The 53,120-nt window shown below is 28.6% G+C and carries 45 protein-coding genes and 2 pseudogenes; 13 read left to right on the top strand and 34 right to left on the bottom strand.

All coding sequences use genetic code 11. The annotated features are described in order from the left end of the window. Positions 1-305: 305 nt before the first annotated feature. From B3603_RS03640 to B3603_RS03570, 15 genes and pseudogenes are all read right to left on the bottom strand, one after another. Positions 306-609, bottom strand: a pseudogene (locus B3603_RS03640) (conjugal transfer protein); the annotation flags it as partial. Positions 610-693: 84 nt separating this feature from the next. Beyond that, positions 694-1,026: a putative quinol monooxygenase gene (locus tag B3603_RS03635; protein ID WP_291560860.1), complete on the bottom strand. Its 333-nt coding sequence runs from the start codon at positions 1,024-1,026 to the stop codon at positions 694-696. Positions 1,027-1,259: 233 nt separating this feature from the next. Beyond that, positions 1,260-1,775, bottom strand: coding sequence for a hypothetical protein (locus B3603_RS03630; protein WP_291560858.1), 516 nt, complete (start codon positions 1,773-1,775; stop codon positions 1,260-1,262). Between the two features lie 22 nt (positions 1,776-1,797). Then, positions 1,798-2,028, bottom strand: a complete 231-nt coding sequence (locus tag B3603_RS03625; protein WP_291560856.1) for a hypothetical protein — start codon at positions 2,026-2,028, stop codon at positions 1,798-1,800. A gap of 55 nt (positions 2,029-2,083) precedes the next feature. Continuing rightward, positions 2,084-3,484, bottom strand: a complete 1,401-nt coding sequence (locus tag B3603_RS03620; protein ID WP_291560854.1) for a sodium:solute symporter family protein — start codon at positions 3,482-3,484, stop codon at positions 2,084-2,086. Between the two features lie 159 nt (positions 3,485-3,643). Further along, a complete protein-coding gene (locus B3603_RS03615; protein ID WP_291560852.1) occupies positions 3,644-4,903 on the bottom strand; it encodes an MFS transporter in 1,260 nt (419 codons plus the stop codon). A 387-nt stretch (positions 4,904-5,290) separates the two neighbouring features. Continuing rightward, positions 5,291-6,445, bottom strand: a complete 1,155-nt coding sequence (locus B3603_RS03610) for a trans-sulfuration enzyme family protein (RefSeq protein WP_291560850.1) — start codon at positions 6,443-6,445, stop codon at positions 5,291-5,293. 215 nt (positions 6,446-6,660) lie between these two features. Continuing rightward, positions 6,661-7,518 carry a MerR family transcriptional regulator gene (locus B3603_RS03605; protein WP_291560849.1) on the bottom strand — a complete coding sequence of 286 codons (858 nt, stop codon included), beginning with the start codon at positions 7,516-7,518 and terminating at the stop codon, positions 6,661-6,663. A 23-nt stretch (positions 7,519-7,541) separates the two neighbouring features. Further along, positions 7,542-9,464: an ABC-F family ATP-binding cassette domain-containing protein gene (locus tag B3603_RS03600; protein WP_291560847.1), complete on the bottom strand. Its 1,923-nt coding sequence runs from the start codon at positions 9,462-9,464 to the stop codon at positions 7,542-7,544. A 559-nt stretch (positions 9,465-10,023) separates the two neighbouring features. Continuing rightward, entirely contained in the window at positions 10,024-10,551 is a 528-nt protein-coding gene (locus B3603_RS03595; protein ID WP_291560844.1) for an ECF transporter S component, read from the bottom strand. A 392-nt stretch (positions 10,552-10,943) separates the two neighbouring features. After that, positions 10,944-11,900: a DUF4349 domain-containing protein gene (locus B3603_RS03590; protein WP_291560842.1), complete on the bottom strand. Its 957-nt coding sequence runs from the start codon at positions 11,898-11,900 to the stop codon at positions 10,944-10,946. A 345-nt stretch (positions 11,901-12,245) separates the two neighbouring features. Next, a complete protein-coding gene (locus tag B3603_RS03585; protein WP_291560839.1) occupies positions 12,246-13,094 on the bottom strand; it encodes an FAD binding domain-containing protein in 849 nt (282 codons plus the stop codon). Continuing rightward, positions 13,088-13,561, bottom strand: coding sequence for a (2Fe-2S)-binding protein (locus B3603_RS03580; protein WP_291560837.1), 474 nt, complete (start codon positions 13,559-13,561; stop codon positions 13,088-13,090). The genes B3603_RS03585 and B3603_RS03580 overlap by 7 nt, the downstream gene beginning before the upstream one ends. Further along, positions 13,554-15,701: a xanthine dehydrogenase family protein molybdopterin-binding subunit gene (locus B3603_RS03575; RefSeq protein ID WP_291560864.1), complete on the bottom strand. Its 2,148-nt coding sequence runs from the start codon at positions 15,699-15,701 to the stop codon at positions 13,554-13,556. The genes B3603_RS03580 and B3603_RS03575 overlap by 8 nt, the downstream gene beginning before the upstream one ends. A 930-nt stretch (positions 15,702-16,631) precedes the next feature. After that, positions 16,632-17,807, bottom strand: a complete 1,176-nt coding sequence (locus B3603_RS03570; protein ID WP_291560834.1) for a MalY/PatB family protein — start codon at positions 17,805-17,807, stop codon at positions 16,632-16,634. A 277-nt stretch (positions 17,808-18,084) separates the two neighbouring features. Here B3603_RS03570 and B3603_RS03565 point away from each other — a divergent pair, with 277 nt between their 5' ends. From B3603_RS03565 to B3603_RS03555, 3 genes are read left to right on the top strand one after another with little or no spacing between them, the layout of a single operon-like run. Next, positions 18,085-18,564 carry a complex I 24 kDa subunit family protein gene (locus tag B3603_RS03565; protein ID WP_291560832.1) on the top strand — a complete coding sequence of 160 codons (480 nt, stop codon included), beginning with the start codon at positions 18,085-18,087 and terminating at the stop codon, positions 18,562-18,564. An 11-nt stretch (positions 18,565-18,575) separates the two neighbouring features. Next, the gene (locus B3603_RS03560) at positions 18,576-20,471 is read left to right on the top strand and encodes an NADH-quinone oxidoreductase subunit NuoF (RefSeq protein WP_291560830.1); all 1,896 of its coding nucleotides are present in this window, start codon (positions 18,576-18,578) and stop codon (positions 20,469-20,471) included. Positions 20,472-20,491: 20 nt separating this feature from the next. After that, positions 20,492-22,225, top strand: coding sequence for an NADH-dependent [FeFe] hydrogenase, group A6 (locus B3603_RS03555; RefSeq protein WP_291560827.1), 1,734 nt, complete (start codon positions 20,492-20,494; stop codon positions 22,223-22,225). Positions 22,226-22,615: 390 nt separating this feature from the next. On the opposite strand, the gene B3603_RS03550 is transcribed toward B3603_RS03555, so the two are convergent. The 7 genes from B3603_RS03550 to B3603_RS03520 form a co-directional block, all read right to left on the bottom strand. Next, complete coding sequence (locus B3603_RS03550) at positions 22,616-23,224, bottom strand: IS630 family transposase (RefSeq protein WP_291560825.1); 609 nt, start codon at positions 23,222-23,224, stop codon at positions 22,616-22,618. After that, positions 23,154-23,693 (bottom strand): helix-turn-helix domain-containing protein, encoded by a 540-nt coding sequence (locus B3603_RS03545; RefSeq protein ID WP_291560822.1) that lies wholly within the window; start codon positions 23,691-23,693, stop codon positions 23,154-23,156. The genes B3603_RS03550 and B3603_RS03545 overlap by 71 nt, the downstream gene beginning before the upstream one ends. Before the next feature lie 117 nt (positions 23,694-23,810). Continuing rightward, positions 23,811-25,004: a [FeFe] hydrogenase H-cluster maturation GTPase HydF gene (gene hydF / locus B3603_RS03540; protein WP_291560820.1), complete on the bottom strand. Its 1,194-nt coding sequence runs from the start codon at positions 25,002-25,004 to the stop codon at positions 23,811-23,813. An 18-nt stretch (positions 25,005-25,022) separates the two neighbouring features. Continuing rightward, a complete protein-coding gene (hydG, locus tag B3603_RS03535) occupies positions 25,023-26,420 on the bottom strand; it encodes a [FeFe] hydrogenase H-cluster radical SAM maturase HydG (RefSeq protein WP_291560818.1) in 1,398 nt (465 codons plus the stop codon). Between the two features lie 13 nt (positions 26,421-26,433). After that, the gene (locus B3603_RS03530; RefSeq protein ID WP_291560815.1) at positions 26,434-26,562 is read right to left on the bottom strand and encodes a hypothetical protein; all 129 of its coding nucleotides are present in this window, start codon (positions 26,560-26,562) and stop codon (positions 26,434-26,436) included. Positions 26,563-26,825: 263 nt separating this feature from the next. Next, a complete protein-coding gene (locus B3603_RS03525; RefSeq protein ID WP_291560813.1) occupies positions 26,826-27,422 on the bottom strand; it encodes a lysine exporter LysO family protein in 597 nt (198 codons plus the stop codon). Then, positions 27,423-27,752, bottom strand: a complete 330-nt coding sequence (locus B3603_RS03520; protein WP_291560812.1) for a LysO family transporter — start codon at positions 27,750-27,752, stop codon at positions 27,423-27,425. 146 nt (positions 27,753-27,898) lie between these two features. Here B3603_RS03520 and B3603_RS03515 point away from each other — a divergent pair, with 146 nt between their 5' ends. Then, a complete protein-coding gene (locus B3603_RS03515; protein ID WP_291560809.1) occupies positions 27,899-28,720 on the top strand; it encodes a hypothetical protein in 822 nt (273 codons plus the stop codon). Between the two features lie 296 nt (positions 28,721-29,016). Here the strand turns inward: B3603_RS03515 and B3603_RS03510 are convergent, their stop codons facing one another. Continuing rightward, positions 29,017-30,936, bottom strand: coding sequence for an FAD-dependent oxidoreductase (locus tag B3603_RS03510; RefSeq protein ID WP_349676780.1), 1,920 nt, complete (start codon positions 30,934-30,936; stop codon positions 29,017-29,019). A 439-nt stretch (positions 30,937-31,375) separates the two neighbouring features. Here B3603_RS03510 and B3603_RS03505 point away from each other — a divergent pair, with 439 nt between their 5' ends. Continuing rightward, entirely contained in the window at positions 31,376-31,936 is a 561-nt protein-coding gene (locus B3603_RS03505; RefSeq protein WP_291560807.1) for a hemerythrin domain-containing protein, read from the top strand. 9 nt (positions 31,937-31,945) lie between these two features. Here the strand turns inward: B3603_RS03505 and B3603_RS03500 are convergent, their stop codons facing one another. Further along, positions 31,946-33,853: a glutamine synthetase gene (locus tag B3603_RS03500; protein WP_291560804.1), complete on the bottom strand. Its 1,908-nt coding sequence runs from the start codon at positions 33,851-33,853 to the stop codon at positions 31,946-31,948. 189 nt (positions 33,854-34,042) lie between these two features. Here B3603_RS03500 and B3603_RS03495 point away from each other — a divergent pair, with 189 nt between their 5' ends. Together B3603_RS03495 and B3603_RS03490 are read left to right on the top strand one after the other, a co-directional pair. Beyond that, positions 34,043-34,657, top strand: a complete 615-nt coding sequence (locus B3603_RS03495; protein WP_291560802.1) for a 3'-5' exonuclease — start codon at positions 34,043-34,045, stop codon at positions 34,655-34,657. 146 nt (positions 34,658-34,803) lie between these two features. Further along, positions 34,804-35,967 carry an amidohydrolase gene (locus B3603_RS03490; protein WP_291560800.1) on the top strand — a complete coding sequence of 388 codons (1,164 nt, stop codon included), beginning with the start codon at positions 34,804-34,806 and terminating at the stop codon, positions 35,965-35,967. Between the two features lie 37 nt (positions 35,968-36,004). Here the strand turns inward: B3603_RS03490 and asrC are convergent, their stop codons facing one another. The 4 genes from asrC to B3603_RS03470 all read right to left on the bottom strand — a co-directional run bounded on the left by asrC (position 36,005) and on the right by B3603_RS03470 (position 40,201). Beyond that, a complete protein-coding gene (gene asrC, locus B3603_RS03485; protein WP_291560799.1) occupies positions 36,005-36,955 on the bottom strand; it encodes a sulfite reductase subunit C in 951 nt (316 codons plus the stop codon). Between the two features lie 11 nt (positions 36,956-36,966). Then, positions 36,967-37,758 (bottom strand): anaerobic sulfite reductase subunit AsrB, encoded by a 792-nt coding sequence (asrB, locus tag B3603_RS03480; protein WP_291560796.1) that lies wholly within the window; start codon positions 37,756-37,758, stop codon positions 36,967-36,969. A gap of 2 nt (positions 37,759-37,760) precedes the next feature. After that, on the bottom strand, positions 37,761-38,768 hold the full coding sequence (asrA, locus tag B3603_RS03475) for an anaerobic sulfite reductase subunit AsrA (protein ID WP_291560794.1): 1,008 nt from the start codon (positions 38,766-38,768) through the stop codon (positions 37,761-37,763). 707 nt (positions 38,769-39,475) lie between these two features. Further along, positions 39,476-40,201, bottom strand: a complete 726-nt coding sequence (locus tag B3603_RS03470) for a type II CAAX prenyl endopeptidase Rce1 family protein (RefSeq protein ID WP_291560791.1) — start codon at positions 40,199-40,201, stop codon at positions 39,476-39,478. Positions 40,202-40,519: 318 nt separating this feature from the next. On the opposite strand from B3603_RS03470, the gene B3603_RS03465 reads away from it, so the two are divergent. After that, positions 40,520-41,281: a flavodoxin family protein gene (locus B3603_RS03465; RefSeq protein WP_291560788.1), complete on the top strand. Its 762-nt coding sequence runs from the start codon at positions 40,520-40,522 to the stop codon at positions 41,279-41,281. Between the two features lie 136 nt (positions 41,282-41,417). On the opposite strand, the gene B3603_RS03460 is transcribed toward B3603_RS03465, so the two are convergent. The 3 genes from B3603_RS03460 to B3603_RS03450 form a co-directional block, all read right to left on the bottom strand. Then, positions 41,418-42,107: a Crp/Fnr family transcriptional regulator gene (locus tag B3603_RS03460; protein ID WP_291560786.1), complete on the bottom strand. Its 690-nt coding sequence runs from the start codon at positions 42,105-42,107 to the stop codon at positions 41,418-41,420. Between the two features lie 140 nt (positions 42,108-42,247). Next, positions 42,248-42,376 (bottom strand): clostri-philic family protein, encoded by a 129-nt coding sequence (locus B3603_RS03455; RefSeq protein ID WP_252120199.1) that lies wholly within the window; start codon positions 42,374-42,376, stop codon positions 42,248-42,250. 58 nt (positions 42,377-42,434) lie between these two features. After that, positions 42,435-42,587 (bottom strand): hypothetical protein, encoded by a 153-nt coding sequence (locus B3603_RS03450; protein WP_291560780.1) that lies wholly within the window; start codon positions 42,585-42,587, stop codon positions 42,435-42,437. 579 nt (positions 42,588-43,166) lie between these two features. Between B3603_RS03450 and B3603_RS03445 the strand changes: the two are divergent. Together B3603_RS03445 and B3603_RS03440 are read left to right on the top strand one after the other, a co-directional pair. Further along, positions 43,167-43,394, top strand: a pseudogene (locus B3603_RS03445) (helix-turn-helix domain-containing protein); the annotation flags it as partial. A 73-nt stretch (positions 43,395-43,467) separates the two neighbouring features. Next, positions 43,468-44,082 carry a peptidase E gene (locus B3603_RS03440; protein ID WP_291560776.1) on the top strand — a complete coding sequence of 205 codons (615 nt, stop codon included), beginning with the start codon at positions 43,468-43,470 and terminating at the stop codon, positions 44,080-44,082. On the opposite strand, the gene B3603_RS03435 is transcribed toward B3603_RS03440, so the two are convergent. Next, the gene (locus tag B3603_RS03435) at positions 44,063-44,242 is read right to left on the bottom strand and encodes a hypothetical protein (protein ID WP_291560774.1); all 180 of its coding nucleotides are present in this window, start codon (positions 44,240-44,242) and stop codon (positions 44,063-44,065) included. The genes B3603_RS03440 and B3603_RS03435 overlap by 20 nt on opposite strands. A gap of 207 nt (positions 44,243-44,449) precedes the next feature. Here B3603_RS03435 and B3603_RS03430 point away from each other — a divergent pair, with 207 nt between their 5' ends. Together B3603_RS03430 and B3603_RS03425 are read left to right on the top strand one after the other, a co-directional pair. Beyond that, on the top strand, positions 44,450-44,692 hold the full coding sequence (locus tag B3603_RS03430) for a hypothetical protein (protein ID WP_291560772.1): 243 nt from the start codon (positions 44,450-44,452) through the stop codon (positions 44,690-44,692). Then, a complete protein-coding gene (locus tag B3603_RS03425) occupies positions 44,677-45,561 on the top strand; it encodes an IS3 family transposase (protein ID WP_312573428.1) in 885 nt (294 codons plus the stop codon). Before B3603_RS03430 ends, B3603_RS03425 begins: the two co-directional genes overlap by 16 nt. Before the next feature lie 268 nt (positions 45,562-45,829). Here the strand turns inward: B3603_RS03425 and B3603_RS03420 are convergent, their stop codons facing one another. Continuing rightward, entirely contained in the window at positions 45,830-47,614 is a 1,785-nt protein-coding gene (locus B3603_RS03420; protein WP_291560770.1) for an aminopeptidase P family protein, read from the bottom strand. A 253-nt stretch (positions 47,615-47,867) separates the two neighbouring features. Between B3603_RS03420 and B3603_RS03415 the strand changes: the two genes are divergently transcribed. After that, positions 47,868-48,380, top strand: a complete 513-nt coding sequence (locus tag B3603_RS03415; RefSeq protein ID WP_039629927.1) for a hypothetical protein — start codon at positions 47,868-47,870, stop codon at positions 48,378-48,380. A 296-nt stretch (positions 48,381-48,676) separates the two neighbouring features. Here the strand turns inward: B3603_RS03415 and B3603_RS03410 are convergent. After that, on the bottom strand, positions 48,677-53,120 hold a 4,444-nt coding region (locus tag B3603_RS03410; RefSeq protein ID WP_291560765.1), incomplete at its 5' end, for a non-ribosomal peptide synthetase.

Here is a 53,120-nt window from a genome sequence, read left to right as displayed (position 1 = left end):
TTCCCCAGAGGTGGAAAACTAGTAATTGTGTTGCTAGTTAAAAATCCATTAAAGAAATTATTTTGATCAAAAATAATTTCAACCTTAATTGTGTATTAAAATGTCATAGAGATATACGTTAAGTTTTAAGGTAGTTTATCTATAGACGTGCTACTTCTAAATTAAATCTATACATTTATATAATTGTATTATTGAATTATTTGAATTTCTACCTTATACAATTGAGTGGGAATAGTAGCGGGATAGGCATAAGCCCTTTATTTCCAAGAGCTTGGGGCTCTTTTCCTATTTTCGTTGCACTTTTTATAGATTCTTTTCTTTTGTATGATATAAGTAAGCAGAGATTTCATAAAGCCATAGGGGTTCTTTCCATCAAAGGTCTTTTAGCACATAAATCACGTAAAACCAATGAGGATGCCTGCATACTTTAAAAATGCACCCTCAATGAATGATAGTGGTGGTACCGCAAAACATTATCACGAAAAACAGAGAGACCACAAACCATGTCATTTGGGTAAAAGTAATTGGGAAGGGTAGTTGTAAATCAGTGATGACATAAATGACTTTTTCTACTGACCAGATACTGGTGTAACTTTTTATTTTTTTCATATCATTGTCCTTTCTTTGTAAAATGAAAAAGAGCAACCTGTTTGTTAGATAAGTTACTCTTTAGAAATATCATATATTTAATTTTTATTTCGTAAGATTCGTTCTCCACTCTTTGGTTGGAGACAGATAATAAATCATGCGTTCTTCAATCAAATCGGCAAGTTTTGCTTCATACTCTTCTCTATAAGGTTTTGGTAATTCTTCCTTTAACCAACTTTCTTTTGTACCTTTCCAAATCTCATAGAGAGTAAGTTCATTTGAATTGTCTACATCATCAGAAAGAATGGCACTTATAAAAGCAGGTTCATGTTCCATTCTATCCATATTTGCAGATAGCAACTCTCGAAACTCTTCTTTTTTTCCTTCCTTGATTGTAAAGCGTATATAAAGGATGATGGTTTCTTTTGCATTACTCATAGTAAATCCTCCTATTTTTATTTCCATAGATTCATCACCAGTCTATCATGTATGAGAGACATAATACAATAATATTGATTTTTTCAGTGTTTGCCTTTTAATCATTTGAGGAAAACACTAACAAATGGACAATCAACCGACATACTCATCATATTATAAATTAATTTTTTACGTTAATCCCTTATAACTAATTTCTACCTTTATTTCTATTTAAAATAATCTATAAGTAAATACTAAAAGCCTTTATTGATTTTAAAGCCGTCTGCTTCTATTGGAAGATATATTACTTTTTTATTTTTTTCTACTTTATCAAAAAATACAACCCAATATGGTCTAAATATGCTATCTATTTTTATTATTTTAATTTCAGGTATTTTGCCCATAAATTTATGAGTTATTCTCATAGTCATTTTTATAGCTTTTGAACGAATCTTTGTATCATCCTTATCAGAATACTGTACTATGTCTTCATCTACATCTTGTGATGTTATAGATATAGGAACAACATCTTGAGCTATACTACCTGATCCAGTTGATCCATTTATAAGTACTTTTAATATATTAGCCTTATTATCTTTATTTTGTTGTATTTCTATAGTTACCAATTTAAATTCTATATAATGTAGTCTAACTTCATGTACTTTTTTATACTTTAAAAATATTCTACTTAAAACCGATCCTTTACCATTTTTAGCTATTTCTATAGCTTCCTCTTCTGTAACTTTTATAGGTAAAGCATTTATTTTCATATTATTCACCTTCTTTTGGAAATTATCTCTGTTTTATCATTTTATATATTTGATATAAGTAATCCAAAAATACAATGGTAACTGCAACCATAACTCCAAAAGGTATTAATTTACCTACTATAAAATCATTCTTTGTAAGGATACCATAAAATATGAAACTTGCTATTACAAAATAAAGTAATACTAAAAAACCATCTATACCAAACCATTTTATTTCTAAATCTTTTTTAACTTTAGACACTAGTTTAGACATGCTTAACTCTCCTTTACTATATTATCTTAAATTACTTGAAAGCTTCTACAAGCCTCTATATATTTTCATTATTATTTTGATTTAAATCTTTTCCTATTCTATTTCCTATATTCCAAGCAATAAAAGAAAGAGGAATTGCTATTACAAGTGGTTCAAGTTGAAATTTCTGTACTGGAAATATTTTAAAGTATCCAAAGGTAAATCCACCAACAAGCATACCTAATATTCCACCTAAAGCTGTCCTTTTTCCATTTCCCAAAAGTGCTCCTACTATGGGTACAAAAGCAGATCCCATCCATATACTTCCCACAAATATACAGGCATCATATACATTTTCAAATTTGAAGGCAATACTTAATCCCATTACTGCCGCTACTACAATTCCTATCCTAGTTAATTTAACTAACTGTTTTTGTGATAATTCTTTTTTTGTTATTCTGCCATATATGTCATTAGCTAATGTAGCTCCTGCTGCAAGATAATAGCTATCTAATGTAGAAATTATAGAGCCTAATATTCCAATTATAAAGATTAGTCTTACTCCTTTTGGTAGCGTATTTAAAACTAAAGTTATATATCCAGCAGCTGGTGGCATTTCTGGGTAAGTAGCTCTAACTATAAGTCCTGTGATCACAAGCACCATATCAAAACATATCCATAATGAAAAACAGGTTAATAATGCCCTTCTCCCAACTTTAGGAGAATCAGCCGCTGAAAATCTTTGGTAAAAAGTTGGATCTGAATAAGCTCCAAAAGAATATACTATGAGCATTAAGGCTTTCATCATAGACATTCCTCTTGTTGGGTGCATAAGATTAGGTGCATTTTTTAAAGCTTCTGTAAGTCCTGCAAATCCACCTATTTGTTTAAATTGTCCTGGCATAACCATGGTTAATCCAAATACCATACAAAAAAATAATATCATGTCAGTTATAGCTACTCCCATAAATCCACCAAGTACAGTTAAAATAACAACCACTAAAACAAGTATAAAACCTATTGTTTCTTTATCTATGCCCCATGCAACTTCCCCTATTGTACCCAGTGCAGTTATTTCTCCAAGCTGTGCGCAGTATACAAACATCAGTATTGCTCCTAATATAGCTACATATTTTCCATAAAAGCTTTCTAATAAATCTGGCACTGTTATATCTGTTCTTATATGAATTCTTGGTCCAACCCATAATGCTAGTGGCATTCTACCTATATGAGCCGCTATAGACCAAACTGCCCATGCAGATAATCCATATATAGCTGCATATTCTACACTTCCAACAGTTCCTACTCCACCATACCAAGATGCAACTAATGTACCAACTATTAGAGACCATGGCAAACTACGATTCCCTAAATAGTAACTTTCCATATTTTTTATATTTCTAGAAAAATAGTATGCCACTGCTATTAATAAAAGAGCAAAAACTACTATGATTCCATTTTCCCATAATGTTAGCATAATTATCCTCCGTAATTTTAAGTATAAAGACTATCTTTTATATTATTATAATTGTAAATTGGAATAACTCTACCCATCTTTTTTAGAAGATAAGTAGAGCTCTATTCTCATTGCATTTAAAGTCTAATGTATTTAATAATAGTATGTATAAATTGTTTCTTAAGCTATTTCTTTATTCAATATTTCCAATTTCTTTTCTTTCTCATTTATTTTAACTAATGTATAAGTTGCAAATACGCCTATTATGGCACATATTACTGAAAGCATGAATATGTAAGTATATCCTCTTTGTCCATATGTATCTAACCAATTTCCAGCAAGAGTATAATAGAACGCATCTGGGGAAAACCCTATGAATGATGCAAATCCAACTACTGCTCCTGTAGTTTCTAATGGAATGTTAGATTCAGAAACTGAAGCAAAGTATATACCTCTAAAACCAAATAATATTATGCTTAATATTATCATATTTATAACTGCTATCCATATGAAGCTTTGATTCTTAGGTATTATTAAATAAGCTGCAGTACTTACGGCCATCAATATAAATCCTATAAACATGACTTTTATAGATGATCCAACCCTATCAGTTATGATTCCAGCAGCAGGAGATGCCCCCATTTTTATAACATAAGTTCTTATTATAGATATAGTAGAAACTAGTGCCATTGGCATTACATATATTTCTGATAAATAAGGACTCAAATAAGTTAAACTTGAAAATACTAAATAAGTTGAAAATATGATAATTCCTATTAACCAAGCTTTAGGCATAGTAACAACCTTTATCACTCCTTTAAAGCTCACATTATCACTTGAGGTTTCTTCTTCTTTCTTTTCTTCAAGTAGTATTACTAGTAATATTCCACATATTATAGAAGCTATTGAGTATAGCCAAACAACATATTTAAATCCAATAGTTATCTCCGTGAATTTACCGAACAAATATAATCCTATAAAAGATATTAAAGTCCCTGATATTCCTGACAGTCCTTCATAAAACCCAAATATTCTCCCTTGTTCTGATTCACTACCTTGCATTCTTACAACTTTTACTGAAGCTGAAAAAAAGGTCATTATGGTTGTTACACCCCATAATATAAAAGTTAAAAGTAAGCCATTATAGGATGGGAATGTAGCAAAGTAAAACCCTATCCCACCTGAAGACACCAAAGAAAAACATAATAACTTTTTAACTGAAAATTTGTCTGCAAGCCATCCTCCTACAAAGTAGGATATCATTCCTATTAGTCCGTATAAACTTAGTAAATTACCTATTTGAGTATGTGATAAATTTAATGCCTGTTGCATTGGATCATAAAATGATGATTTCATATAAGGCAGACTATACATTGCTGTAGTTCCAAATGCTAATATAAATATTATAAGAAACCTTTTAAAATTTTTCTTCTTTTCCATCTTCTCATTTCTCCTTATGTTTTTTATGCATCCTCTTAATTCATAAGTTGTTAAGAGTCTATATAGAATTCTTAGTTAGAAATTCAATTTATACAATATTTTAATTTCTATAGCAAAAACTATTTCTTCATGAACTAAAAATTAAGAATACGAATTATAATTAAAAATGCACTATCAAAGCCTTCAGAGTTTTTTAGAATAAATTTTATTTTAGGGAATTTATTAAAGGTGAATTTCATATTAAATTCGTATTCTCAACTATTAATTCTTAATTTTCAAGGGACTAAAATGTTTTTATATAAAATTTATTTTCTAAAGTAAATTTTAAGCTTTCATATAAGATTTATATTTTAATAATGTCGAAAGTTTACACTTAACATAATGAAATTATTTTATTTTTTCTATAGCTTGCTTAAAATCATTTACTATATCTATTGCAGATTCTAGTCCTATAGCTATTCTTATAAGGTTTTCACCATTCATTTGAACTAATGTATGCTCTTCTCCTAAGCTAGTAGCTATTGTGCATAGTTCTAGTCCATTAATCAATTTTCTACTTGCCTCATCTCTAGTTAAACCATTTATTCCATCTTTTAATTTAAAGGACACAATACCTCCACCCATTCCATTCATCTGCTTTTGACATAATTCATAGTGTGGATGAGATTTTAATGCTGGATATTTTACTATTTCAACCTTTTCTTCTGTACTTAAAAATTTAGATACAACTAAAGCATTTTCACAATGTTTTTTCATTCTCATATCTAAGGTTTTCATGCCTCTTAGTATCATCCATGCATTCATAGGTGGCAGTGATGCACCTGTAAAACATGGCAATCCTGGCCATCTAACTAAATCTATTAATTCTCTTGAGCCTATTACTACTCCACCTAAGGTATCTCCATGTCCATTTATATACTTAGTTAAACTATGAACAACTAAGTCAGCTCCTAAATCTATAGGTTTTTGTAATATTGGACTAGCAAATGTGCTATCTACAATAACTATACTTTTGTTATCATGAGCAATTTCCGATATAGTCTTTATGTCAACTAAGTCTAAAGATGGATTTAAAGGACTTTCTATATAAACTAGTTTTGTATTTGATTTTAATGCTGACTTTATATTTTCTGGATCAACAGCATCTACAAAAGTAACTTCAACGCCAAATTTTCCTAACAATTCATTCATAAATAATTTAGTGTGTGAAAATATTCCATCAGAGCTTACTATATGATCTCCACTTTTTATTAAGGCTAATATTGTAGATGTTATAGCTCCCATACCTGATGTGCTAACTATAGCACTGTCTCCATTTTCTAACATAGCTAATTTAAGTTCTAATTCAGTTAATGTAGGATTGCACTCTCTCGTATATACATAGCCAAAACTTCTACACAATTCTTCAAAATCTTCTATGGTTTTTGCTGCAAATGTGGCAGTTTGATATATAGGAGTAGCTAACGCTCCTGTCGCTGGATCTGGCCTATGCCCCCAATGAATTATTTTAGTTTCTAAGTCATAACTTAAATTGTTACTCACTTTAAATTCCTCCTACTTTAAATATTTTAATGATGATATTGTTTTCAAGCCATATAATTCTATACTTTTCTTGTCGCATAATAATATTTTTCTTATTTTTTGCAATTTTCTATATTTATGATTATAAAGTCTATAGTAACTATAGAGTCAATATTTTTTATTTTTTTTATATTTAGTAATTTAAGCATAAAAAAATACCGATATTCATCGGTATTTTATACTAAACATCTTAAATCTATCTCTCTTTTTTTCACTAATATTTGTACTTCTGTAAGAAATTCTTTTTCATTATTTGTAGATAAAGGATCAATTATTGGTATTTCATAGATATAATCTTCTATTGGTATACGCTTATATTCTACGTAATCTATAAGCTTTTTAAAGTGTTTATAATTGTCAGTGTACCGTCCTTTATAAGTCATACATATAAATTCACCTGATGGAATTTCTGTAATATGTTTTTGTGCTTCACTATTAAAAAGATCCTTCTCCACAGTAACAAAACTATTTTCATAAATAACTTCTTCATTTTCTATTACTTTTTTCATGGATACTAATCCACTTACTCCACCATAAAAAACAGAAATATTTTCTTCTAAAATATTTGCAATCTGACGTCTTGTCAATTCTATTGTGTCTTTTATACTTAAGCCTTCTTCATACTCCATAGATAAAATACTTCTTTTTTGCATATACTTTCTATTTATTTTTCCTACTTCATCTACCTTCAAACCTTTTTCTATAGTTTCTTTCTTAGTTTGAAGCACTTTCTTAATTAGCTCTAATTCTTTAATTTTATCATTTACCATATCAATTTTATTACTTAATAGATTCAATATCTCTTCATTGTTTTTTTCTAATTTACTTTTTATTTCTTTTAGTGGAATACCTAAATATTTTAAATACTTAATAATATCTAATTGTGAAAATTGATCTATTGAATAATATCTATAACTACTTTCTTTATCTACGTACACTGGCTTAAATAAGTCTATTTGATCATAATACCTAAGAGTTTGTATACTTATTTTATGGAGCTTTGACATTTCTCCAATAGAAAAATACTTGCTCATATAATTTGCACTCCTAAATCATCTTATAGATTATTTTCTTTATTCTCCTTAATTTTTTCAGATAACTCATTGAGATAAGTCCATCTTTCCATTAAATACTCCAACTCTTCTTCAATCTTACTTTGCTTTTCTAGTAGTTCTTGAAGTAATACAAAATCACTTCCTGCATTACTTATATTTTCCTCAACTTCATTTAATTCATTTTCTTTCTCTTCAACTTTTTCATCGATCTCTTCATACTCTTTCATTTCTTTATAAGAAAACTTTAACGGTTTTTCTTTTTTAGATTCTTTATTTTTGATTTCTTTACTTTTATTTATACTTTCATCTTTTTTTTCATTGGTTAAGTAAAGTTCACTATATTCCTTATAATCACTATAATTACCTGTAATTTCTAATATTTTTCCATTACCTTCAAAAGTAAAAATTTTATTAGCAATTTTATCTAAAAAGTATCTATCATGGGATATAGTAATTACTGAACCATTAAATTCTTCAAGATACTCTTCCAATATAGTAAGGGTATCTATATCTAAATCATTAGTAGGCTCATCTAAGAACAATACATTAGGACTCTCCATCAATATTCTAAGTAAATACAACCTTCTTTTCTCTCCACCAGATAGCTTTGATATAGGGGTATATTGCATTGCACCTTCAAACATAAATCTTTCTAGCATTTGAGAAGCAGAAATTGCAATTCCATCCTTTGTGGTTATAAATTCTGCTATTTCCTTTATATAATCAATAACTCTAAGTTCGTCATTCATCTCACCATTTTCTTGAGTAAAATAGCCAAGTTTTACAGTGTCACCAAATTCAATCACTCCACTTTCTACTTCTAATCTACCACTTAATATATTTAAAAGTGTAGACTTCCCTACTCCATTTGGTCCTATTATTCCTATTCTATCTTCTTTTGTTGCAATATAACTAAAATCCTTAATTAACTGTTTTTCTCCAAAGGATTTATAAATATTCTCTACATTAATTATTTTTTTGCCAAGTCTACTGCTACCTGTAGATATGTCTATTTTATTATCCTTTATTTCAACTTTGCTATTTTTAATTTCTTCAAATCTTTCCAATCTAGCTTTTTGTTTAGTACTTCTAGCCTTAGCTCCTCTTTTTACCCATGATAGTTCTTTTCTATATAAGTTTTGTCTTTTTCTTTCTAAGCTTTGCATAAGTTCAATTCTTTCAAGTTTCTTCTCTATAAAAGTTGAATAGTTTCCTAGATATCCGTAGATGTTCCCATTATCAATTTCAATTATTTTATTAGCAACTCTATCTAAGAAATATCTATCATGAGTAATCATCAACAATGCGGATTTTCTATTTCTAAGTTCGTTTTCTAACCATTCTATAATGTTATTATCCATATGATTAGTAGGCTCATCTAAAATTAATAAATCACAAGGAGATATTAGCGAAGAAGCTAATGCTACTCTCTTCCTTTGTCCTCCAGATAGGACTTTCATCTTATCATTAAAATTATTTATACCTAATTTTGTTAATATTCTTTTTGCTTCACTTTCTAACTGCCATCCATTTAAAGCATCCATTTTACTTTGAAGAGACATTAAGCTTTTTTGAAGAGTAGTATTGTCACCATCTAATGAAAGTTTGTGAAGTATACTTTCATATTCTCTTAACATTTTCATAACTTCTGAAGATCCTTTAAAAATCTGTTCCAATACAGTATCTTCTGCTTCATAGATAACTTCTTGAGGTAAGTATTCTATTCTAAGTCCATTCATTTTTATAATATCACCACTATCAGAAGTCTCCATTCCTGCAATTATTTTTAAAAGAGTAGATTTCCCTGCTCCATTTACACCTATTACCCCTATCTTGTCTTCATCAGTAATAGTCAATTTTATATTTTCTAATAGTGTTTTATCACTATAGCTTTTACATATATTTTCTAAAGTTATTAAATTCATAAAACTCCATCCTTTTAGTTAATTTTCATAAAATTGTTTTATATATATAATTAAATCTTTATATAAACTCAAATTTTATCTTGGTTCTATATAATTATACAGAAATACTATAACAATTTCACTATTAATTAATATTAGGTGTCTGAAATAGAATAACTAGTAAAAAATTCTGAGGATATTTTTCAATATACAAATGGAACGACTTAATATAGATAAATCCCCTAAGAAGTTAGCATACAGCTAATATGGCTACAACCTTGAATATTCCAATTCATAATTTACAATTATGGTTGAAATTGATTCTTTGTGAATTAATAAAATATATCACAATACTTATTAGTTATTTTTTTAGACATATTTAAATATAATATAATATCAAATAAAAGGAGGAACTTTATGGCAAACAAATCGAAGAAAGCTACAGATAAGTCAAATAGTAAAAAGAAATCAGACACTAAAAAGAATAAAGATAAAAAGAAATAGTAAAAAGTCGTGATTTCTAATCACGACTTTTTACTAGAACTCCTATCTTTTATCTGAATACCATAAAAATCTAAATTTAAGCTGCCATATCTTTTCTTTTATTATTACTACAAAGTAAATTTCCTGTAGCCTTATTTATAGATGCTACTAAAGGTAAGGTAATAAAGCCGTCGGCAATATGATGTAATACACCACCAATACCTACTACAATTAATGCTTTATATAAATCAAAACCAAAAGGCATTACAACTAAAGCTTCTAAGAATCCATGCAGTGGTGCAGTTATAAAAATGGTCTTAGTAAAACTTACATTTTTAAGTATTAATTTTCCTCCTACAAATCCTACTATTATGTGCATTGCTGCTCTAGCTGCAATTACTGGATCAGGAAATGCAAATAAGAATCCGATTGCAGATCCAATACCAACGACTGCTGCCTCAAAAGGTCCTAAAAACATAGATAAAAACATTGGTACGTGTGATGCCAAAGTTGCAGAAAATGGTGGTATATATATTCTCAAAGTTGAACCAAAGACTAACGGTATGATTATAGATATAGCCATCAATAATGCTGATATTACCATTTTTTTAATATTCATTTTCATAATAATCTCCCCCATTTATATATAGATATACTACTTTCAAATTTAATCTATGCATTCATATAATTGTGTTATTAGATTATTTGTATTCACAACTTTAATTAATGGAGAATTGANNGTTGCAGAAAATGGTGGTATATTAATTCTTAAAAATCCAAATTGTATAGGTATTATTATTGAAAAGGCTATAAATATCGAAGTAAGCACCATTTTCTCTAATTTATTATCCATAAGTATTTCCCCCTTAAATATTACTAGTGTATATACACTAGTATATATTGTTCCTTTTCATTTGTAAATACATAAATAAAAATATCTATAAAATTAAGAAGAGAATAAATACACTCTAATTCACAGCATATTTATTCTCTATTTAGAATTTAAATATTAACTAACTATTTTTTTGAAAATGGCTTAATAAACTTATCTTTTATATTAAATTTTTTTATTATAAATCTAAATAAGAACACTATTAATCCTATTACAACTATATATGGAATAGATGCAGCAATATAAATAATAGAATTTTTCATTAAATATCCAACATCTTTTATAGAATTTATAAAAGAATTGATCATTTTTTCAAATATACTTCCTTTTACATCAATTTCATTCTTAATTTGTTCAACTTCTTCTACATTGATATATACTGTTGAATATTCTATTAAATTATCTAAATTCTTTAAATAACCTTCTACTGATTCAATATCATATCTAACTTTAGAAAGTTCTGATTCTACTGCAATTATATCAGTAACATTCTTGCTTTCTTTAAGGATTTCTAATAATCTTTCTTCTTTTACTTTTAAAACCTTAAGTCTAGCTTCATTATCAACATATGTCAAAGTTACGTCTTCACCATGCTGACCTTCTTGAGTTACATGAGCTATAGATTTTAATTTAGTAAGGTACTTCTCTAAATCTTTGCTTGGAATTCTTGCTGTTATATTACCATTTCTATTATAAGTATTTCCCTTATTGTCTATCCCATTACCATTCATATAAGAGTTCTGTATAAATCCTTTAAATTCATCTATACTTTTATTAATTGATTCAATAGATTTTTCAAACTCAGTAGTTTGTAACGTAATATCTACATTTCTTATTATTTTTTTAGATGAAGAATTAATAAGTTTATTTTCTTCCACTTTATTTTCTTTTACTTTGCTGTCTTCCATTAACTTGTTATTTTGCTCACTATCGTTTATTGCATAGTCTTTAGCAGAACTTTCACATTGGAAACTCTCTTCTACTACTTCTGATTTTTTATCAGTCCCACAGCCAATAAATGCAAATAAGCTAATAAATATAGCTAAAAAAATACTTAGAAAATTTCTTATAGGATTTCTCATAAAATTCACCTTCCACAATTTATTTAGGTTTCTCAAATAAGATAACTAATCAAAAATAATAGAATATTTAAAGTAATGATTTCCAATGACCTAGCATAGTACAAAATAGACTATTATGCTGACTAGTTGTTTATTTATTGATTCCTTATATACTATACGAAAATTTTTAATTCATAGTTATGTTCAAGCTTTAAAATTAATCTCTAAATTTATATATTCTTTAAATTTTAACTATGTAAAGAATATATAAATTTGAAAGTAAAAAACTAGCAAATTACTTGCTAGTTTTTTATTTAAGAGTTTAATCTTATAGTCTTCAAAATTAATTTGAAATTTATGAAAATATCATTTAAAAACTCTTTCATTAAAAAAATGATTTATTAAATTAATTGAAACTTTTTTTCTATATCTAGCTGTAGATCTAGCATCATCTATAGGCATGATAATCTCTTTATATCGTTCTATTATTTCTTCTAATTTTGCCTTTGCTTCCAATTTGCTTAAGCTAATAAATGAACACTCTAAATCTCTATCATTTACAATAGTTGGAGACACTGCTCCCAATGCTATTCTTATATCTTTTACTATGTCATCTTCAATTTTATAAAATCCTATAAATGAAACTTTAGCTAGTGCTGTAGATTTTCTAGTACCTACTTTGTGATAATAATAATCAGTAAAATTATAATTCTCTAGAATGATTTCCTTTAATATCTCATTATTTTTTAATATTGTTTTTCCTGGTCCAACTATCAATTCTTTTATAGGGATTTTCTTTTCTCCATTACTATTAGCTATAACTACTTTACTCCCTAATGCATATAGTGGAGGTAAAATATCTCCCGCTGGAGAGCCATTACAAATGTTTCCTCCAATAGTTGCAATATTCCTAGTTCCAATTGACGCCATTTCTTTTATAATCTCTTTAAGATATTGAGGAATCATATTATTTATTTCTAATTCCCCTAATTTGCAACAACTCCCAATAACTAAATCATTATCTTCTAATCTTACTTCTTTTAATTCCGGTAAATGACTTATAAACAATACTTGTTCTTCAAAATTAGGTATCAACCCAGACCATCGCTTCTTTCTAACCATAAGGTCTGTTCCACCTGCTAATATAATACATTCTTCCCTATTCAATATGTCTAATGCTTCTTCTAGAGTATTGGGCCTATAACAATTTACCATAATCCCTCACCTCTTTTAGATGCCAATTTCACTGCCTCTACTATCATGTTATATCCAGTACATCTACATAAATTTCCTGATATACCTCTTCTTATATCCTCTTCCTTAGGATTAGGATTATTAGTTAAAAGTGCTTCAGCTGCCATTATCATTCCAGGTGTACAAAAACCACATTGTACTGCTCCTGCATCCTCAAAAGCTTGTCGTAAAATTTCAAATCGATTAGTTAATTTTAATCCTTCTATAGTTAAAACTTCCATGTTTTCTAAAATACCAATAGGTACTAGACAGGAATTTACTAATCTTTTATTTATTATAACTGAACAAGCTCCACATTCACCTTGTCCACACCCTTCTTTAATTCCAGTTATATTAAATTCTTCTCTTAACACATCAATTAATCTTTTTACTGGATTACATTCTAAAATAATTTCCTTATTATCCAATACAAAACTTACTTTATTCACTGTCCATCACCTCCATTAGGTACTCTGGATTAACTGGTATTTTATTTATATCTTTTCCTATAGCATTTTTAACTGCTAAAGCATAAGCCACAGGTGCATCTACAAAAGTTAATTCTCCTGCACTTTTAGCTCCAAAAGGTCCATTATCATATAGATTATTTATAAGCTCACTTTTAATATTTGAAAAATCTAAAGCTGTAGGTATAACATAATCCGTATTAGTTCTTTGAATAAGTTTACCATTCTTACATTCCATAACTTCAATAGAACTATGTCCTAATCCTTGAATAATTCCTCCATCTATTTGACCTTTAATTATTTTTTCATCAATTGCAATTCCAACATCATATACTGCATATATCTCTTTAACATCCACTTCATAAGTAATGGGATTAACTTGTACCTCTACAACATTAGCACCCCATGAATACTCATTGTAGGCATCTCCCTGAAAAGTTTCATCATTCCAATAAAATCCTTCAGGGAACTTATATCTAGTAGTAATCTCAGTTTCTTTACTATCTTCCCATTTCTCTTTTAATTCCTTGGATGCTTCCTGCAATAGCTTTCCTACAACCATTATAGTTCTAGAAGCAACGGTAGGTCCTGAATCTGGTACTCTATCTGTATCAGGATTAATAATAATCACTGTTTCGATTGGGATATCTAATTCCGAAGCCACAATTTTTCTTAAAGTGGTGTGAATACCTTGACCCATTTCCACGTTAGAAATAAGTATTTCCACAGTATTATCTATATATTTTTTAAGTTTAACCACTGCCTTTATATGGTCTCTCTCCCCACTTCCTGTAAATCCTCCTCCATGAAAAAACAATGATAATCCTATGCCTCTATAGTTATTAATTAGTTTAAACTCTTTAACTTTCTTACTATAATTACTAAGTTCTTCAATTTTTTTAATTAAATCATTTAATGGTACATATCCTCTAAAAATTCCTCCAGTTGAAGATAAATCTCCTTGATGAAGTAGGTTCATTTTTTTAAATTCTAAAGTATCAATGCCTAATTCATTAGCCATACAATCAATATGCATTTCTAATGCAAATATGCTTTGAGGTGCTCCGAATCCTCTAAAACCTCCATTTGGAACTGTATTTGTAGCTAATGCCTTTCCTTTTACTCTTACATTTGGAATATTATATGCTCCTGTAATTGCAAACATAGCTCTTTGAAGCACTATGTTTGAAAGTCCTGAATAAGCGCCGCCATTTAAAGTTATATCTGCATCCATTCCTATAATTTTATTATTTTCATCTACTAAAGTAGTTAATTTAATTTTTGATGGATGTCTTTTAGTTGAACATTCTATATCTTCATCTCTTTCAAAAATAAGTGTTACAGGCTTTTTGGTTTTCATAGTAGCAGCCACTACTTGACCACCTATTAATGAAGGATATTCTTCTTTACCTCCAAAAGCTCCTCCAGTTATAGATTGAATTATTTGAACCTTATCTTCAGCTAATCCCATAGCCTCAATTACTGCATTTTTCACAAAATAAGGACACTGCATTGATCCAATAACAGTAACTTTATGAGTTTCTTCATCATAAGTGGCAGCAATACCTTGAGTTTCTAAATATATATGCTCTTGATATCCAGTTTTATATTCTCTGCTAAACACCCTGTGTGATGAACTATAAGCCTTATCTATAACTCCTTTTTCATAGAAATAATTTGCAAAACAATTATCATCTTTATATATAGGAATTTTCTCTTTACTGTTCTCACTTTCTTCTATAGTAAAAATAGGTTCAATTTCCTCATATTCAATTTCTATTTTATTGATAATATCTAATATTTTCTCTTTATCTTCACCAACTATAAGAGCTATTGGCTCTCCTATATAATTAACTATCTCCTCAGCAAAAAAAGGCATATCATAAAACATTATTTTCACTCTATTTTTTCCAATTATATCATTTTTATCAACTATAAAATATTCTTCTGGCATTACTGGATATGTTATATTTACTATTTTTGCTCTTGCTTTAGTTGATCTTAAGGTTTTTGCATATAAAGAATTTTCTAATTTAATATCCGATATATATTTAGCCTCACCACTTATTTTCTCTTTTGCATCAAATCTATTTATTGGAGTGCTTATACATTTACCCAAAATTACACCTCCGCAACACTCTATGTTAAAGTTCTTAAACTTTTAAATTTTTCTAGTATCCTATTATAATCCTCAATGATATCAATATTACTTAATCCTAATTCATTACAAATTCCCTCTTTTAAAGCTTAATATATCCCCTCCTCTAGCATCATGATTAATAATAGTTTTAACACCATTTTTTATACTAACTAATTCAAAAATTAAAATACTACAAAAACACTCTTCTTTTGTAAGTTTACTATCTAATTTCTACCACAATTGTTCTAATATTTCCTTAATATTTTTATTTATTAAAAACTCTAGGCGAATTTTTATTATCTTATTTTCAAATAATATATATGATTTCTTTCTAAAACTTTCAAAATCATATAATGTAGAGTTTATGATTGGCTTTCATCTAAAATACTCCTTGATAATTTTATAAAATTAGCTATAAAAAGTTGAAATTTAAAACATTACTATTAAATGAAATTTTAAAAGTTAAAATTAGATTGTTGACACCCTTCTTATATATTTTAATTTAAATTTCATAATTATATTACATTTATGATAAATTTTGGATTTAATTAACAATTTTTATTAATGTCTTATAAATTTAATATTTATTTCATATTCTAGTTTACTTTAAAAAATAATGTTCTTAATTTTAATTATGTTAACTAATTTTGTGAGATTCACATAATCTATCACTTTTTTAATTAATGTAATTAACTTTTAAATATTAAGAGCTAGTTTGAAATACATGTTTTTTACGTAAAATAAAATGGTTCTTCTTAAAATTATAGAAGAACCATTTTATTTACTTATATTAAGTTATATGGTCATTTTTACAAACTTTTCAAGACTTTTAGCATCTGGATTATTATTAATAATTCTATGTTTCCTTAATTTATTTCTATTACTTATATATAAAAAATTACGCTTAAATTTTTATGTTAACTTATCAACTTCTTTTTTTATTCTATTTAGAGCTTCTTCAATAATTTTTTTAGAACATGCTATATTCATTCTCATAAAATATTTTCCTTCTTGTCCAAATATACTTCCTTCATCAAGACCTACTCTGCATTTTCTAACAAAAAATTCTTTAATTTCTTTTTCATCCATGTTTAAATTAGAACAGTCTAGCCAAATTATAAAAGTTCCCTGTGGCTTTATAACTTTTATTTTTGGTATATAATTTTCAATAAAATCTATTACATAATTTAAACTTTCTTCTAAATATATCATTAATTGAGATAACCAATCATCACAGCGATAGTATGCTGCTTTTAAAGCTTCTGTACCAAAAACATTTGCACCAGATACAGTATTATTTTCTAAAGTAATTTTAAATCTTTTTCTTAATTCTTTATTTGGAATAATAATATTAGAAACTTGTAATCCTGCAATATTAAACGTTTTGCTTGGAGCAGTGCAAATAATAGAATTTTGTGCAAAAGTTTCACTAATTGAAGCAATTACTGTGTGATTGTATCCACTGTATATTAAGTCAAAATGTATATCGTCAGATATTATAATTATATTATTATCTATACATATTTCACCTAAAGTTTTTAACTCTTCTAAAGTCCAAACTCTTCCTATAGGATTATGAGGATTACATAAAAATAACAGCTTAGTTCTTGGAGTTATTTTTCTTTTTAAATCATCAAAATCCATGGTATAATTATTATCTTCATACTTTAATGGATTATTAACAATAGTTCTCCCATTAAATTTAATTACTTTTGAAAATGGTGCATATACCGGCGTTTGTATTATTATTTCATCTCCTTGAGAGGAAAATGCTTGAACTGCATAATTTAATGCTGGAACAACACCTGGAGTAAAGCATATCCATTCTTTCTTTATGTTCCAATTATGCTTATCTTTCATCCAATAAACTATAGCTTCATAATAACTATCTTCAAACTTGGTATATCCTAATATAGGATGCTTTGCTCTGTGTTTTATAGCTTCAATTATAGGTTCAGCTACTGGGAAATCCATATCTGCAACCCACATAGGAATTAAATCTTCCACTCCAAATCGTTCTTTTAACCCATCAAATTTAACACATCCTGTATTTTTTCTATCTATACTTTCATCAAAATTATAAATCACGCCATCCCCTCCTTTGTATTTTACATAAATTATATCATAGATGCTTTTGAAGTTTTAAGTTATTATATAAAAATTTGTTTTATCATCTCAAAAAAAACTTTACATTTTAATTATTCATAATATATAATATTTTTAAATTAATTTTCATAATATTTTAAATCTTCCATCATAATATATTACATATTCTAAATTCTTTACGTAATGAAATATGCTATTTTTAGAGATTTCACATTTTATTGTTAAAAAAATAACATTAAATTATAAGGAGGTTTTTTAATTGTGCTGTTGTTATGAAAAAGATGAAAAATTTTTAGAGTTAGAAACATTTATAGAATCCCTTCCTAATAAAAAAGGTGCACTTATAGAAGTTTTGCACAAAGCACAAAGTATATTTGGATATTTATCTGAAGAAGTTCAACTTTTTGTTTCTAAAAAACTGGACATTCCTGCTTCTAAAGTCTTTGGGGTAGTTACATTTTATTCATTTTTTAAAACTCAGCCTCAGGGAGAGTATGTCATAAATGTATGCTTAGGTACTGCTTGTTTTGTTAGAGGTGCTGGTGAAGTTCTAAAGGAGTTTGAAAATCAGTTGGGTATAGCTTCTGGTAAGACTACAGAAGATATGAAATTCACTTTGGGCTCTTTAAGATGTGTTGGAGCTTGTGGCCTTGCACCTGTAGTATCTGTTAATAATAAAGTTTATGGTCATGTAACAGTGGACAAGGTTTCACAAATCCTTAGGGAATATACTAATTAGGAGGCGGTATCTTGAATAAAATGGCTTCATTTGAAGAACTAAAAAAAATTCATAATGATAACAAAAATTTATTAAATATAAGAAAATCTACTGGTTGTGACAATTATAATTATAGTGAAGCTCAATATAGAAAGGTTATATTAATTTGTGGTGGAACTGGCTGTAAATCTGCTGAAAGCGACCTAATTAAAGAAAATCTAATTAAAGAAATTGAAGATTTTGGTCTTTCAAAAGAAATCTTTGTAACTACAACTGGCTGTTTTGGATTTTGTGAAAAAGGTCCTATAGTAAAAATTACTCCTGATGATGTCTTTTATGTTCATGTTTCTCCAAAAGATACTAGAGAAATTGTAGAATCCCATTTAGTTAATGGTGAGATTATAGAAAGATTATTATATGAGGAGCCTACCATAAGTAAAAAAGTTAAAACACAGGATGAAATGACATTTTATAAAAAGCAAGTAAGAATTGCTTTAAGGAATTGTGGATTAATAGATCCTGAAAATATACAAGAATATATTGCTGAAAATGGATATCTTGCTCTTGGAATATCTTTAACAGAACTAGGTCAAGATGGGGTTATAAATATAATTAACGATTCTGGTCTACGCGGTAGAGGTGGTGGTGGCTTCCCTACCGGTAAAAAATGGCATATGGCTAAAAGTTATAAATCTGATGAAAAATATATAATTTGTAATGCAGATGAAGGTGATCCTGGAGCATTTATGGATCGTTCTATATTAGAAGGTGATCCTCATAGTGTTATAGAAGCAATGGCAATTGCTGGCTATGCAATTGGAGCTTCTATTGGCTGTGTTTATATAAGAGCTGAATACCCTCTTGCTATAAGTAGATTGGAAATTGCAATTAAGCAAGCAAGAGAATTAGGATTACTAGGAAAAAACATTTTAAATACTGGTTTTAATTTTGACATACAAATTAAATATGGTGCTGGTGCCTTTGTATGCGGTGAAGAAACTGCATTAATTCACTCTATTGAAGGTGAAAGAGGAGAACCTACAAATAAACCTCCCTTTCCAGCAGAATCAGGATTATGGTGTAAACCAACCTGTGTTAATAATGTAGAAACTCTTGCTTCTATACCTGTAATTATAAACAAAGGTGCTGATTGGTATAATCAAATTGGTACAGCTACCTCTAAAGGTACTAAGGTTTTTGCACTAGCAGGTAAAATAAATAATGTTGGGTTAGTTGAAGTACCAATGGGTACAACATTGAAGGAAATAATATATGACATTGGCGGAGGGATTAAAAATAACCGCAAGTTTAAAGCAGTACAAACTGGTGGTCCGTCTGGTGGATGCATTCCTGCCCAATATCTTAATACTCCTATAGCTTACGAATCTTTAAATTCTATTGGCTCAATGATGGGCTCTGGTGGAATGATAGTTATGGATGAAGATAATTGTATGGTTGATATAGCCAAATTTTATCTTGAATTCACAAGAGAAGAATCCTGTGGTAAATGTACTCCTTGTAGAATTGGAACTACTCGCTTATTAGAAATGTTAGATAGAATTTCTAAAGGAAAAGGTGATGCTCAAACTCTTGAAAGATTAAAGGAACTTTCAGAGATTATTAAAGATACCTCATTATGCGGTCTTGGGCAAACTGCCCCTAATCCTATATTAAGCACTATGAAATATTTTATGAATGAGTATGAAGCTCATGTATTTGATAAAACTTGTCCTTCAGGAGTTTGCAAGGATTTACTTAAATATGTAATTACAGATAAATGTATAGGATGTACTAAATGCGCAAGACAATGTCCAGTGAATTGTATTACTGGTAAAGTTAAGCTTCGCCATAGCATAAATCAAGAAAAATGCATAAAGTGTGGTAACTGTAAGATAAGTTGTCCAGTTGATGCTATTATACTTAAATAATATAGAAAAGGGGTATAAAAATGAGTTTGATTTCACTTAAAGTAAACGATATAGATGTATCTATTCAAGAAGGTTCAACAGTGCTCGATGCTGCTAAAAAACTTAATATAAATATACCAAATTTATGTTATTTAAAATTGCATGATGATAAAACTAAAAATCAGCCTGCTTCCTGTAGAGTTTGCGTAGTTGAAATAGAAGGAAGAAGAAATCTTGCACCAGCTTGTTCTACAATAGTTCAAAATGGTATGGTAGTAAAAACTAATACTGCTAGAGCAATTGCTTCTCGTAGAGCAGTAGTGGAATTATTGCTTTCAGATCATCCACAAAATTGCTTGCTTTGTCATAAAAGCATGCATTGTGAACTTCAAAAGTTGGCTGCTGATTTAGGTATAAGGGAAATACCCTACTTTGGCGAAATGTCTACTTATCCACTAGATACATCCAGTAATTCAATTGTTAGAGATTTAGATAAATGTATATTGTGTAGAAGATGCACCACTATGTGTGATGTAGTTCAAACTGTAGGGGTATTGAGTGCTGTAGAAAGAGGATTTCAAACTGTTATTTCTCCTGCTTTTGGTGAACCTATGACAGAGACAAGCTGTACTTTCTGCGGCCAATGCGTTTCTGTTTGTCCAACCGGTGCGCTGACTGAAGTAGATAACACTTCAAAGGTTTGGAGAGCAATAAATCAAAAGGATAAGATTGTAGTTGTTCAAACGGCACCAGCAATACGGGCAGCACTAGGAGAAGAATTTGGTATAGATGATGATAACCCTGTTACAGGAAAAATGGTTTCAGCGCTAAGAAAAATTGGTTTTGATTATGTGTTTGATACTAATTTTGGTGCAGACCTTACTATCATGGAAGAAGCTGCTGAATTTATTCATAGATTTGAAAATAGCGGAAAACTTCCTATGTTAACAAGTTGTTGCCCTGGATGGGTTTCATTTTTTGAACATCAATTCCATGATTTACTAGACGTACCTTCAACCTGTAAATCTCCTCAACAAATGTGGGGAGCTATTGCTAAAACCTATTGGGCTGAGAAGATGAATATTGATCCTAAAAACTTAGTAGTTGTTTCAGTAATGCCTTGTCTTGCCAAAAAATATGAAGCTTCAAGACCAGAAATGTCTAGAAATGGAATTCCAGATGTTGATATTGTTATTAGTACAAGGGAACTAGCAAAAATGATAAGAGAAGCTGGGATTAACTTAACTTCTTTAGATGAAGATATCTTTGATAATCCATTAGGCGAATCTACTGGCGCTGGTACAATCTTTGGTGCTAGCGGTGGAGTTATGGAGGCTGCATTACGTACAGCATATGAATGGATTACTAAAGAGGAACTTTTAAATTTAGATTTTACTTCTGTTAGAGGTTTAGATGGTGTTAAAGAAGCTACTATAAAAATTAAAGATATCTATGTTAATGTAGCTATTGCAAGTGGTCTTGGGAATGCAAGAAACTTGCTTGAAAAAATTAAAAATGGCACTGCTAATTATCATTTAATTGAAATAATGGCATGCCCTGGCGGCTGTATTAATGGAGGTGGCCAGCCTTATTCTAAAGACGATACTTCTATTCTTGAAAAACGCAGAGCTGCATTATATAAAGAAGATAAAAATAAATCGATAAGAAAATCTCATGAGAATCCATATATCATAAAACTTTATGATGAGTTTTTAGGAGAGCCTTATAATAAAAAATCTCATGAACTTCTTCACACTCATTATAGTAAAAAATAATAGTTAAATTTACGGAAATTTTATTAAAGACTAACAATTTTTATTGTTAGTCTTTAATAAAGTCCTATATAAGCATACAATGCGAAAACTTAATATATACTCTGGAAAATAAATTTTCTATAAAAACAGCTTTAATCCTTAGAAATTAAGGATTAATAATGAAGAATGAAGAATTTGGGAAAAAATTCACTAAAGGTGAATTTCTTAAAATAAAATTTGTTTTTAAAAAACTCCAAAGGCTTTAGTCGTGGAGTTTTAACCATAATTCTTCATCTTTCATTCTTAATTTTTCATTCATAGAAAAGAACTTTTGTCGTGGGAATTAAAATCATGCATAAGTTAAATTTTCATTGTGGAACCCTATATAGGGTTCCAAACTCGAAATTTAATTTATACTAGGAAATTTCTAGCATAAGCTAGCGAATGAATTTCATAAGGATTATCATTAAGTTCGTCAAAAATCATTTTAATATCTGAAGCTAATTCATAAATAGATTTTCTAGCAGATGGTTTAAACAACTTAGCTTTTAAATGATTCCAAACATTCTCTTGTGGATTCATATCAGGAGAATACTTTGGTAGAAATATAATAGAAAGATTATCTTTGTTATCATAATAAAAGCTTTCCATTAATAAACTTTTATGAATTTTAGCGTTATCCATAAATATTACAACTTTTTTATCATCATTAATTTTCAACAGATATTCAATATGAGATTTTATTTCTTTTGATGTTATTGATTGTTGGGAAGAATATATATCGTTAACTGTATGAAATTCATTTAAAATTGAAGTAGAGCCTATAATATTGATTCCTTTATGTGAACCATTCTTTTCAAGAATAGGGGGATGTCCTACCATACTCCATAAAGAACGATTATTTGACTCTACACTAACAGAAGTTTCATCTAATGCGTAAACAACTACATCAGATGAAGATTCTAAAGTATCTAGTGTCTCTGAGATTTTTTTTAAAAGCTTCTTGCTCATCTTTGTCATTTTTAGTAGGTTTAGCTTGTGCTCTTTTGTAAGATAAGTTATTAGCTATTAGAGTTCTTCTAATGGTTTCATAAGAAACTTGTATTCCGAAAGTTTTATTAATATATAGAGCTAAAAGTTCACAAGTCCAGGCGTTACTAGTGAACTCAAAGTCTATAGGCGTTTTGTTGATAGTTACATAAATAAGATTATCAACAATCTTAGGTTCAAGTTTACTCATAGATCCACCGCGATGATCTTTTATAGCTTTTATACCATGAATATTCCAATTTTTAATATGTCCAACTATAGTTGGAACACTTAAACCTGTATTTTTAATAATTTCATTATTGGAATGACCATAATATCTCATAGTAATAATAGTTAATACTAACCTAGCATACTTAGACTCTGTTGTGTTTTTCAAATTAATTAAATCTTCAATTTTATATCCATGTAATGAATTTACTTCTAGTGATTTTCTTCCCATAATCTAAACTCCTTTCCACGTACATTTAGTATTTGAAAAGGAATTTAAATTATTCTGTATAACTTAATTTTTCACTGTGAAACCCTATAATATAAATTAATTATATATTAGTCTACATTACAATTTAAAGGGTTCTATAACTCTATCCAACATGTCATTTAATTTTGCTATTGCTAATCCAAAATTAGTTATAGATACATTAACATTATTACAACAGTTTATTCTTGACATAAATTGAGCTCTATTAAACATACAAGAACCGCAGTGTATAACCAATTTATATTGTGATAAATCTTTTGGGAAATCACTTCCACTTACATTATGAATTTCTATTCCTTTAATCTTGCTGCTTAAAAGTTTAGGAATCTTTTCTCTTGCAATATCCCCTTTTAAGCTATGATGACTACAAGCCTCTGAAATTAATACTTTATCTCCACTTTTAAGCTTATCTATAGTCTTTGCTCCATCTACCAAAGTCTTCAAGTCTCCTTTTTGCCTTGCCATCAAAATAGAAAAAGAAGTCAATGGCACATCCCTAGGTATTAATTCATTAACAATTTTAAATACCTGAGAATCTACCACAACTAAATCAGGCTTATTATTTAAAAGCTTTAGAGCATCCTCTACCTCATCTAAAGTAACTATCATAGGAATACCATGATGATCCAATATATCTCTTAAAGTTTGTACCTGTGGGAGTATTAATCTCCCTTTTGGAGCTTGAATATCCTGTGGAGCCACTAATAATACTTTACTCTTGGGTTTAATAATATCCCCTAATATTAATAAGTCGTTTTCTGTTTTAGAAATTATTTTTACTAATTCCTCTTTTAGCTGATTTAAATTGTCCTTTGTAATGGCATTAATTTCTATAATTTTAATATCAAATATATTAGATAGATTATGTTTATCTATAGAATTTATATTCTTTATATTTATAGCACCAACCACAGGAATGTTTTTCTCTTTTAATAAATTGTACCAATGCCTTTCAATTTCAAAACCCTTAAAACTTTCATCATCAAAAAGTAGTATAGCTACATCAGTTTTTAATAAAACTTCTTTAGTTTTTTCAATACGAAGATTTCCAATATCCCCTTCATCATCAATACCTGCAGTATCAATGAAAACCACTGGACCTATTGGATGAAACTCTATAGCTTTATATACTGGATCTGTAGTAGTACCTTTTACTTCGGAAACCAAAGATGTATTTTGGTTAGTTAATCCATTTATAAGAGTAGATTTTCCTACATTTCTCCTTCCAAATACAGATATATGAACTCTATTTGAATTTGGTGTTTGCAACATAATATAAACTCCTTTATCTTAGAATCTTAAATCTCTTTCTCCATTTTCAATTCTATTGAGTTTTTCAATGACAGAAGCTTTAACAGCTTCATTTTTAATTTCGCCTAATTCTTTTTCTATTATATTTTCACCCAAAACTTTTGTTTTTTCTCTACCATAATCTATAATAAATTCTTTTAAAGTTAGTAATGCATTAGGTTGGCACACATTATTTATTTCACCTGATTTTGCTAATGCCATAAATCTATCACCAGTTCGTCCTTCTCTATAACAAGCAGTACAATAACTAGGAATATATCCACTTTCACATAAACTTTCTATAATTTCTATTGGAGATCTATTATCTCCTAGCTCAAATTGTGGTTTGCCTTTTTGATGTTGATATCCACCTACTCCTGTACAAGAACCACTACTTACTTGTGAAACTCCTAGTGCAATTACTTCATCTCTAAAATCTGCTTCTTCTCTAGTAGAGAGTATAATTCCAGCATAAGGCACTGATAACCTTAATACCGCTACTATTCTTTTAAATGCATCATCATTTACTAAATGTGGATAGTTGTCCAAGCTTACATTTTCTGCCGCTTTTATCCTTGGAACAGAAACAGTGTGAGGACCAACTCCAGTATCTTTCTCTAAACTTTCTGCATGCATTAACATTGCAATAGTTTCATACTTGTAATCATATAATCCATATAATACTCCTAATCCTATATCATCTATTCCTGCTTCTCTAGCTCTATGCATTGCAGTAGTATGATAGTCATAATTACACTTAGGACCATTAAGATGGAATTCCTCATAGCTTTTTTTATGATAAGTCTCTTGGAATAATATATATGTTCCTATATCTGCTTCTTTTAGCCTTTTATAGTTTTCTACAGTAGTTGCCGCTATATTTATATTTATTCTTCTAATAGATCCATTATCAAATTTTAATGAATATATATTTTCTATACATTGAAGCACATATTCAATTGGTAAATTAACAGGATCTTCGCCTGCCTCTAATGCAATTCTTTTATGTCCTAAAGACTCTAAAATTCTTACTTCTTCTTTTAATTCTTCCATTGTTAATTTTTTTCTAGTAAAGTCTTTATTTGAAGCTTTATAGCCACAATATTTGCAATTGTTAACGCAATAATTACCTACATAAAGTGGCGCAAATATTACAATTCTTTTTCCATATATTTTTTCCTTAACTTCTCTTGCCAATTTAAATATTTTATTTAATATTTTCTCATCTTCTACACTTAAAAGTACTGCTGCCTCCTTATAACTAAGTCCTTTTCCTTCTTTAGCCTTATTTAATAATTTTTCAATAAAATTTATATCTTTTGATTTTTCTAATCCATAATTAATACTTTCTAAAATTTCATCATGAATTATAAAATCTCCCCCTCTATATCTCTCCATATATTTCCTCCTATCACTTTATTAAATCTCCTTTGGTATTAAAGGCTGTTCTATTAATGGTATGTATAAAATCCTCTATTTCTTTTACTTCAGTTAATATACTTTTTTTATCTTCAAGATTTTCAGGATATATATCATACAAAGCTCTATATTTATAAGATCTAGCTTTCTCATAATAAAATTTGCTCTACATTAAAAACCAAAGATCTATTTTCATTATTTATAGTTTCTAATGCATAATTGCAGGTAAATCTTTTAACACAAAATATCCTACAATAATAAGTTTTATAGCTTATCAATTAAAAAATTATAAAAACTCTTATAGATTTATTATATCAAAGCTAAATTTTCTTTTAAATAAAAATAAGTAGATAATAAATAAATTTTATTATCTACTTGATTGAATTAAAGATTATAGAAAAACGTAACGCAAACCGGTACTAAGGAAGTTAATATAACTCCATTTATAAATGATATTACCGCTATTTCTGAGTTTGTAGCTTTTGCTACTAAAGGTAGCGTAGTATCCATAGAAGCGGCTCCACAAGGTGCAATTGCGGAATAATAATTTAGTTTTTTTGCTAATATAGGTATGGATATTACTGCCATTACTTCTCTAAATACATTAGATAAAAATGCTATAGCACCTAACTGTGCATTTGCAAGTTCTGTAAGCATAATTCCTGATAAGCTATACCATCCAAAGCCTGAAGCTACTGCTAAGCTTTCATTATATGGCATATTAAATATCAATCCACTTATAAATCCTCCAAATAAAGAACCAAAAATAATTCCTAGTGGTATAATGAGGACTTTAATTCCTGTAGCTTTTATATCTTTTACTATCTTCTTATTTGATCCAACATCAATTCCTACTAAAAATATAAGTACATATAAACAGATAGATGCAATACTATCTAAATTTTCTATTATACTTTGTGGGAATATAAAATACCCAAATCCGATGCCTAAAATCATTGAACCTATGACAATTATAGTCATTTACATTCCCCCCTCTTCACATTTTTCAACTATAGCTTCTTTTTCTCCTTGAGGTATTTCTTTTCCATTACAAAAAACTTTTTTGCTCAAAAAATACACAGCTATTACACTAAAAGTACAAGCTAATAGCGAAAATGTAAAGGATTTCAAACCTATCGATCCTATGTTCTTTATTACCTCTTCATTCGCACCAATTGAGGCTCCCATGAAAAATAGCAAAAATACTACACCTAGTTGTTGTAACTTACCATTAACTTCTTTTTGTTTTTTTGTCAATGGAACGAAATATCCTAATATCATCCCTAGTATCAATGCAGCTAATATTTTCATATGCATCCCCCTTTCATAAATATTATATCACTTTTTCAAAAATTCTAAATAGATTTAATGTAAATAATGTTCTTAACCTAAATAATTGTTCTAAATTTAGTAAATACAATATAGAATTTATTATAATACTAAAAGGAGTGAATAAAGTGAGTGATGTATTTATTCCACTTTATGTGAATAACGATACTATTGTCAGTATGTATAAAATTGCTTTTATAAGATTTAGAGAAATAGATGTTACTGCAAATAGAAGAGAAATAATCATAAATACCAATATGCCTTTAAGTGAGCTTACCTGTGGTAAAATTAGTCAAGGTACCGCATTTGTACAAGTGCTACAAGGATTTTTAAATCTGACTTTAGAGGAAGTTACTGCATGCCCCATTACTACTTTTGTAAAACTTCATCAATTATTAACTGAATTCAAATTATTAAAAAATATAACTACTATACAAGCACTGGAAAAAGCTAAAATTGGCGATATTATTCAAATAAGTTGTAGGATTCATAAAAGCTCTCAGCTAAAAAAACTTCAAAACTTAATAAATACACTTGAGATAGAAAGTATACTTAATCCACAAGAAAATCTACTAGGAGGTAAGGTTGATAAAAGTGCTCTTTTAAATTTTTTAAAAGATACTTATTCTTCTCTTGAAGATAATCATTGCATGGAATATATTTCTGAACCCTTATTTAACAGTTATAAAGCCATTATTCACCTGGAAAGCAAATATTTAAATGCATATTCTCAATGTTTGGAAAACAAATATGTTACTGTAGTTGGAAAAGTAAACTCTATTGATAAGGAAGTAAAAGAACATTCTAAAGATCTATATGAGGATCTAGGGTTGAGATTAATGGAGAATAAGTTATTAGCTCTTACCGAACATGTTAATGAAAAAGATATTGAAGAAAGTAATAAAATATATAATTATATGGAAATTATACCAATAATGGTATATGTATAATCTTTTTATTATAAATTAACTATAGTATTGAATTTAATTGATTTAAAAATTAATATAATATAGCAATAATACTGATTCTACTAAAGGATAAATTCATAGAAATCTTTTTCAAATTTAACATTAGAAATGCTTTCATATCCAATTCTTAATGTACTAACAAATCTATTATTAATGAAAGCGAAAATAAACCTCTTTCAATTGTTAAATGGCTATTATCTATCATATTTGTATTAAAACTAATTTTACTATACATTAAAAAATAAAGCTGTGACAAATAGTCACAGCTTTATCTCTAATTAAAGCTTTTCTACTTTGGCAGTTACAATACCTTTATCAATTTCTACATGGGTTAATTTACACTTATTTCTCTCACAAAAACCTTTCACATCTTCTTGAAAATCAGTATCTGAAGATTTTACTGTTAATATTTCTCCTCTGTTTAGCTCTTTTATTTTTTCTTCTAAATTAATTAAAGGATTGGGACAATGTAATCCACAAAGATCTAAAGCAATTTCTTTTTTATTATAATTAATTTTAGAGAAGTATTGATTTTCTTGATTATTTATAAGCTTTTTAGGAACAAATTTTTCTGCCCTATAGCTTTTATATCCTCCAGTTACATTTTTCACATTAAAACCATAGTTTTTTAACATTCTCTCGGCTATATAAGCTCTTAACCCTACTGCACAATGTATCCAATACTCCTTAGATTTGTCTAACTCAGAAATTTTATCTCTCAATTCATTGACATCTATATGAATTGAATCATCTATATAACCATTATCTCGTTCCATTTTGGTTCTAACATCAATTAAAATAACTTTCTCCCTGTCTCTTCCATCAACTTCTCTAGGTAATACTATATGACTTTTTCCAGACAATACATTTTCAGCTATATATCCTGCAAAATTTACAGGATCCTTTGCACTAGAATATGGAGGTGCATAGCTTAATTCCAGCTCAGTTAAATCATAAACTGTACCACCTAACCTAAGGACTGTGGCAATAACATCTATTCTTTTTTCTATTCCATCGTATCCTACTGCCTGCGCTCCTAAAATTTTTCCCTCATCATTGAATATTAGCTTTAAAGTCATTTGTGTAGCGTCAGGATAATAGGCAGCATGATTATTTGGATGAACATATATTATCTTATATGGGATATTAAATTTATTTAAAGTTCTTTCATTATTTCCTGTAGATGCTGCTGTTAAATCAAAGACCTTTATGACAGAAGTTCCTTGGGTGTCTTTATATTGATTTTTATATCCACAAATATTATCTGCTATTATCCTGCCCATTTTATTTGCTGGTCCAGCAAGGGGTATAGCAGTTTTGCTTTTATTTATAAAATCTACCACTTCCACCGCATCTCCTGCAGCATAAATATCTTTAATATTCGTTTCTAAATACTGATCTACTAAAATATGACCTTTAACTCCTAATTCTATTCCACTGCTTTTTAAGAATTCCGTATCTGGAGTAACTCCTATAGCAAGTATCACTAGATCCCCTTCAACGGCTACATTGCTATTTAGTATAGCAGTGATTGAATTTTCATCTCCTTTAAACTCCTTAACCCCATCTTTTAATATTAATTTAATACCTTTATTTTCTAATTCTTTTTCTATTAATACTACCATGTCATCATCTAATGGTGCTAAGATGTGAGGTGCTGCTTCTACCAAAGTTACCTCTAGCCCTCTTTCTCTTAAGTTTTCAGCCATCTCTATACCTATATATCCGCCACCAATAACAGTGACCCTCTTAACTTTATCACTGTCTATTTCTGCTTTAATTTTATCAGTATCAGGAATATTTCTTAGAGTTTTTATTCTGCTATTTTCTATACCCTTTATATTAGGAATTATAGGTTTAGCCCCTGGTGATAAAACTAAATAATCAAAGCTTTCTTCATAAACTTTATCACCATTTTTCACCTTAACAATTTTATTTTCGCTATCAACCTCAATTACCTCGCTATTACTTCTAACATCAATATTAAATCTATCTTTCATTAATTCTTCTTTTGTAACTATAAGTTTATTCCTATCTTTTATAACCTCACCTATGTAGTATGGAAGTCCGCAGTTAGCAAAGGAAATGTAAGGGCCTTTTTCAAACATGATAATTTCAATTTCTTCATCTAATCTTCTTAATCTAGCTGCTGCTGAAGCTCCTCCAGCAACTCCACCTACCACTAATACTTTTTTCATGATTATCAGCCTCTCTTAAAATTATTATTTTTTATAAATATAAAATTTCTATAAATAAAAATAACTTAATTATAAAATGAATTTACTAAAGTTATTTTTATAAGTATCTAAATTTAGAATATCACATTATATTCATATATTCAAATACTACGATTTATAAATTTTTACTGAAATATCTGATTTTATAAATTTATCTTCATTTTATTACGAATTTGTACTGTATTAATTCAATTTAATATGTTTTTCATATCCACTTATGTAAATTTATTATAACTTAATATTTTTTATGGAATTATAAAAAAGAGATTCTATATTATTTATTTATTTAATATTGTATTTTATAAAAATTTATGATAAATCTATAAATATAATAATTATTTATCTAATAGTAAATTTCTATATTGGAATAATAATATTAAAATCTTAGGAGGTAACTATTATGAAGGCAATTGATTTAATGGTAGAGGAACATAATCTCATTGTAAGAATGTTAAAAATAATAAGAAAATTATGTCTTAAAATATTAAATGAAAATACAGTAAGTATTGAAGACTTTAATATCTGCATAGATTTTATAAAAAATTATGCTGACAGTCATCATCATAATAAAGAAGAGCTTATATTATTTAAAATTATGGGTGATGCTCTTGGAGAAAGAATAAAAAATGGTCCTATTATGGGTATGCTTGTAGAGCATGATTTAGGAAGACTATATGTAGTTAATTTAGAAAGAGCTATTGTAAATTTTAATAATGGTAATGAAGAGTCTAAATTAGATATAATAGCTAATGCTATATGTTATACAGACTTATTACAAAGACATATAGACAAAGAAAATTCAACTATATACAGTTTTGCAGAAAGAAGTTTATCTAAAGAAAAAATGGATGAATTAAATGAAAAGTGTTTTCAGCTTGAACACTCGCCAGATGGCATAAAATTACAACAAAAATATAAAAATGTAGTAAAAAATTTAGAAAAAAAGCTAGCTTCAAGCTAGCTTTTGAACTTACATATGAAAATCTATTAAATTTCTTGAATATGATAGATATTTATCTCTTAAATTTTGCATTTCTTCTTCTAATAATATTTGAAGCTCTGATAATTTATCATACTCTTTATTATTAATAGCTTCTCTTATCTCTGAGAATATACTTTTTCTAACATTTGTATCCTTCATTATATTTTCTCTAATAAGTTTAATATCTTCCCAATTACTCTTATCTAAATCGCAATCAATTTCATTATGATGAAGTATTTTACAGTTTCTAACTTCATCCATATAATTTAAGATTATTCTATGCTCTATTTCCATAGCATATTTATTTAAAATAGCTATTTTATAACTATTTATTATATTTTCAGTTATTATATTGCCTTCAGTTATTACTTTAAGCTTATCTTTACAGTTATCAAAACCTATGATATTTTCATACACTGTTCTTGGAGATTTCCCAAAGAAGTCTTCTCTTTCTTCTTCTGAAAAATCCTCAAATATATCTTCTTCACTTCTATAGGATCTGTGCTTTTCTAAATATGGTGAGTCTTCTCCAGGCTTTTTAGATATTTCCTTCAATAATTCTTCTTCATTTTTATTATTTTTAACAACGTATCTTATACCATCTAAAATACACATATTCATAGTTGCTAATGTTAAATATGTATTAGTACGTGGGCTTGGAGATCTTAATTCAAATCTCGTTGCCATAGGATTCTCCATATCTCTAATTAATCCTATAAGTATAGTTCTATTTCTTGAAGGCACATCTTTAGTTAGCCCTAGAGATGTAACTATGCACACTGGGGCCTCAAATCCTGGTTTTAACCTTCTAAACGCGTCATTTGAAGAAGATATAAATGGGTTCATAACTTCGTAATTTTTAAGCATTCCCATCAATGCACCATATCCTATTGTGCTTATGAATCCACCTTCTTTTGATGTAAAAAGATTAATTCTCTTATTGTTTTTTAATTTTAGCACTATACCCATATGAACATGCTTTCCACTACCTGCAACACTATCTATAGGTTTCGCTGCAAAAGTAACTTCTAATTTATTTCTTCTAAAAGTTTCTTTTATAAGAGTTCTAATAAATAATTCATTATCACAAGCTTGTATGGCATTAGAATATTTCCAATCGATTTCAAGCTGCTCCATTACATGAACTAAATCTCCACTTTGAGATAATTTAGCTGTAACTCCTCCAACTTCTTTATGTCCCATCTCAGGCTCTAATCCATATTTATCCATTAGCAATAAACTTTGTTCTAAAGCTGTTCTTACAGAGCCCTTTGTTCTTTTCCAATATTGTTCCTTTAAAGCTTGAGAAGTAGATAATGCCTCTAATTCTGCAAGCTCATTAGGGCTTTTTACCCAAAATTCTAATTCTGTAGCAGAAGTTATCTCTACTCCTTCTATCTCATCAAAAGTAACTCCATAATAATTAAGAGCTTCTTTATTTTCTTTCAATAACTTCATAATATTTTGCTTCAAAAATGTTATGGTGCTTTTTAAAATATTTCTTGAATCTACAGCTTTTCCTTCGTGATATAAAAAGCATGGAATTCTTAAAGTACCTATAGGTTTATTTGTTTCTTCATCTATATTTTCATAATTATAATCTATAAACCAGTTACAATCTACATCAGCTTTCATATCTACTTTAGCGTTATTTAATTTTGCTATGCCTGGTAAAACAACTGAGGATCCATCTGTCTGTGCTGCCATTCCATTTAAAAAAATATGTATATCTTCTAAAAAATTTTTTACAGGAATTTTTTCGTCAGTGTCATTGCCTAATAAATCTACTCCTACTAGGGACACAAACTTAATTTCCTTATGAATATTAAGTATTGATTTTAAATCTTTTTCATTATGTTTTTCTCTTGGGATAGTGTATATCATATATTCGTCCATTCCATTCCCTCCTACATTAAAGTAACTTTTATTCAACATTATATTACAAAATTCACAAATAAGACATTAATTTTTTGTATATTTATTAATATTTTTTATTTAAACCTTTACAAGTAATTTATCATATTTACTCTATATTTATTCTCTAATTTGTATTATTATATTAGTATACTTAGGAGGTTTTTACATATGAAGATGATATTTTTTGATACAGAAACTACTGGAATAACTCCAGGAAATATATGCCAGCTATCTTATATAGTTGTAGATACTGGTGTAAAACCTACAAAAACTGAAGGTAAAAATGTTTTCTTTGCAGTAGAATATGTTGAGCCTGAAGCTGAAGAGGTTCATGGTTTTTCTGCTGAAGATCTATACCAATTAAGTAATGGAAAATACTTTGAAGATTCTTACGAAGAATTCGTAAATGATTTTTTATCTGCCGATATATTAATTGGACATAATGTTAACTTTGATATAAAATTCTTATGTCATGAACTTGAATATTGCGATATAGAATATGCTCCTAAAAATGTTTTTTGCACAATGAATTATTATAAAAATATATGCAAGTTCATAAATACTAGAGGTGGAATTAAAAATCCTAAGCTTGAAGAAGTTATTAGATTCTTAGGTGTAGAAAGAAGTCAAATTAGAGATAAGGCAAAAGAACTTTTCGAAGGTAGTGGAAGTTATCATGATGCTAGATTCGATACAGCTGCTACTTACTTAATAGTTACTGAAGGTATAAAAAAGAATTATATTCCACCAAGATACTTCACAAATATAGTAAAAAAGCAATAATAAATATTTTGTTTAAGCATATGGCAAAAAATAGGTTAACATACTGGCTTGTTATTTTTTTGAAGATACATTCATATAGATAACGTAAAATGTTTTATTAAATAAAAATCAATATATTTTAAAGAATATTATGGGGGTATAATGTTATGATATTTATTAAAAATGCTAACATCCATACTATGACAAAGGAAATTTTAGATAAGGGAACAATTATCGTTGATAATGATAAAATTGTAGCAATAGGAAAAGATCTAGAAATACCTGAGAACTCTACAGTTATTGATGCACAAGGTGGTTTTTTAATGCCTGGTATGATTGATGCTCATTGCCATGTAGGTATGTGGGAGAATGGCATTGGCTTTGAAGGTGCAGATGGAAATGAAGCTACTGATCCTGTTACACCTCATCTAAGAGCAATTGATGGTATTAATCCTGTAGATAGATCCTTTGAAGAGGCACTATTAGCTGGTATTACAACTGTTGCTACTGGTCCTGGGAGTGCAAACGTAATTGGCGGTCAATTTGCTATAATGAAGACTTATGGAAAAAGACTAGAGGAAATGATAATAGATGACTGTGCAGCTATGAAAGTTGCCTTTGGTGAAAATCCTAAGAGGGTTTATGATAAACAAAATAAATGCCCTTCAACAAGAATGGGTACTGCAGCAGTTCTTAGAGAGAACTTAATAAAAGCTAAAAATTATGTTGAAAAGCAACGTAAATCTATTGAAGGAAATGAAAAAGCACCAGAATTTGACATGAAGCTTGAAGCTCTTGCAAAGGTAATAAAGAAAGAAATTCCTCTTAAAGCTCATGCTCATAGAGCTGATGACATTTTAACTGCTATAAGAATAGCTAAAGAATTTGGAGTAGAAATTTCTTTAGAGCATTGTACTGAGGGACATCTAATAGTTGATTACTTGAAGGAAGAGACTTTAAAAGGTATAATAGTTGGTCCTACTTTTTCAGATAGATCAAAATTTGAGCTTCAAAATTTGACCTTTGAAACTCCATCTGTTTTAAATAGTGCAGGACTTAAAATTGCTCTTATGACAGACCATCCTGTAATTCCTCTTCAATACTTACCTGTATGTGCTGCATTAGCTGCTAGAGAAGGATTAGATGAAGAAGAAGCTTTAAAGGCTATAACTATAAATGCCGCTGAAGTATTAGGAATAGACGATAGAGTTGGATCTATAGAAGTAAACAAAGATGCCGATATTGTAATTTACAATGGACATCCTTTTGACTTAAGAAATAAAGTTAAATTTGTTATGGTAAATGGAAATATAGTAAAGAATGAACTCTAACAAAAAACCGTGAGTAATCACGGTTTTTTATTGAAACTTAGTACCAATTAATATTTTCAGTTATTTCTGCAATATCTGGAAGTTCTACATCTTTTAATGCCCATTTTTCAAATTCTCTATATCCTGTTCTATCAACTATATATCCTATATGTTCTTTTCCACCTGGTGCGTCTTTATCGATATATTCTTTAATATAATCATAGGTATTTAGAATTATTTTAATTATACTTTCTTCATCTATCCATTTTATAAAATCTTGAGCCATTCTTGGATTTTTCTTACCTGTTCTACCCATAATTACTAATTTATAATGTTTATCTGTGCTCCTTGACCATGCACCTGTAGGACATTTGCCCACGCATTCTCCACAACCTACACATTTAGAATGATCTCTCACTACCTTAAAGTTTTCAAAACTCAATGCTCCTGTAACCCTTTTCTTACAATTTTTAACACAGGACTCACAACCAACACATCTATAACTTTCATATTGAGGTACTGTCATGCCTATAATTCCAAAATCCTGCATTCTTGCTTTTATACAGTCATTAGCACATCCAGTTAATGCAATTTTTACATGATAGTCATTTGGGAAAATTGCTTTTTCAATTTTTAAAGCAAATTCAGAAGTATTATAATTTCCAAAAGGACAAACGTTATTGCCAATACAAGCAGATACATTTCTAGTTCCAGCTGCGTTATATCCCTTATTGGGATTAAGCTGATTTATTCCTAAACCTTCTATAATTGGTTGAATTAAATTATTTATTTCATCCATCTTATTCATATCTATACCTGGAATTTCAAAACCCTGTCTAGTTGTTAAATGTACTGTACCATTTCCGTAATTCTCTGCAATGTCATTTAAAATTGTAAAGTATTTAGTTGGCATATGACCACCAGGTACTCTTATTCTTATGGCAACTTTTCCTCTATGCTTAGTAACTCTAAAAGCATTCTTTTTTAAATTTTTAGTATTTATATCCACAATATTCCCCCCTAATCTATAAGAGTTTTTCCTTTAATATAGTTAAACACTGGTCCGTCCACACAAATATACGTGTCATCTATCTTGCAATGACCACATTTTCCTACTCCACAACACATTTTTCTTTCTTGAGAAATCCAAATATTCTCTTCTTTAATTCCTAATTTTAAAAATTCTAAAACAGTAAACTTCATCATCATTGGAGGTCCTACAACTATTACTTGAACCTCATCTATATTATTTATCTTAAGGTCTGGTATATATTTTGTAACAAGTCCGACATTTCCTTTATATCCTTCTTCTGCACTGTCTACTGTTATAGTAACATCAGAAGTTTTTTTCCATCTTTCTATATTATCCTCAAAGAGTACATTATCAATAGTTTTAAAACCTACTAATACTGTTAGATTTTTGCATTCTTCAATATTATCTGCAAAATAATCTATAACACCTTTAACCGGAGATAATCCTGTTCCCCCTGCAGCCACTATAAGCTCTTTATCTTTATAGTTGTCTATATCGAAGCCATTACCATAAGGTCCTCTTAAGAAAAGAATATCTCCTGGTTTAAAGCTATGAATTACATCTGTAACAACTCCCACTCTTCTTATGGTGAGCTCTATATATCCTTCTCCTATTTCTGATACAGATATTGGTGCTTCACCATACTTAGGAAGTGATACTTCAAAAAATTGACCTGGCTTTACATCTCCGTAGTACTCCATTCTAAAGGAATACTCTATATCTGTATGCTTTTTTATACTAATTATCTTAGATTTAAATGGCATATATATATTTGACATTTTTATTTTTCTCCTTCCATAGCATCATTAAGCTTGTTTACGCAATTTGAAAAAGATATATATTCTGGACAGATATCATCACATCTTCCACAGCCTACGCACATATGGTATCCAAACTTTTTCTTAAAATCATATACCTTATGCATTACTTTAAATCTCATTCTTTCGCTTTTCGATTTTCTAAACTCATGTCCTCCAGCCATAACTGTAAAATTATCTACATGACAAGATGCCCATACTCTTCTTCTCTCTCCTGTTTTCTCATTATCTTTATAAAAAATATCTTGCATTGAAAAGCATGTACAAGTAGGGCAAACAAAATTACATCTTCCACAACTAATACATCTTGAGTTGTATTCCTTCCACATATCTGAATTATAAATTCTTTGATCTAAATTTTCCGGTATATTAACTTTTACAGAATTTTCTGTAACATAATCCGGCTTTACTTCACAAATTCTACCTTCAACATCATTAAAATAGTCTAATAGTTCTTCATCTTTTACATCTAGTTCTACAACGTCATTTCTAAAATTTATTGCTGCATAATATTTATCACTTTTATTTGTCCCCATGCTTACACAAAAGCAATTTTCAAAGCTTTTACTGCAGCCCATCAATATAAATTTTACATTATCTCTAATCGCCTTATAATATGGGTCTTTGTCGCCATTTTTTAAATATATCTCATCTATTCTTTTTACAGCTTGTAAATCACAGCTTCTTAAAAATACTAATATTTCTTTTCTATCAATTTTAGGTTCAATCCACTGTTCTTCTGTAAAATAAAATAAAGTTTGAGTTATTGGCAGTAATATTTCTTTAAAAGAAAAATGAGATTTTGCATCAACTACAATCTCCTCTATTGAACTTACTAATCCATATCTTACTCTATCTGTGTCAGAAAAAGTTCCCTTACCTTTTAGGTTTACAGGTGCATATATTTCATATTTTTCATTTAAGTTTTTTAGCACATCATTAAACCTATCTTTAGAAATTATAAGTCCCATAATTGCACACTCCTATACTTTCTTATTCTTTATAGTGAAATTTTAAATATTATAAGAATATGATTTGAATCATCTGGATATTAAGTTTATTCTGAAAAATTTATATAAAATTTCACTATTTATTGTTAATTAATTCACTAATATTAACAATAAGTTCCCTATTACTCACTCTAATTCTAAGTGATATATAAAAAAAAGTATGTGATTTTTATCACATACCTTAAAATATTTAGCTAAATTTTCTCTATTAATAACTGTTATTTTTTTATTTTTTTATTTTTTATAAGGCATCTGAAAGAAAATAATAGATCAAAGATGTTAGTATATTTTAAGCATATGAAATAAAATAGCTAGTTAAAGATGCGAAATATATTTTGCATCATACAAGAAGACAGGTTTTCATGATAGTTTAACTATCATGAAGTTCTGACGACGAAGTATGATACAAAATAGATGAGCATACTGACTAATTATTTTTTGAATATGCCTCACATCAGACAAGGCTTCAGGTTCTACTCATAGGGCGCTATGAGAGGGTTCTGACAACGCAGTATGATGGAAAATAGGCTAATCATACTGATCTATCATTTTTTTAAAGATGCATAACTATAAGATTTTTGTCTTCTAATATTTTTATAGTTTTCAGCCCCTCAAATATGCTTCAAGATGAGTGTACCCCTCCAGATGTCCATTTTATGAACAACATATTACTTATTCATTGCTTTCATCATTTCAAATAATGCCGGAGATATAGAAGTCATTAAAATTTGGACACCTGTTGCTAAGTCTAAAATTAAATGTCCTACCATTAATGGATGAAGCTTTCTCTTTTTATAATAAATAATTCCTAATACAATCATTAAAGGCAAGAATGATAAAAATCTAAATAGGGCATGTTTCCAATCCCATAGCAGAGGAATGAAACTATGCTGAAGAGCATAGAAAAACATCGTATATGCAATTGATAATATTTTATTGCCTGTAATTTTTTCAATTCTATTTAGTCCATATCCAAAATATAGAGGTAGTTCAGCAAATACTGTGGTTAAAGGTAAAAGTATGACATTTATTGATGCAAGCCATACAGGAATGGGTTGTATCATTTTTACAGGAACATAACCATAAATCATAAATCCAAATACATACATCCCCCCTATTCCCAATATAAGCATTAACATAACAACCAGTAATGTATATTTTACATTACCTTTCTTCCTTGGGCAACCAATTAGTTTTTTATACGTAGAGCCTTCACTTCTACAAATTGCCATCAATAAAACAATAGTAATGATATTACAAACAGTGCATATTATAGACCACCATTGACTTGCTTCCTCCAATGATTGATTGGTTAATATTGTAAATAGCACTCCAACCATAATAAATAAAATGCTTCTAAATAAGGGCAGTATAAATGGGTAAACTTTCTTCATTTTATCATCCCTTCATAATTGGCTAATCATAAATATATAAATAAAGGACTGTACTTAAATTATAGTTTTTGTTGCTAATTATAATTGTCTTTATCTTACTTGTTCTATAGCTATTTAATTTTTCCTTTTTAATTATTTTCTAGTAAAATTTCATCTCTTACTACAAGCATTATATATTACTAAAGTTAGAGTAAAAATTTATTTTAATTTCAAATTAATGTTATAATTAGCATATAAGTAAACTATAAAATAACACAGATTTCTAAATTAATATGCATTTAAATACATAATTTAATCTTTATAGAAGGTGATTTGAGAATGAAAGTAATTGCAATTATGGGAAGTCCTCATAAAGGAAATGGATATAAAATTGTTCAGAAAATAGAAGCCGAATTAAAGCTAATAAATGATATAGATTTTAAATATATATTTCTTAGTGATATTAATTTTTACATGTGTAAAGGTTGTTTTACCTGTATATCCAAAGGAGAGTGGTTTTGCCCTTTAAAAGACGATAAGGAAAGCATTGAGCAAGAAATTCTAAATTCAGACGGTGTAATTCTTAGTTCACCAGGATATGCATTGAATGTTAGTGGGCTAATGAAAAACTTTATTGACCGCTTTGCCCATAGTCTACACAGACCAAAATTCTTTAAACAGTCCCTTATGCTTGTTGCTAATGGTGGTTCTGGATTAAATAAAGTTATTAAAGCATTATCTATTACTTTAGGTGGAAGTCGAAAGATTTGTGAATTAAGTATAACAAGTACACCTTGGGAGGCTAATAAAAAATATGAGAAGAAGATTGAAAAACATATCAAAAGTGCTACAAGAAAATTTTATAATTCAATGAAATATAGAAAAGAAACAAGTCCCCCATTAGGTAATTTAATATGGTTCAAAATTTTTAAAAAGATGGCGAGCATTTCAAAAGAAACTTTACCTGCTGATTATAAATATTACAGTGATAAGAAAGTTTATTTTTATGAAACTAAGGTAAATCCTTTGAAGAATTGTATTGCTGATATTATATCAAGTATTGGGGTATGGAGTATGAAAAAACGAATTATATTCAAATAGTTGAATTTTTAACTTTATAATTTAATCATTTCATTTTCTATTTCACTATACAAAAACACCAAACATATCATAGCTGTTTTTTACTCTTAGATATGTTTAGTGTTTTTCAATTATTTTTATATTTGTAAGTACAGTATCACATACCCTTAAAATATTTAGCTAAATTTTCTCTATTAATAACTGTTATCTTTTTATTTTTTATAGCTATGAGATTTTTATCTTCCAATACTTTTATAGCTCTAGACATTGTTTCTCTTGAACACCCAAACATGTTTGCAAGGTATGTAACAGTCATGGTCATATCAATTACTGTGCCCTTTTCTCCATCTACTCCATAATCTTTTGAAAGTTTCCAAAGTTTTGCTGCTAGTTTTTTCTCAATCTTTAATGGCACTGTATTTTTTAGTTGCCTATAAGTTCTTCTAATTTTTTTAGTCATAGATTCTATAACTACTTTAGTTAGTGAAAAGTATTTTTCCATAAGCTTTAGTAATTCATCTTTATTAATTATCATAATGACACTATCTTCAAAAACCTCACAATTTACTGAAGAGCTTCCATTATCAATTATTACATCATTTATTATACTTCCTTCTCCTAGTATAAATATTACCCGCTTTTGCCCTTCTTCTGATATTTTATATAAAGATACTTTTCCACTTAAAACTATATAAATATTATTTACTACATCTCTTTCCATAAAGAGTTGATGTCCCCTATGAAAATTTGTTTTGTAACTTTTCTCACAAATTTCTATTAATATATCTCTATCGAGCCTTCCAAAATTATCCAATATTTCTATATCCTTTAATATAACCTTATCCATAGTGCACTCCTAATCAATGTATTTCAGATTTTACTATTAATTCTATTATATATTATGGATATAAATAATACACCTATTTATAAATGTGAAGTAATATAAAAGAAAATCTCTTAGGACATTCTAAGAGATTTATAGTTTATCTATTCAGTTGGTTCACCATCAAAATTTACATATCTTGGTGAAGTCTTTTTATTTCCTTTATTTTTAGGTAAGTTATTTATCTTTTGTCTTCTTTTCCCTTTATTGTTGCTATTATTGGTTTTATCCATACCATTCACTCCTTTCAGCCTTATTTTTACCTAGGCTAAAAGTTTTATACTATAGAAATTAATTACTCCTCATTAATATAACTTTACTAGGAGTACTATTTTCTTTTATTAATTTTCCATTTACATTTCTATCTATAGTTGAAATCACCATACAACTTAATAAACCAATTAATAATACGATTAATCTACTTTTAATTTTTTTCTTTATCATAAACTCTCACCTTCTATTAATGATATTGATAATCATTTTCATTTATATTTCAATTATAATATATTTATTTTTCTATGTCTATAGTTATATAAAATAAAAGTTTATTAATAATTGTGTTGTTAGTTCCTATTTTCTATAGTAGATTAAATTCTTCCATTAATTATAAAAAATTATATTATAAAGAATTTTTTAGTTTTATTAGTAGAATTAAAAATTATTTTATATAAATTAATCTTAAAATTGGTAAATAAAAAAAGAACTTCCTAAAAATACAGCGGTGACATAAGAAAACAAAGGAAAACCCAGTAAAATCAATGTTTTTTTATGGCACTAGGCAAGCGGAAACGATACTAAAAACTAAATATCGTATGAAAAGGAATACTATGCAAATGGTATTCCTTTTCCATTGCCTAACTACGCCGTAGATTTTGAAAAAAGTCTGTGGCGTTTCTTTATGACCTTTTGTCACAGGGTAGGAGCAAGTAAAGTCATAATCATGCGGTTTAGTAAACGCAGTTTTAACAAGGCAAAGTGTTTATACCTTTTCCCTCAAAAACAGTGTTCTACTGCGTACTTAAGAAAGGAGCTGATGAAGCTATGGCAGTAATCCGGGTGGAGCGCAACAAGGGCTATACCGTAATGAGCAACCACCACTTACGCAACAAGGAGCTAACGCTAAAAGCAAAAGGTTTGTTATCGCAAATGCTTTCCTTGCCGGAGGATTGGGATTATACCCTAAAAGGGTTATCCCATATCAACAAAGAAAGCATTGACGCAATCCGTACAGCAGTATGGGAGCTTGAAGAAAAGGTATCAACATATGACACCTTTTAATGTTATACTGTAATTAAAGAAAATAATAAAGGAGAGAAAACAAGATATGAAAAAATTATTTTTAGCCTCATCTTTTGAAGATGTAGCCAATATATTTACCGACTTTGAAAAAGATTTGAAAGGTAAGACTATAACATTTATCCCCACTGCAAGTGTGGTTGAAAAGGTTGTTTTTTATGTAGATGAAGGAAAAAAATCACTTGAGAAATTAGGATTAACCATTGATGTTTTGGAAATATCCACAGCTACACCTAATGAAATAAGCACTAAATTAAAAGGTAATGATTTTATTTATGTGACAGGCGGCAATACTTTTTTTCTGTTACAGGAGCTTAAAAGAACAGGCGCAGATAAAATTATCATTGAAGAAGTAAATGCAGGCAAACTCTATATTGGGGAGTCCGCAGGAGCAATGGTTACATCAGCAAACATTGAATATGCAAAAGGAATGGACAGCGTTAAAAAAGCTCCTTATTTGACAGATTTTAGTGCTTTGGGCTTAGTGGAGTTTTACACAGTTCCTCATTATACCAATGCACCGTTTAAGAAAATCGCTCAAAAGATAGTTGCTGACTATTCCGCTACTTTAAATTTATCACCCATCAGCAATAATGATGCAATATTAGTTGAGAATAATGAGGTTAAAATGGTAAGTAACTAACTTGGAGATAGTTAGCTATGAAAAAGATATTGCGTAATGGCGTATCAATATCCACAAAAACCGTTGCTTTGGCTATGGCAATTAAGCCAAACAAAAATATAGTGAGTTTGTCGGCGGTTTCGATAATAAAACAATCAAAGCCGCCGTTTTTCTTTTTCAAAACAAGATATCGGAGGGTGTATTAAAGTTACCCCTTTTTAAGGATACGGCGGTACCAAAGGAGGTATTGCTGTGTCTGTTTTCATTTTATCTATGCTGTGTAATTTACACTTATCAAAAAAAGTATTTACTCACCTTTGGGATATTCCGACTATCAAGATGAACACACACATCATTATATAAACTTTCATGTATCATCTATGCCCGATTGCATTTTGCAGTCGGGCTTTTTTGCGTTTTCAGCAAAAATATTTTCAAAAAATCTGTCAACATCTTCGGCGTTTCAAAATCAACAATACAGGGTTGGGTTAATAAGGCGAAACCTGTAATTGTCAATGAAGATAAAACATTAACTGCAGAAGATTATATGCAAATGCAAAAGGAAATGGCTAGACTTAATGAAGAAAATGAAATACTAAAAAAAGCCATGGCCATATTCGCAAAGAAATAAGCTCAGTATTTAAGTTCATAGAAGATAATAGAAAAAAACATGATGTTAAATTAATGTGTAAGGTCTTAAATGTAGCAAGAAGCTCTTTTTACAAGTATTTAAGAAAAACTGATAGTAGAAGAAGTATTGAAAATGCTATGTATAAGAAAGAAATCTTTAAAATATATAGTGATAGTAAAAATCGTTATGGAGCTCCTAAAATCTATAATATTCTTAAAGGTAAGGGCTTTGCTATAAGTATCAAAAGAGTTCAGATACTTATGCGTAAATTGGGCATAAAATCAGTCATTAAGAAAAAATTTAGGCCTTGTGTTTCAAAACAAGAAATAGAAGAGAGGGAAAACGTTTTGAAAAGAAATTTCTCCACAAGCACCATAAATGAGAAGTGGGCAACTGATATAACCTACATTCACACTCTACGAGGTGGTTGGTGCTACCTTGCTTCTGTTCTTGATCTTTACACAAAGAAAATAGTTGGTTATGCTTTCTCTAGAACTATGGGTACTGATTTAGCAATAAAGGCTGTGGACAATGCCTATACGGCACAAAAACCAAAGGGTCAAATAATACTACATAGCGATTTAGGTTCACAATACACAAGCTCTAAATTTTATGAGTACATATCAAAGATTAATATAATTCATTCTTTTAGTGCAAAAGGTACTCCTTATGATAATGCTTGCATTGAGTCTTTTCATACCTCATTAAAGAAAGAAAAAGTAAATCTAGTTAATTATTATGATTTTAATGCTGCTAGACTAGCTATATTTGAGTACATAGAATCTTGGTACAACAGAAAAAGGATACATAGCAGCATAGGCTATATTACTCCTCAAGAATGTGAGAATATGGTTAGAAAATCAGCATAAAAATACGGCTTTCTGTGTCTAAGATATTGACCTAAATCCAATCCTTGTATCAAAAACTTCCGAAAAAAAGGCCGTGGAGCCAGCGACAAGGTACAAGAAATTGAAATCGTGTATAACTTTATCGGTGCTTTTGATTTTGGCAAGGCTACGAACCAAGCACAAAAAAATCAGAATATAGAGAAAGTCGGCATAGCCTAAACCATGCCGACTTTCTCATTTAATGTTTTCTTAATTCACCGCTTTGAACTTAGGAAATTCTTTTCTTATCTTATATAGCTCTTGTTTCATATTTTAAAAACGCTTTTTCTTCCTCATTTAAATATGGCGATAACTTTTCATATGTTTGTTTATGATAATTATTTAGCCATTCTCTTTCATCCTCAGTCATCATCTCTGGAATTATTCCATCTAAATCAAAAGGACAGAATGTTATAGTTTCAAATTTCAAAAATTCTCCACCATATTCAGTTGTTTCATCCTCAGTTACAAATAATGTATTTTCTAATCTTATACCATGCTTACCTTCTTTATAAGCACCTGGTTCATTAGTTAAATTCATACCTACCTCTAATTTAACATTTGATGGAACTCTAGATATTCCATGCGGCCCTTCATGAACATTTAATAGATATCCTACGCCATGTCCTGTACCACATTTGTAATCTATTCCTGCTTCCCAAAGTGGCTTTCTAGCAAGTATGTCTAAGTTACATCCCACAGTACCAACTAAGAATCTAGCTTTAGATAATCCAATGTTACCTCTAGCAACTAAGGTAAAATCTCTTTTTTGCTCTTCTGTTAGTGATCCTAAGACTACTGTTCTTGTTATATCTGTAGTACCATCATAATATTGTCCACCAGAATCAATTAAGAATAAACCTTCTGGCTTTAATTCATAATCTGTTTCTGGAGTTGCACTATAGTGCATCATAGCAGCATGATCTTTATATCCTGCTATTGTATTAAAACTTGGTTCTATAAATAATTCATCTTCAGCTCTTAAGCTAGTTAATTTATTAGAAGCAGATATTTCTGTTACTTTTTCACCTCTTGAAACTGATTCTTTTAACCATTTTATGAACCTTACTTCAGCAACGCAATCTCTAATTGTAGCTTTTCTTGTATTTTCTATTTCTATTTTATTTTTTATAGCTTTTAATTTAGTTGTTATATTTACTTCCTCTATTTTAGTAATATCAGATCTTATAGCATCTAAAATCATTACATTAGTTTTAGCTGGATCATATGTTACAACTTTATCTTCTGGTATACTTTCAATAAATTTTGTTATCTCTTCATATGACTTAACTTCAATATTTTCACCTTTTAACTCTTCTGATATTTCTCTTGATATTTTAGATAAATCAACAAATAGATAAGCTTTTTCTTCATCTATCACAGCATAAGAAATAACTACAGGATTTTTATCTATATCTCTTCCCCTTATATTAAATAACCATGCTATATCATCTAGTGAACTTAATATAAAATAATTAGCTTCTATTTTTTTCATTTTATCTCTAACTTCACTTAATTTTTTGCTTCTGGTTTTTCCAGCATACTTAACATCATGAATGAATACCTGCTCTGATGGAAGTGCTGGTCTATCTTCCCAAATCTCACCTACTAAATCAAATCTTGTTTCAATTTTAAACTTTTTAGAGACAAATTTTAATGACATATCCTTATATAAGGAAACAGGAAATACCTTTCCATCAAAACCTATAGTTGAGCTTTTTTCTACATTTTCCTTTATCCATTCAATGTAGGTTGGAACTGTTGGTTGTCCCATTTTAAATAATTCAATTCCACTTCCCTGCAATTGTTTTTCCGCCTGTATAAAATATCTTCCATCTGTCCATAATCCTGCGCTATTTAATGTGATAACAACTGTACCTGCTGACCCCGTAAATCCTGATATCCATGCTCTTGATTTATAATGTTCAGCTACATACTCACTTTGGTGAGAGTCAAAACTAGGAATAATATAAGCCTCAATATTCTTTTCTCTCATTAAGGCTCTTAATTTTTCTATTCTTTCCTTTACTGTCATCTTTTTACCTCCAATCGTAATAAAACTTTGTATAAAATAAATTTTAAATTTATAAATACTTTTAGTAGAATGACTTAATTATAATATATTTTTTACTTTATTTAAATATTTTCTTACAATTTAATCAATTTTTTTATATTTCCTAAATTTTTATCGTATTTGTAAAATTAGGTAATATTTATCCTTAATATTTTCAAGTTGTTCCAAAATTATGATATAATGTAGGTGATAAAATTGGAAAGTAGGTATTTATATGAAAAAACTTTTATCAATATTATGTATTTTATTTTCATTTTCTTTAATTGGTTGCACAAAAGAAAAATCAGAAACCATCAATCCTGATGATATCGCTAAAGATGTTGTAATCAAATATTATACCTTTGATAAGGATCGCATAGATCTATATGCAAAGCTTGGCATAGATGGTGTAACTAGTGCGGAATCCGCTGATAAATTACATAGCCCTATTAAGGATTATTTTGAAGAGAATTTATATTTAATAACAATTAGCGAAAAAATTATAATTTCTCAACTTGAGAGTTCTCATAGAGACAAATATACACTAGAAGTAAAAGATGCTACTTTAATTAAAGTTAATTCTTCTGAAGAAGGTATCTATGATTATGAATATACTGGAACTTTAATAAAAAAATCTTTTGAAAATGAATCTAGTGAAGAAGTTCCTATGTCTGGACATCTTAAATTAAGCAATTATAATGATAAGTGGACAGTAACAAGTTTTTCTTCGAACCTTCCACTAAAGTAAATAAATTTTTTTGAATTAACTTCTTTATCTATATTAATCTTTAAAGAAAAATAATAAAAATATAATTAAACTTCTTCTGTTATTTTTGCAGCATTATTGCTCTTAGAAAAATAACAGAAGAAGTTTTTAATTAGTTATAAATTATATCTTCCTCTTTCTTTGAATTAAAAATTCTTCTACTTCTTCAATATTTTTCACTATTCTTTTAAATGATTTGTTTATTTACTCTTACCACATAGTAAAATAAAATTCAAACAACTTTTCTATAAAAATTGCTAAATTATAATAGTATATTATCATTCTAAAAAATTAACTTTTCTACAATAATCTATCATTTTATTCATATGCTCTAAATTTAAGCTTGGCCATATGAAGCCTGTTTGCTTAAGTAATATTTGAGTTTTTTCGCATATACTTACAAAAGCTTTATTCTCTTCATTGTTCAATATATTAGAGTGTACTAAGAAATTGTCTATATGCTCTCTTAAGTCCTCTCTATTATAGTTATCATATACATATTCTAAAAAATCTTCAAAGGACTTCATTTCAATTGAAAAACCTAATTTGTTTAATAAATCCCCTACTAGAATTTGAGTTACAGAATTAGGATTAAATATATGATATATTTCATTTTTTAAATCTGCTCTATCATATAATAAAATAATTGCCCTACTTACATAATCAACAAAAGAAAAATCATAACTTGAATTTATTTGTGGCATTGCTCCTAAATTTATATAGGATTTTAACTGTGAATAAAAAGCATTCTCATCTATATTTTTTTGGAATACCCCTGTTCTTGAATTAAAAACAACATTACCTACTCTAAATATATTAGTATTAACACCATCTTCTCTTGCCTTTAGGACAAGTTTCTCTCCTTCTATTTTGGTCTTTATATAATAGTTATCAATATGGGTTTCTAATTCATCATTATATTCACTAAATAACATATCCTTCTTATCTACTTTTTCTGAGCCCACACTAATAGTTGAAATATGATTTAAATCTTTCTTTTGGCCAAATTTAGCAAATTCCATCAACCCTTCAACAGCCTTTACATTCACATCATAAAAATCCTCATAATGACCATAGTGCTTTACATTAGCAGCAGAATTAATAATACAATCTACAGTTTCAGCTAAAGTTTCATATAATTCTTTTTCCAACCCAAAATTATATTTTGTTATATCTCCATTTATTATGGAGATCTTATCTGAATAAACCTCATATATATTACTTCCAAAATATAATTCAAAATTTTTCATTAATTTATTTTCTGCTTCTTCTTTATTTTTTCCTCTTATAAGTAAATGAATTGTTACATCATCACTATTCAATAATTCATGTAGAATATGCATACCTAAATATCCTGTTGCTCCTGTTAAGAAAATATTTTTGTACTTTCTTTTTTTAATAACATGAATTTGTTCATATGCTTTATTTAGCTCTCTATAATTCATAATACTGCTATTTAACTTTTTATCACAAATTGAACTGTTGTTTGAACTTTCCAAAGTAACTGCTACTTCTTTAAAAGAATCAATTTTCATCTTAAGATTATTTTTCTTAAAAGATACTTTTTTAGACAACTGAGATATAGTTTTGCATTCAAAAATATCATTTATTTTTATTTCAAAGTCAACAATTAATTTAGATACAATACGAATTGCTTTAATAGAATCTCCACCTAAGTCAAAAAAATTATCTTTTACTCCTATTCTTTCTATTCCTAGTATTTCCTCCCATACAGAGGCCATTTTAGCTTCTATAAAGTTTCTTGGTGCCTCATATACTGTACCTATGTCAATAAATTTATCATATTGCTGTAATGCTCTTCTATCAACCTTTCCATTTGGCGTTACTGGTATTTTTTCTAGTTGTACAAAATATGATGGTACCATATACTCTGGTAGCTCTTTTAAAAGATATCCTCTTAATTCTTTAGCATTAATTTCATTATCCCCAGCTATATAAGCACAAATATACTTGTTATTATTTTTATCTTCTCTAGATATTACTACTGTTTCCCTTACTTTTTCATTTTTTAGCAACTGTGATTCTATCTCACCTAATTCTATTCTAAATCCTCTTATTTTTACTTGATGATCTATTCTTCCTAAAAATTCTATATTTCCATCTGACAACCATCTTGCTAAATCTCCTGTTTTGTACATTCTTATATTTGGCTCAAAGGGATTTAATATAAACTTTTCTCTTGTTAAGTCTGGTTTATTCAAGTATCCCCTTGCAAGACCATCTCCAGATATACATAGTTCCCCTGCTACCCCTATTGGTTGAACTTTATTATTTTTATCTACTATGAATATTCTTGTATTATCTCTTGGTTTGCCTATTGTTATTTTTTTGCTTACATCAACATTTCTCATAATTGTTGTAACTACACTATTTTCAGTTGGTCCATATTCATTAACTATTTCAATTTCTTTGTTAACACTTTTACATCTTTCAACAACCTTAGAAGTTAAATTTTCTCCCGCTAATGTTATTATCCTTAAACTTTTTGCTTCTTCTGTCGTTAAAGAATCCATTATTGCTAAGCACATAGATGGTACTGTTATAAAATGTGTAATATTATGTGTTAATATCTTATCTTTTATCACAAAAACATCTTTTGCTTCAATATCACTTAAAATAACTACTTTTGCTCCAGAGATAATTGGTGTATAAAAACTTGTTACAAATCCATCGAAAGCATAAGAAAATAACTGAAGTACACTATCCCCAGAATTTAACTTATATTCTTTTTTTCTCCATCGAAGCATAGTTGCCACATTTTTATGCTCTATCATTACTCCCTTTGGTTTTCCAGTAGATCCAGAAGTATAAATCATATATGCTAAATCTTGTGAAGTATTTACTTTTTTCAAATTTTCTTCACTCTGTGAATTAATTTTTTCATCATCTATATCTAATACTTTTCCACTGTAAGTTATTTTCTTTAATAATTTGTGACGAGTAAGTAATATATTCACTTTACTATCTTGTATCATATATTCTATTCTATCTTTAGGATATTCTGATTCAATAGGCAAGTATGCTCCTCCAGCTTTTAATATGCCGATTATCCCCACTATCATATCTAAAGATCTTTCTAGCATTATTCCGACTACAGAATTAGCCTTGACTCCACACTCTCTTAATACTCTTGCCAACTTATTTGCTTTAGCATTTAATTCTCTGTAAGTTAATTTATTCTCCTCACATATTACTCCTATATTGTTAGGAGTGTTTTTTACCTGTTCTTCAAATAGTTCATATATAGTTTTATCTTCAGGATACTTAGCATTTGTAGCATTGAAATCATAAAGCAGTTGTTTCTTTTCTTCTTTTGGCAGCATTTCTATTTCCGATAATTTAATTTCTATATTATTTACTACTTCTTTTAGTATATTTACATAGTGTTTTGATAATCTTTCTACAGTTTCTCTTTTAAAAAGTTTTGTACAATACTCTAAATTAAAAATTATCTTTTCATTTGTTTGGATAGCACTTAATGTAATATCAAATTTAGATATCCTATTTTTAAACTCATATGAACTAAATTTTAATCCATCAATTTCTATATTCTCCATGTCCATATTTTGCAATGTAAACATCACATCAAATAATGGATTCTTACTAAAATCTCTATTTATATCTAAATTGCTAATTAGGTCTTCAAATTGGTAATCTTGATTTTCATATGCTTCTAATGCAGTATCCTTAACTTTTTCTAAGAATTCCTTAAAGCTCATCTCTCCTTTAGGATAATTCCTCATTACGATGGTGTTTACAAACATTCCTATTATATTATCTAAATCAGAATGCATCCTACCAGCTACTGGTGTTCCTACAACTATATCTTCCTGGCCTGTATATTTAGATAATAATACGGTATATGCTCCTAATAATACCATATATAAAGTTGTCCCTGTTTTAGCTGCAAGTTTATTTGCATCTTCTTTTAATTCCTTTTCTATTTCAAATTTTATTAAATCACCCTCAAAACTTTTCGTAGAAGGTCTCATATAGTCTGTTGGCATATTTAATACAGGTATTTCATCTTTAAATTTATCTAGCCAATATTCTTTTTGTTTTTCAATAGATTTGGTTTTTAATATATTATTTTGCCACTGTGAAAAATCCTTATATTGTATTCTTAACTTTGGTAATTTTTTATTTTCATATAGTGCAATAAATTCTTTTATAAATATTCCTGTTGATATTCCATCTGATATTATGTGATGAGTATCCATCATAAATAAATGGTTGTTTTTTGATAGTTTTATCAGTTCTACTCTTAAAAGTGGTGCTTTGCTAAGATCAAATGGTTGTATAAAATTCTCTATTTTATCTTTTATTTCACCTTCTCTTAATTCACTATAAGCTATTTCAAACTCCACATTTTTATATATTTTTTGTACTGGACTGCCTTCTATTAATTCAAAAGCTGTCCTAAAAGATTCATGCCTTCTTACAAGTTCTTGCATTGCCTTTTCAAACTGATTTATATTTAATTCACCTTTAATTGTCATTATCATCGGCATATTATAACTTATACCTGCATTTTCAATTTGATTTAATATATACATTCTTTTTTGTGCAGAGGATAATGGATAATATTCCTTTTCCCCTACAATTTCTATTGTAGAATATATGCTTTTATCTAAATTTCTTATATACTCTCCCAGACTCTTTATAGTAGAGTTTCTAAATATTTCTCCCAAGGAAATTTCT

The sequence above is a fragment of the Clostridium sp. UBA2485 genome (assembly GCF_002341865.1).
In the GTDB taxonomy this organism is placed as follows: Bacteria; Bacillota; Clostridia; order Clostridiales; family Clostridiaceae; genus Clostridium_J.
The sequence above is the reverse complement of the archived record's forward strand: the minus strand, read 5'-3'. Positions and strand labels throughout refer to the sequence as shown.

Coding starts and splice junctions, on each gene's coding strand:
- B3603_RS03545 (WP_291560822.1), bottom strand. CDS start 23,693: ATGGGAAGAAAATCACTAGAAGTAAATTCATTACATGGATATAAAATT.
- B3603_RS03505 (WP_291560807.1), top strand. CDS start 31,376: ATGAAGGCAATTGATTTAATGGTAGAGGAACATAATCTCATTGTAAGA.
- B3603_RS03585 (WP_291560839.1), bottom strand. CDS start 13,094: ATGGTAAATTGTTATAGGCCCAATACTCTAGAAGAAGCATTAGACATA.
- B3603_RS03595 (WP_291560844.1), bottom strand. CDS start 10,551: ATGAAAATGAATATTAAAAAAATGGTAATATCAGCATTATTGATGGCT.
- B3603_RS03440 (WP_291560776.1), top strand. CDS start 43,468: ATGAAAAAATTATTTTTAGCCTCATCTTTTGAAGATGTAGCCAATATA.
- B3603_RS03625 (WP_291560856.1), bottom strand. CDS start 2,028: ATGTCTAAACTAGTGTCTAAAGTTAAAAAAGATTTAGAAATAAAATGG.
- B3603_RS03470 (WP_291560791.1), bottom strand. CDS start 40,201: ATGAAGAAAGTTTACCCATTTATACTGCCCTTATTTAGAAGCATTTTA.
- B3603_RS03630 (WP_291560858.1), bottom strand. CDS start 1,775: ATGAAAATAAATGCTTTACCTATAAAAGTTACAGAAGAGGAAGCTATA.
- B3603_RS03500 (WP_291560804.1), bottom strand. CDS start 33,853: ATGGACGAATATATGATATACACTATCCCAAGAGAAAAACATAATGAA.
- B3603_RS03525 (WP_291560813.1), bottom strand. CDS start 27,422: ATGACTATAATTGTCATAGGTTCAATGATTTTAGGCATCGGATTTGGG.
- B3603_RS03420 (WP_291560770.1), bottom strand. CDS start 47,614: ATGACAGTAAAGGAAAGAATAGAAAAATTAAGAGCCTTAATGAGAGAA.
- B3603_RS03550 (WP_291560825.1), bottom strand. CDS start 23,224: ATGACAAAGATGAGCAAGAAGCTTTTAAAAAAAATCTCAGAGACACTA.
- B3603_RS03490 (WP_291560800.1), top strand. CDS start 34,804: ATGATATTTATTAAAAATGCTAACATCCATACTATGACAAAGGAAATT.
- B3603_RS03465 (WP_291560788.1), top strand. CDS start 40,520: ATGAAAGTAATTGCAATTATGGGAAGTCCTCATAAAGGAAATGGATAT.
- B3603_RS03605 (WP_291560849.1), bottom strand. CDS start 7,518: ATGAGCAAGTATTTTTCTATTGGAGAAATGTCAAAGCTCCATAAAATA.
- asrB (WP_291560796.1), bottom strand. CDS start 37,758: ATGTCAAATATATATATGCCATTTAAATCTAAGATAATTAGTATAAAA.
- B3603_RS03455 (WP_252120199.1), bottom strand. CDS start 42,376: ATGGATAAAACCAATAATAGCAACAATAAAGGGAAAAGAAGACAAAAG.
- B3603_RS03520 (WP_291560812.1), bottom strand. CDS start 27,752: ATGAAAATATTAGCTGCATTGATACTAGGGATGATATTAGGATATTTC.
- hydF (WP_291560820.1), bottom strand. CDS start 25,004: ATGTTGCAAACACCAAATTCAAATAGAGTTCATATATCTGTATTTGGA.
- B3603_RS03450 (WP_291560780.1), bottom strand. CDS start 42,587: ATGATAAAGAAAAAAATTAAAAGTAGATTAATCGTATTATTAATTGGT.
- B3603_RS03600 (WP_291560847.1), bottom strand. CDS start 9,464: ATGAATTTAATAACTTTAGAAAATATATGTAAAAGCTATAGTGATAAA.
- B3603_RS03510 (WP_349676780.1), bottom strand. CDS start 30,936: ATGAAAAAAGTATTAGTGGTAGGTGGAGTTGCTGGAGGAGCTTCAGCA.
- B3603_RS03635 (WP_291560860.1), bottom strand. CDS start 1,026: ATGAGTAATGCAAAAGAAACCATCATCCTTTATATACGCTTTACAATC.
- B3603_RS03555 (WP_291560827.1), top strand. CDS start 20,492: ATGAGTTTGATTTCACTTAAAGTAAACGATATAGATGTATCTATTCAA.
- B3603_RS03620 (WP_291560854.1), bottom strand. CDS start 3,484: ATGCTAACATTATGGGAAAATGGAATCATAGTAGTTTTTGCTCTTTTA.
- asrA (WP_291560794.1), bottom strand. CDS start 38,768: ATGGGACTTATAATTTCTAAAGATAGGTTTAATGATGTGCTAAAAAAC.
- B3603_RS03495 (WP_291560802.1), top strand. CDS start 34,043: ATGAAGATGATATTTTTTGATACAGAAACTACTGGAATAACTCCAGGA.
- hydG (WP_291560818.1), bottom strand. CDS start 26,420: ATGGAGAGATATAGAGGGGGAGATTTTATAATTCATGATGAAATTTTA.
- B3603_RS03460 (WP_291560786.1), bottom strand. CDS start 42,107: ATGGATAAGGTTATATTAAAGGATATAGAAATATTGGATAATTTTGGA.
- B3603_RS03590 (WP_291560842.1), bottom strand. CDS start 11,900: ATGAGAAATCCTATAAGAAATTTTCTAAGTATTTTTTTAGCTATATTT.
- B3603_RS03615 (WP_291560852.1), bottom strand. CDS start 4,903: ATGGAAAAGAAGAAAAATTTTAAAAGGTTTCTTATAATATTTATATTA.
- B3603_RS03415 (WP_039629927.1), top strand. CDS start 47,868: ATGAAAAAACTTTTATCAATATTATGTATTTTATTTTCATTTTCTTTA.